Source organism: Bradyrhizobium sp. 191 (assembly GCF_023100985.1).
In the GTDB taxonomy this organism is placed as follows: domain Bacteria; phylum Pseudomonadota; class Alphaproteobacteria; order Rhizobiales; family Xanthobacteraceae; genus Bradyrhizobium; species Bradyrhizobium diversitatis.
Genome location: NZ_CP064692.1, coordinates 3,592,778 through 3,649,802, shown reverse-complemented (window position 1 = coordinate 3,649,802; position 57,025 = coordinate 3,592,778). Strand labels below are relative to the sequence as shown.

Below are 57,025 nucleotides of genomic sequence, written 5' to 3'. Positions count from 1 at the left end.
AGGCTCTCGCCGGAGCCGTCGAGGCCGAAGGCGCTCGCGATACCTTCGCGGCTGCGCAGCAGCGTGCTGCGCGGGCAGTGGCCGGCACCGCAGAGCGTCTTCTTCAGGGTTTCGCCCTGCGCCACGAGGCCGGAGGAATCGTCCACGGCCCAGGCCAGCACGATCGGCACATCGACATTGAGGATGCCTGGGAAGACCGATCGGCTGTCGTACTGGGTGGGGTCGGTGCCGAGATAGGCCTTCTCGCTGTCGCTCGCCTCCTTGCCAACGCGGTAGATCCCGGACACCAGCACAACGCCGGCGACGTCGGCGCCGTCGGTCTGCAACTCGGGATGGGCCAGCAGGGTGGCGACATGGAAGGCGCCCGCGCCGTAGCCGACTGCGACGATCTCGCGGCGATCGCCGTTGAAGAGGTCGATATTGCCGTGAACCCAGGATAGCGCCGCCGCCACATCGGACGCGCCGGCGGGCCAGGTCGCCGCGGGCGCCAGGCGATAGTTGACGCGGACCCCGATCATCTCGTTGCGCGCGGCAAAGCACATGGCCTGGTCCTGGATCTGGCGCGACAGCTCCGGCGCCGCGCGGTCGCCGGTAAAGGTGTCGCCCGCCACGAACAGCAGCACAGGCCGCGGCGTGTCCGCCTTGGTCGCGCTGGTCGCGACGTCGAGCACGTTGGCCTCGCTCTCGCCATAGCGCAGACCGCGCGAGAAGGTGACCTGCTCGCACAGCCGGGCGGTGCCGCCGGCGGTGGTGCCGCTGTCGGTGAGGCCCGCCTGGATGAGCCCGGTGGGCGGCGATAGCCGCGCCGGCAAAACTCCGTGTGCGGAGGCCGCGGTCATGGTCAAAAGCAGGAAAAATGCCAGGTAGTTCTTCATGGTGATGCCGGCCTCGCGGACCGATATTGGCTTGCCGATTGGGCCTGTCTTTTCAATTCGCCTCATTAGTTGGCTGATGTTGAGGCGAATTCACGGCACCTTCGCCCGGCAGGCGGCCGGCGTGGCGCGGGCCTCAGTCTGGCAAGCAGCCGCGGATTGGACCGCAAGTTCGCGGACCGCGCGACGATTGCGCGGCGCGGCCATTTTGTCCCGGTCCGTCAAGCTGTTACCCGGCGCCACCTGGGCCCGCAGCGGAAATGGCTTCCTACTGTGCATGGGGTTGTTTTCGCAGTTTTTGTTTTGGACCACCCGTCAGGCCCGCTTCATCGTCCGGAAGGTGATGGAGTAGCGGCGCGCCTCGACCGGCGGAATGCTGTGCTCCCATTGCGACCGCGCCTCGCCCTCCATCATGTAGAGCGAGCGCGGCAGGGCCTCGAGCGTGTGGCGTTCCCATCTGTCCCCGTTGCGGCGGCGGAAGCGGAATTTGCAGGGCGAGCCGAGCGACAGGCCCAGGACCTTGTCGAAGTGCGGCTTGTCGCGGTGCCAGCCGATGCCGACGCCAACCTCATATTCGGTGCACAGCACCTGCCGAACGCTGCCCTCCGCCAGCCGCGCCCATGCCTCGACCTGCCGCGCGACGGGCAGCAGCCAGTCCGGGATCGGCTCCGCCTCGGCCAGACGCTGCAGCGAATAGTCATAGCGATAGCCGAACGATGCCACGCGCCGGTTGCCCTCGAAGGCGCCGAACTGGAAGCGCTGGAGCGGCAATGCTGCGATGCGGTCGATCAAGTCCTGCTCGACCGCGGCATCGATGAAGTCGTCCGTATGGCGAAGCCCCGCAGGGCCCGCTTCCGGTTCGGCGAACAAACCAAGCTGCGTCATGCCTCGCATTTCCGTGATGGAACCTAATGGCGGCTGCTGCGACTTATCTATGACGCGGGAAGAAACGTGCGAGGCTGTCATGGCAGAGAAGCATACCGCCGATCCGGTCGAGATCATGCGGGCGACCGGTCATCCTGAGCTTGAATATGCCGCGGGCTGGACCATCGCAGGTCTCGTCACCATCGGCACCATCGTCGCCGCCTGGGTGTTCGCGATCTGAGGCATGATCCGGAAAAGTGTGAAGCGGTTTTCCGGATAGATCATGCCTCAACAAGAAAGCTGAGGGGCGATGCGCATTGCACCTCAGGCCACAGGGAATTGGAGCTCGAAGGCGACGCCGTCGCCGGTCGGCTTGAGCCTGATCGAGCCGCCATGGCTCGCCATCACCGCCCGCGCGATCGCCAGCCCCATTCCAGTACCGCCCTGGTCGCGGCGGGTGGTGAAGAACGCATCGAAAATCCGGTCGCGGTTGGGCGCCGAGATCAGCTCGCCGTCGTTGCTCACGGTCAGCCGCAGGGTGGTGCGCTCGTCGACCGCCTCCAGCCTGATCGTCCCGGCCTTGTGCCGCACCGCGTTGTCGGCGAGATGCGACAGCACGATCAGCGCCTTCTCGCCGGACATGCCGATCGCCCGGTCGAGGCTGCCGCTGGCTTCGATCGAGCTTGCCGGAAACCTGTTCCGGAGGTCGGCGATCACGGGCGCGAGCTCGGTGCGCTCGTTCTGCGGCAGGCTTTCGGCGCGGGCGAGCTCGCGCAGCCGCTGCGCCATCGCCTCCAGCCGCTGGGTGTCGGACAGGATGTTGGCGATGAATGTCGTCTGCTCGGCCGGCGTCAGGCCCTCGGCCTTGCCTTGAAGTGAATCCTGCAACAGCTCGGCCGCGCCCTTGATCGATGTCAGCGGCGATTTCAGTTCGTGGGTGAGGTGTGCCGAGAACGTCGCGATGTAGTCCGAACGCCGCGCCAGCTGCTCGGCCATGCCGAGGAAGCTGTGCGAGAGCTGGGCGAACTCCCGTGTGCCGTAGTGCCGGAGCGGCCGGAACGCCTCGCGGTCACCGCGGCCGATTCTGGCGGCGCGATCGATCAGCTCGCGCATCGGCAGCGTGATGGTGCGCGAGAACACGAGCCCGATCGCGATGGTGCCGAGGAGCACGGCCAGCCCCGCCAGCACGAACTTGGCCCGCTCCTGGTAAAGGTGGTCGAAGATGTTGCTCGGCGTCCGCGTGGCGTAGATCACCCCCGCGACGCGATTGTCGACAATGACCGGCATCGCCGAGAACACGTGCACGCCGAGGCCCCGGCTGAAGGAATAGATCGGCGGTGGCGGCTTGTCCGGCACGCGGTTGCGCAAGGTGGCGCGGTATTGCCCGTGCAGCGCGTCCGCGACCTCCTCGATGTGCGCAAGGGATTGCCCGACCTCCTGCCGGCCGGCGATCACCACGCCTTGCGGATCGAGGATGCGAAAGCCCGCCAGCGTCACCTTCTGCGTCTCGCGGATGATCGGCGTCAGTCTTGCGCCGATCTCGACATAGGCGGGCTGCGCCGGCCCGGGTGCAGCCTGGGCATCCGGCCGCCGCCGCAGCAGATCGTTCGCGGTGAGGTCGAGCCCGGGGCGGATCGGCGTGACCCGGTCACCGGGATCGGGCAGCACGCCCGGTGGCACCGCGGCGCCCAGCGTGAGGCCGCTATCGAGCCTTGCTGCAACCTCCTGCGCATAGATCGTCGCCAGCACGCGGCTCTGCGCGATCAGCTCGGCCTGGGTCTGTCGGATGAGCTGGTTGTCGTAGAGGCGAAAGAAGAACAGGCCGACCAGTGGCAGGATGGCGACGGTGGCCAGCACCGTGAAGATGACCAGCCCCAGCGACGGCCGCCATTTATCTGGCGCCGCGCTCATGCCTCTTTCTCGCAGCGGCCGAGCTTGAAGCCGACGCCGTGGATGGTCTCGATGATGTTGTCGCAAGCCAGCGCCGCGAGCTTGGCGCGGATATTGCGGATGTGGCTGTCGATGGTGCGGTCGGAGACCTGGATGTTGAGCTGATAGGCGGCCCGCATCAGCTGCTCGCGATTGAAAACCGATGTGGGGCGGGTCAGGAAGGCGCGCAGGATACCGAACTCGATCGCGGTCAGTTTCAGCGGTGTCCCTGCAAATGAAGCCACGTGCTGTTCGGGATCGATCAGGAGACTGCCTTGCGACAGCGCGGTGGGAACCGCCTTGGCCTCGCCATTGCGCGGGCTGAGGCGACGCAGGATGACGTTGACCCGCGCCACCAGCTCGCGCGGGCTGAACGGCTTGGTCACGTAGTCGTCGCCGCCGATCTCGAGGCCGAGGATGCGGTCGATCTCCTCGTCGCGGGCCGACAGGAACAGGATCGGCACGTCGGACGTCTTGCGGATCTCGCGGCAAACGTCGAGGCCGTCGAACTCGGGCATGCCGATGTCGAGCACGATGAGGTCGGGCCTGTCGGCGGCAAAGCGGAGAAGCGCCTCCTTGCCGTCGCGCGCCTCGATCACGTCCATGCCGGCCTTCTTCAGGGCGACGCGGATGACCTCGCGAATGTGGCCCTCGTCGTCGACGATGAGAATGCGATTCGCCAAGAAATTCTCCGCTGTCTCGTCAGCCCGCCAACCGGCTGCCGGACCTGGTTTCCGCCCTGGGCGTCCAGCCTGCGCTGGAGCCGCCAGCTTCGGAAGCTCCAACTCCGCCAGGCCAGGTCCTGGCGCTGCTGTTCTACAAGCCTGTCTCGCTGTGACACAAGGCAGCCCTCGCTGGCGCCGGGCCGCAGCGCGATCGCCCTGTCGATGGCGGGCAGCGCCTGCGGCCCGAGCGTCAGGAGATAGTCGATGTCGATCTGCACGCCGTTGCCCGATGCCTCCCGGCTGTGGGTGACATTGTAGTCGGCAATGAAGGCGTCGAAGTTCACCAGCGAGCAGCCGTACAGCACGATCGTCAACGCGATCAGGTTGGCGCCGATCAGCCATTGGTTGGACCGGTTGAGGGCGATGCGGGTCACGATCAGGACCAGTCCGAGCGCGACCAGCCCCATCCAGATGAAGGCCGCGATGCGCCAGTAAGTCAGCATGTAGATGTCGACATAGAGATCGAGGCGGAGGATGGAGGAGGCGACCAGAAGCACGTTCTGCCCGACCCAGAGATAGACCAGCGGCCGGATCACCTTCGATTTCTCGGCCGGTCCGCCCGGTCGCATCGCGACCAGGACGAAGGCGGCAGCGAGCAGCGCGGTCGCGATCAGCGGGTAGGCGCCGCGATGGGCGTAGGACGCATAGGTCAGGTTCTCGGGCAGCGCGACGTGGCCCCAGAGATAGATGGCGTCGAGAATCGACTGTGCCGCGAACAGCAGATTGAACAAGATCAGCGAGCGCAGGATGGTGGAGGGGCCCAGAAACTCCGGCGACACGAAGGGCGGCAGCGGCTCCGCGACGTCCGTTTCGGCGGCGGCAACCTTCTTGCGCCGCCAGCGCACATGGATGAACGGCCAGACCAGCGCCAGCATCAGGATCCAGAACAGCACGCGCCAGACGCTGACATATTCGAAGATGATCTTCGGATTGAGCAGCGACACCCATTGCTCGATCACCGGATTGGCGGCGGCGAACAGCGCCACGAACACGGTGCTCAGCACCACCGGCATCAACCAGAGCGCGATGCCGCGGGTGAACGCCGACATGTTGCAGACCTGAAGCGCGTCGGGGAAGAATCTGAAGGGACCGAACAGGACAAGGTTTCGCAGTGGGCGGGCGCGTTCCGCGAGGCCGGTCGTCTCCGGATTGGTTGCGAGCAGCAAGGCGATGGCCAGCGCTGCGACGAGGATCAGCAACGAGAGCGGAGTGAGCTCCTCCACGGCCGGCACGAGACCGAGTGCAACGATCGCGCCGCCGGTTACTGCGCGGCGAAAGTCCAGCGCCGCACGGTTGGCAAGCAGAGAGGCGCAGGCAATCGCGACCGCCAGGATCACCAGGGACATTCCGATCCGCCGGCCGTAGAGCAGAAAGTCGCCAAGTGCGGCGAGCAGCAGTGCCATTGCGAGCTTGGCCGACAGTGCCGAAGGCCTGATCGGTGGAATGTCCGTCGTCGATGTCGAAGCCAGGCTCGTCATGTCCAGAAGATTCTCCGTGATGGGGCATCACGAATTCTGGACGGCGCTCGTGCAGAAGTCGGGATCATCGCCTGCACGGTTTCAGGAGTCTTTTGCAGTTTTCGTGCAGACCCGAGTTTGTCTCTCGCGCAGCGTCAACCGCTTTGATAGGTGCGAAGCATTCGCTCCAATCGCGAGTGCTGCATCATGCAATTCCTCAATCGCCTCTGTCTCGTCCTGCTCTGGCTGGCCACGCCGCTCGCCGCATTCGCGGCAGCGAACAAGAATGACCCCTATTTGCTCGTGCTACGCGGCGCCGGAAACATCGCGCTTGTCGTCGCAAGCATCCTGGTCGTCATCGTCCTGCTGCGTCGCGGGCATTGGCGCAGCATTGCGGGCAAGCTGCTCGTCACGCTCTGGTGCCTGCCGCCGCTGCTGATGTCCGCCGCGCATGTCAGGTTCGAGCTGCGCAAGCACGCCGTTCTCAGCGTGAGCGCCGCCGAGGCTCGCCAGCTCGGACCACATTTCATGGTCGGGTATTCGTCCTTTCCGGAGGTTGCGCGTCTCGCCGAGCAGGGATTGATCGGCGGCGTCTACGTCACCCGGCACAACATCCGGGGACGGACGATCGAGGCGCTGCGGGCCGAGATCGCGGCGCTTCAGCACAAGCGGCGCGCCGCAGGCCTACCGCCGCTGGTCGTTGCGGCCGATCAGGAGGGCGGCATCGTCGGGCATCTCGCGCCGCCGCTGACCAAGGTGCCGGCACTGGCGACGCTCACCGGGCTCGCGCCCGGCGACCAGCAGGCCAGGGCAGAAGAGTTCGGCCGCATCCACGGCCGAGAGCTTGCAGATCTCGGCGTCAACCTCAATCTCGCGCCGGTGCTCGACCTGAAGCCGCCGGTTCGCCGCAATCGCCTCGATTTTCACACGCTGATCGGCCAGCGCGCGATCGCGGCCGATCCCGCGGTCGTCAGCACGATCGCGAGCGCCTATGTCCGGGGGCTGGAGGAGTCGGGCGTCGGTGCCACGCTCAAGCATTTCCCCGGCATTGGGCGCGTGCGCGATGACACGCATCATTTCAGCGCCAGTCTCGACACGCCGGTGAAGGAATTGGAGGCAACCGACTGGCTGCCGTTCCGCGAGGTGCTGTCGCACTCGCGGAGCGCTCTGATGGTCGGCCATGTCACGCTCACCGCTGTCGATCCCGACCGCGCCGCATCGCATTCGAAGCGTGTGGTCGAGGGAATCGTTCGTGGGAAATGGGGTTACCAGGGCGTGGTGATGACGGACGATCTCGTCATGGGCGCAATCTACCAGAACGACGTCTGCAGGGCCGTAGTGGAGGCGATCAACGCCGGCGTCGACATGCTGCTGGTCGCCTATGACGGCGCGCAATTCTATCGGGTCTTTTCCTGTGCCCTGGATGCATCGCGGCAGGGCAGGCTCGACGCGGCGATGCTGCGCGCGAGCGCGGCGCGGTTGGAACTGCGCTCGCCGGCCGCACAGGCCGCAGCGGTCTCACCCGTTGGAAGCACACTTGGGATGATGGGCATGCCTGCTGCCCCGCGCGCGATGGCGCGGGGCGGTTGAGCTCGGCGAGTCTGCGCGTCGCGACGGGCGCTGTCTATTCTGCCTGCTCCAGCGCCGCGGGCATCTTCGCCACGGACATCAGCGACCGCGCCACCTGATTGAGCAGGAGATCGGCGTTCTCCTCCTCCGCGAGCGACTTCGACAGCAGCGCGACGATGGCGCTGTGCCGGAGCTGCTGCGCAAGGTTGCGTGCGGTGGTGTAGCCGGACATCTCGTAATGTTCAACGCGTTGGGCCGCCGAGATCAGTGCAAGGTCGGCGGCTGCGTCCTCCTTCTCTTCGCCTTCCTTCATGACTTCCTGGCCTTCCTCGATCAGGCCCATCATACCCTTGCATGGCTTGGCTCGCGCATTCTCGCCGAGCAGCTCGAAGCATTCGTTGATGCGCTCGACCTGGTTCTCCGTCTCGGCCAGATGCTGCTCGAACAATTCACGCAGCTGGTCGAAGCGCGCGGCCTGGGCCATCTTGGGAAGCGCCTTGGTCAACTGCTTCTCGGCATGGAGGATGTCGCGCAGCTCGTGAAGCAGAAGGTCGGTGAGGCCCGCCTCGTCGACGGGCGACGAGCTCTCCGCGACGATCGACGGGGCCGCGCCGGGGTCCGAAGACTGGAGGGCAGGCGATTCTGTGAATACCCAGTCCTCGCCTTCGTTCCAGGGGCCGCGGGTGTCGATCTCGCCGTGATCACCGCTGCCGGTGGAATCGTTGAAATACTGGTTCACGAGGCCCGGCGTCGGCGCGATCCTGCCGATGCTGAAGGCCGGCTTCGACAGGCTTTCGAGTGCCCGTGCGAACGCCTTCATATGGGTAATCTCTCTCGTCATCAGGAACTGCAGCGCGTCCTTGCTGCCGGCGTCGTCGCAGAAATTGATCAGTCGTTCGTAGACGATCTTTGCCCGTGCTTCGGCGGCGATGTTGCTGCGGAGATCGACGTCGAGCTCGCCGGTGATCTTGAGATAGTCGGCAGTCCAGGGATTGCCTTGCGAATTGAACAGGTTGACGCCGCCGCCGCCGGCAATCGCAATCAGCGGATCGGCTTCGGCCGCCTGGCGATCGTTCTTCGAAGGCGCGAGGTGCATGCGGGCAAGGCAACCGACGACTTCGAGATGGCTGAGCTCTTCGGTGCCGATATCCATCAACAGGTCCTTGCGGTCGGGATCCTCGCAATTCAGCCCCTGAATCGAATATTGCATCGCCGCCGCAAGTTCCCCGTTGGCGCCGCCGAACTGCTCGAGGAGCATATTGCCGAAGCGCGGATCGGGTTCGTCGACGCGCACGGTGAACATCAGCTTCTTGACGTGGTGGTACATGGGACGGCTCGCGCTGTGAGGGAAACTACGGCGACAACGGGCCCTCAGAATGTTCGTTCCTAGTCATCTCAAAATTCGGATTTCGTTCCAGATTGGTCTGGCGGGGCGGCTTGAGCCCGTCCCGGCAATAGAGTAGCGACGGAGCAATGGGCCTCCGCCGCTCCCCCGCGCCTGTGGACCAGCTCGCATGCGGTCGAGGGGCCGGCGGTCTCATCACGCATTGTGCTTCGAATGCAGGTGCGTTATGGCTCTCGCGCTTTCCAGAGGCGGAGACGAGCTTTGTCGAAACAATCCCTGCGCGAGGAGGCCGAACGCCTGATCCGCGAATCGATGGAAAAGAAGACCATCGTCGTCAAGCAGGGCACGACCCGCATCGAGGCGGTCTGCGGCAAATGCGGCGCCCCGAACCGGGTCCAGGCGGAAAAGGGCCAGGCCCGCGTTAAGTTCGCCTGCAAGCAGTGTGGGCACAAGCAAGAGACGTTGTAGCCAGGCCCCCTGACCTCACCGTGCTGCGGCGCTCCAGCTCCTCGCCACAGTCAGCGTTCTTCCACGAACTTCTTGAACGCATCGGCATAGTCCGGGTGCCAGCGCGACAATGGCGGGCGGTTCTCGACGATGTCGCCCATAGCCCAGAGCATGCGTTTCTCGTCGAGGGCCCGGGGCACGTCGTTGTCCGGGCAGAGGATGTAGAAATCGCCGGCTTCCAGCCGTGCCAGCATGAAATCGACCGTCTCATCCGGTGTCCAGGCGCCGGCCGGCTTCTCGGTGCGTCCCTTCGCGGTCAGGCCGGTGAAGACGAAGCCCGGGATCAACAGATGCGCCGTGATGTGGCAGCCCTTCGTGTTGCGCAGCTCGTGTTGGAGCGCCTCGGTGAACGCCTTCACGCCGGCCTTCGAGACATTGTAGGCGGGGTCGCCCGGCGGCGTGGTGATGCCCTGCTTGGAACCGGTGTTGATGATCAGGCCCGGTTTGCCGCGCGCGATCATGTTCGGCGCGAAGATTCGCGAGCCGTTGATGATGCCCCACATGTTGGCGCCGATGATGCGTTGCCAATGGTCGGGCTCGCCGAACAGCGTGCTGCCCGGCTGGATGCCGGCATTGTTCATGAGGATGTCGGTGCCGCCAAACCGCTCGCGCACCGCGCGTTCCAGTTCCGTCACGCTCTCGACCTTGCTGACATCGACGGCGGATGTCATCACGTTTGCGGGTGCCGTGACGGATGACAGTTTTGTTGCAGTCTCCGCCAACCGTGCCTCGTCGACATCCGCGACACATACCTTCATCCCAGTGCGCGCGAAGGCGATGGCAGCGGCAAATCCGATGCCGGATGCGCCGCCCGTGATGACGGCAACATTGTCTTTGACGATGGCGGGATGTGGCATGGATCGTCTCCGTGGAGGGCCTCGGTCGAGCTATAACATGGCGGCAGTCCGACCCTGCACAAGTCGGCATGGGAGGTCTTCGTTCGGCGCTGCCTTTACGCCCAACCGGCCCGGCTGTATCCTCGATCGAACGATCCCGCCCAGATCGAACCAATCAATCACTTGACAGGGAGTGCAGCCATGGCTGTGTCGCAGGCTATTCCGATCACGCGCCATCCGTTTGCAAATGGATCTTACAAGCCGATGCTGATCGACGGGAAGTGGGTCGATGCAGCCTCGGGCAAGCGCTTCGAAACCCGCAATCCCGCCACCGGCGAGTTGCTCGCCACCGTCGCCGAAGGCGACAAGGAGGACATCGATCGTGCGGTTGCGGCCGCTCGCCGCGCCTTCGAAGGCCCCTGGAGCAAGGTCAAGCCGTTCGAGCGGCAAAACCTGCTCCTGAAGCTCGCCGACCTCGTCGAGAAGAATTTCGACGAATTGTCGCAGCTCGACACGCTCGACATGGGCGCGCCGCTCAGCCGCACCCGCGCCTATCGCCTGCGCGCCGTCGGCATGCTGCGCTATTATGCCGGCCAGACCACGGCGATCCACGGCGAGACCATCGAGAACTCGCTGCCCGGCGAGATCTTCTCCTACACGCTGAAGGAGCCGATCGGCGTCGTCGGCGCCATCATTCCCTGGAACGGCCCACTGACCGCGACGATCTGGAAGATCGGCCCCGCGATCGCGACCGGCTGCACCGTGGTGCTCAAGCCCGCCGAAGAAGCGCCTCTGACCTCGCTGCGCATCGCGGAACTCGCGATGGAGGCGGGCGTGCCGCCCGGGGTCATCAATGTCGTGCCCGGCTATGGCGAGACGGCGGGCGCCGCGCTCGCCTCGCACCATGACGTCGACAAGGTCGCCTTCACCGGCTCGCATGTCACGGGCCAGTCGATCATCCGTGCCTCCGCCGGCAACCTCAAGCGCGTCTCGCTCGAGCTCGGCGGCAAGTCTCCGGACATCGTGTTCGCGGATGCCGATCTCGACGCCGCCGTGCCGGGCGCGGCGATGGCGGTGTTCGCCAATTCGGGGCAGATCTGCAGCGCCGGTACGCGGCTCTTCGTCGAGCAGTCGATCTATGACGAATTCGTCGGCCGCGTCGCCGAGTTCGGCAAGAAGCTGCAGGTCGGCAACGGCCTCGATCCGAACGTGCAGATCGGACCGCTCGTCTCCGAGCAGCAGCTCGAGCGCGTCACCGGCTATCTCGATATCGGCCAGAAGGAAGGCGCCAAGGCGCTCGCCGGCGGCGGACGCGTCACCGAAGGGGCGCTGTCGAAGGGCTTCTTCGTCTCGCCGACGGTGTTCGCGGGCGTTGAGGACAACATGCGCATCGCGCAGGAGGAGATTTTTGGTCCCGTCATCTCCGCGATCGCGTTCAAGGACATGGACGAGCTGGTCAAGCGCGCCAACGCCACCACGTTCGGTCTTGGCTCCGGCCTGTGGACGCGCGATGTCAGCAAGGCCCATGCGGTGGCGAAGCGCTTGCGCGCCGGCTCGGTGTGGGTCAACTGCTACCAGGCGATGGACCCGGCTGTGCCGTTCGGCGGCTACAAGATGAGCGGCTACGGCCGCGAGTCCGGCAAGCAGCACGTCGAGGAATATCTCAACGTGAAGGCGGTCTGGATCAAGACGGCGTAAGGCCGGCTCTTCTTCGCCTCTCCCCGCTTGCGGGGAGAGGTCGGAATTCGCGCAACGCGCGGATTCCGGGTGAAGGGGACTCTCCGCGAGTCCAACTCTCACCGCGATTGCCGAGGCAGCCCCTCACCCCGTAAGAACGGGGAGAGGGAGAATAACCACCGCCTTCTCGGGCGGGCAGTCTCCCTCATATCATCCGTATTTCCTTCATTGACATCCGGGGACCACATGAAATTCGAAGCGTTGTTCAAGCCGTTGCAGGTCGGTCCGTACAAGCTCGCGCATCGCGTTGCGATGGCGCCGCTCACGCGCATGCGGGCCGAGCGCGAGAGTTTTGCGCCGCGGCCGCTCAATGCCGAATATTACGGCCAGCGTGCAACGCAAGGCGGCCTGATCGTCGCGGAGGCCTCGCCGGTGCTCTCGCACGGACGCGGCAATCCGGCAACGCCAGGCATCTATTCGGAGGCACAAGTCGCGGGCTGGCGCAACGTGACGGATGCCGTGCACGCCAAGGGCGGCATCATCTTCCTCCAGCTCTGGCATGTCGGCCGCGTCTCTCATTCCTCCTTCCACGGCGGCGAGCTGCCGGTTTCGGCCTCGGCGATTCCGATCAAGGCCGAGGGCATGAAGGCGATGACGGCCGACGGCAAGATTGCGGACTACGAGACGCCGCGCGCGCTGGAGACCGAGGAGGTCAAGGACATCGTCGAGGCGTTCCGGCAGGGTGCGAAAAACGCGCTCGCCGCGGGCTTCGACGGCGTCGAAATCCACGGTGCCAACGGTTATCTGCTCGAGCAGTTCCTGCAGTCGCGCAGCAACCAGCGCACCGATCAATATGGCGGCGGAATCGAGAACCGCGCGCGCCTTCTGCTCGAGGTCACGCAGGCCGCGATCGACGTCTGGGGGGCGAACCGCGTCGCCGTCCGGTTGTCGCCGCACGGCATCGCCAATGATTCCGGCGAGCCCGATCCGATGCCGCTCTACACCCATGTCGTGAAGGCGCTCGACAAGCTTGGCCTGGCGTACCTGCATTTCATCGAGCCGCGCTCCAGCGGCGCCGGCCGCGCCGACGTCCATTGGGACAATGTGCCCTCGGCAATGGTGTTGTTCCGCCCGCTCTACAGCGGCGTGCTGATGACCGCCGGCGGCTTCACCGGCGAGACCGCGAATGCGGCGATCGCCGACGGCCATGCGGATATCATCGCGTTCGGCCGCATCTTCATCTCCAATCCCGATCTGCCGCGCCGTCTCGAGCACGGCTACCCGATCACGCCGTACAACCGCGCGACGTTCTATAGTGGTGAGGAGAAGGGATATACGGACTATCCGGTGTATGACGAACTGACGCTGGCATAACTTGCTCCGTCATTCCGGGGCGCGACGAAGTCGCGAGCCCGGAATCCATCCGACCGCATACCCGGAGGTGAGATGGATTCCGGGCTCGATGCTTCGCATCGCCCCGGAATGACGAGTTAGGGTGTCGCGCCACCGTCAGCCGCAATGACGACGGGGAAACACAATGGCCAAAGCCGCCGCCGCAGGTATAGCCACCGGCCAGTGTCTCTGCGGCAAGATCGCCTTCGAGATCGACGTTCCCGCGCGCTGGGCCTGGCACGATCACTCCGCCGCCAGCCGCCGCGCCCATGGCGCGGCTTACGCAACCTATGTTGGAAGCTGGAAGAAGCGCTTCCGCATCACCTCCGGCAAGACCGCGCTGACCCGCTACGAGGACAAGGCGACGAAGACCGCGCGCAGCTTCTGCTCGCATTGCGGCACGCCGATCGCCTATGAGCGCCCGCGCGGGCCGCACATGGTCAACATCCCCCGTGCGCTGTTCACAGAGCGCACCGGCCGCCAGCCGCTCTATCACATCGCCATCGAGGAGCTGCAGGAATGGGCCTATACCGGCGAGCCGCTGGTGCCGCTGAAGGGGTTTCCGGGCGTGGTGTGGCAGCGCTCGAAAAAGAAGAAGCGGGCGAGAGGCGAGGATCCGTTCGAGCTCGGCCGGGAGGAGATGTAGCGCGGGCTGCGTACCGAGCTCTCGTGCTCCGGACGCTGCGCATCACCACTTCGGTGATGCGCTGCTGAGCCGGGGCCCATACGTCAGTGAGATTGGTGCCAGTTATGGGTCCCGGCTCTGCGCCGCACCGCTACGCGCTGCGTCGCGTCCGGGACACGAGACCGTCCCGCGCAAGGCAGCCATGACCACGCTTCCTTGCGTGCCTCCCAAGATCTCGGCCATCATGCCTTCAGTCCTTGCGGCAATGCCCGCTCCTGGAGGAAACATGAAGAACAAGATCACCGGCCGCTCCGCGTTTCTCGCGCTGCTCAAGGACGAAGGCATCACGCATCTGTTCGGCAATCCCGGCACCACCGAGCTGCCGATCATGCACGCGCTGAAGGATCATCCCGATCTCACCTATGTGATGGCGATGCAGGAAAGCCTCGTGGTCGCAATCGCCGACGGCTACAGCCGCGCCTCGGGCAAGCTCGTCGCCTGCAACGTGCACGTCGCGCCCGGCCTCGGCAACGCGATGGGCTCGCTCTACAACGCCCAGTTCACGGGCACGCCGATGATTTTGACCGCAGGCCAGCAGGAGCAGGGCCACGGCCTGATGGAGCCGGTGCTCTATGGTCCGCTGGTGCGGATGGCCGAGCCGCTGGTGAAATGGGCGGTCGAGGTGACGCGGCTGGAGGATCTGCCGCGCATCGTGCGCCGCGCCGCCAAGGTCGCGACCACGCCGCCGACCGGACCGGTGTTCATCTCGCTGCCCGGCGACATCCTCAACAGCGAGGCCGGAATCGATCTCGGCCGCTCCACCCGCATCGATGCCCGCACAAGGCCGTCGGACGAGGCGTTGAAGATCTTTGCCGCGCGGTTACTGAAGGCTGAGCGTCCCGTCATCGTCACCATGGACGAGGTGGTCAAGAGCGATGCTCTGAAGGAGGCGGCTGACTTGGCCGAGCTGCTCGGCGCGGCCGCCTACCAATCCTCGACGCCCTATGGCTCGCACTTCCTCTCGGAGAGCCCAAGCTTCATCGGCACGCTCGCGCGCGTGCAGAAGGCCGCGCGCGATACCCTCGCACCTTACGATCTCCTGATCGCGCTCGGCGGCGATCCCCTGCGCATGTCGGTCTACAGCGAGGTCGATGCGCTGCCGGACGGACTCGCCATCGTGCAGGTCGGCCTTGTCGACTGGGAGATCGCGAAGAATTACGGCGCCGAGATCGCGCTGAAGGCGGACTTGAAGGAGACGCTGCGCGCCTTGATCCCCGTCCTGAAGGAGATGGGTGGCGAGGAATTGGCGCAACGCGCCAAGCGGCGCCTTGCCGAGTTCGCGCCGAAGAACTGGACCGCGCGTCGCGCTGCTCTGGTCGAGCAGATCAGCAAGAGCGCGGGCCGTAGCCCCATCGATCCCGATTATCTGGTGCTGCAGATGGTCGAGGCGATGCCTGATAACGCCATCCTGGTCGATGAGGGCCTCACTTCCAGCCGCCAGGTCACGGCGCTGCGGCCGCACCGCGATCGCTATGGCTATCATGGCCTTGCCTCAGGGGGGATCGGCTGGGGACTGCCGGCCTCGGTCGGTGCCAGCATCGCCAATCCCGATCGTCCTGTGGTCTGCTTTTCGGGCGATGGCAGCGCGATGTATTCGATCCAGTCGCTGTGGACGGCGGCGCACCACAAGCTGCCGCTCAACGTCATCATCGTCAACAATGGCGGCTACCGCATCATCAAGCAGCGCCTGCTCGCCTTCCATGGCGACGACAACTACGTCGGCATGGACTTCGTCGATCCGCCCGTGGATTTCGCCGGCGTTGCGAAAGCGCTCGGTTGCGAGGCGATCAGGATCAGCGACCCCCGCGAGTTGAAGGCGACGCTGGCGTCGGCGTTTGGCAGGCCGGGCACGAAGCTGATCGAGGTGATGGTGGACGGGACGGTGTAGGGCAGGCTCTGTCCACCGTCATTGCGAGGAGCGCAGCGACGAAGCAATCCAGGCTGTATCCGCGGAGGGATTCTGGACTGCTTCGGCTCGCTCGCAATGACGAGGAGGAAGCAGCTACCCCTTCTTCCCCACCCGATACCCCGCAGCCGGATGCGGCGCATCTAACCGCGGCCGGCCGGCGCCGAACAGCTTCTCCCGCAGCGTGCCCTTGGCATACTCGCTCTTGTACCGCCCGCGCCGGGTCAGCTCCGGCACCAGCATGTCGGCGATGTCCTCGAAATCTCCGGGCGAGATCGCGAAGGCGACGTTGAGCCCGTCGACGTCGGTCTTTTCGAACCAGTCCTCGATCTTGTCGGCGACGCTTTCCGGCGTACCGACCACGACCGGGCCGGCGCCGCCGATGCCGACATGCTCGATGACGTCGCGCACGGTCCAGACGCGGTCGGGGTCGGCGCGGGTGACGTTGTCCATCGCGCTGCGGCCGGCATCGTTCTGGACGTGGCGGACCTGCTGGTCGAGGTCGTAGCCGGAGAAGTCAACGCCGGTCCAGCCGGACATCAGCGCCAGCGCGCCTTCGGGACTGATGTGGCGGCGGTAGTCGGCGTATTTCTCCTTCGCATCGGCCTCGGTCCGCCCGAGGATGATCGTCATCATCGAGAACATCAGGATTTCGGCCGGGTTGCGGCCGAGCGCGGCAGCCTCCTGCCGGATCGCGGACACGCGCGGCGCGATCACCTTGGCCGACGGACCCGACATGAACACGCATTCGGCATGCTTGGCCGCGAACTGCCGCCCGCGCGGCGAGGTGCCGGCCTGGTACAGCACGGGCGTGCGCTGCGGCGATGGCTCGCTGAGATGAATGGTGTTGTTGATGCGGTAGTTCGCGCCGTCATGATTGACGCGATGAACCTTTGCGGGATCGGTGAACAAGCCGCGCTTGCGGTCGCGCAGCACGGCGTCGTCCTCCCAGCTCCCTTCCCAGAGCTTGTAGACGACCTCCATATATTCGTCGGCGATGTCGTAGCGGTCGTCGTGCCCGGTCTGCCTGTCCTTGCCGGCACCGCGCGCGGCGCTGTCGAGATAGCCGGTGACGACGTTCCAGCCGATCCGCCCCTCGGTGAGGTGATCGAGCGTCGACATCCGCCGTGCGAACGGGTAGGGCGGCTCGAAGGACAGGTTGCTGGTGACGCCGAAGCCGAGATTCTGCGTCACCGCCGCCATCGCCGACAGCAGCAGCAGCGGCTCGTTCGACGGCGTCTGTGCTGCATTGCGCAAGGCTGCGTCAGGGCTGTTGCCATAGACGTCGTAGACCCCGAGCACGTCGGCCAGGAACAGCCCGTCGAAACGGCCGCGCTCTAGCGTCCTGGCGAGATCGATCCAATAGGGCAGGCGATTATAGTCGGCGGTGCGGTCGCGCGGATGGGTCCACAGGCCCGGTGACTGGTGTGCGACGCAATTCATCGCAAAGGCGTTGAGCCTGATCTGTTTGGCCATGCTGGTCCCCTCGGCGCCCTGTACTGAGCGCTCTTCGAATGATAGATGTGCGCCCCAACTTGGCGAAGTTCTTGCATATGTTTGGGGGTTGGCAAGGTCAAAATCAGCGGTGCCGCCACGCCTGGCAAGCCGATCTCAAGCGAGCAGGAACGAAATCCCAAGAAAATTACAAGCGAACTACAAGAGAAACTCCAAGAAACTCTCCAAGCCCCCTGCCACTTTCGATGGCCTACGTAGCCCGCTACGTTCGCCCGCCTCGACAACCTTGAAAACGTAAGCAATGACCAGAGCCGACGCCATCGCCCGCGCCCGGAACGACTTCAAATCCGGTGCGTTCCTCGCTGAACTCGACCGCCGCGTCGCGTATCGGACCGAGAGCCAGAATCCGTCGCGCGGCGCCGAGCTGCGCGCCTATCTGGAACGGGAGATGCAGCCGGCCTTCGCCGCGCTCGATTTTTCCAGCCGCATCGTCGAATCCCCAAGCGGCAAGGCGCCCTTCCTGTTGGCCGAACGTCACGAGAGCGCGTCGGCGCCGACCGTGCTGATCTACGGCCATGGCGACGTCGTCGACGGCATGGAGGGCGAGTGGCGCGATGGCCGCGATCCCTGGCGCACGACGGTTGCAGGTACGCGCCTTTATGGCCGCGGCACCGCCGACAACAAGGGCCAGCACAGCATCAATATGGCGGCGCTCCGCGCGGTGCGTGACGCTCGCGGCGGCAAGCTCGGCTTCAACGCGAAATTCATCGTCGAAATGGGCGAGGAGATCGGCTCGCCGGATCTCGGCAAGGTCTGCGATCTCAATCGGGACGCGCTCAAGGCCGACTTGTTCGTGGCCTCCGACGGGCCGCGCCTGTCCGCGGACCGGCCGACGCTCTTTCTCGGCTGCCGTGGCGGCATCCGCATTCATCTCGACGTGAATCTGCGCGACGGCGGCCACCATTCTGGCAATTGGGGCGGCGTGCTCGCCAATCCCGCGACCATCCTGGTCAATGCGATCTCGACCCTGGTCGACGGCCACGGCCGTCTCCTGCTCGATGCCTTGAAGCCGCCGCGGCTCACCAACCAGATCCGCAGCTACCTCGCCGACGTGCAGGTGGTGCCGACCGTCGACGAGCCGGCGCTCGCGGAGAACTGGGGCGAGGAGGGGCTGTCGGCGGCCGAGCGGCTCTATGCCTGGAACACGCTCGAAGTGCTGGCGATGTCGTCGGGCAATATCGAGAAGCCGGCGAACGCCATTCCCGGTCACGCCAATGCCGTGCTGCAACTGCGTTTCGTGGTCGGGACGAAAGTCGAGGGTCTGATCGAGGCAATCCGCGCGCATCTCGTTGCAAGGGGTTTTCCGATGGTCGAGGTGCGGGCGGCGCAGAGCTTTGCTGCATCGCGCACCGATTTCGACAGCCCCTGGATCAAATGGGCGGCGGATTCGGTCAGGGAGACCACGGGAAAGGCGCCGGCCGTGCTGCCGAATTTCGGCGGTTCGTTGCCGAACGACGTGTTTTCCGAGATCCTGGGCCTGCCGACGATCTGGGTGCCGCACTCCTATCCCGGCTGCTCCCAGCATGCGCCCAATGAGCACATCCTGCTGCCCTTGACCGAAGAGGCCTTGACGGTGATGGCCGGGCTGTTCTGGGATCTCGGGGAATTGCCAGGACCACTGACAGGCCCGTTAACCTGAGGCATCGGTCCAGCCGAAAGTCACATTCTAATCCGGCCCGATTTGTGCTTGCATCCGGCCGCATCATCCTGAAAGGGGAAGAAGAAAGTGAAACATTTCCGTAGCATCGGGCTCGCGCTCGCCGCGACCTTCGTCGTCAGCCAGGCCGGGGCCCAGGAGCTGACCGGCACGCTGAAGAACATCAAGGACACCGGCGCCATCACGCTCGGCTTCCGCGACTCCTCGATCCCATTCTCCTATCTCGACGACAACCAGAAGCCCGTCGGGTTCGCGATGGACATCTGCTACAAGATCGTCGACGCCGTGAAGAAGGAGCTCAAGCTCGACAAGCTCGAGGTCAAGCTCAACCCGGTGACGTCGGCGACGCGTATCCCGCTGATGGCCAACGGCACGATCGACCTCGAATGCGGCTCGACCACCAACAATGCCGAGCGCCAGAAGCAGGTCGCCTTCACCAACACCCACTACCTGACCGCCAGCCGCTACGTCTTCAAGAAGTCGAGCGGCCTGAAGTCGATCGACGATCTCAAGGGCAAGACCGTGGTCTCGACCGCCGGCACCACCAACATCAAGCAGCTCACTGAGGCCAACGTCGCGAAGGGCCTCGGCGCCAACATCATTCCGGCCAAGGACCACGCCGAAGCCTTCCTCATGGTCGAGACCGACCGCGCGGTCGCCTTCGTCATGGACGACATCCTGCTGGCGAGCCTCGTCGCCGGCTCGAAGAACCCCGACGACTACGTCATCTCCAAGGATGCGTTCTCCAAGCCCGAGCCCTACGGCATCATGCTGCGCAAGGACGACCCCGCCTTCAAGAAGGCGGTCGATGCGGCGACGGCGGCGCTCTATACGTCCGGCGAAGCCCAGAAGATCTACGACAAGTGGTTCACCCAGAAGATCCCGCCGAAGGGCCTGAACCTCAACACGCCGATCTCGGCCGAGCTGAAGAACGAGTTCGCCAAGCCGACGGATTCGCCGAACCCGGACGACTACAAGTAAGATAAAACCTCGATCTTTCGATCGGGATCATGTCCGGCCACTCTTGACACCAGGGTGGCCGGACATTTGCATAGGCGCTCAGGACATCCATGACTGGCGCGTTCGCGCGGGGGACACGTGAACTACAACTGGAACTGGGGAATCTTTTTCCAGCCGAACCCGATGGGGACCGGCACCTATCTCGACATGCTGCTGTCGGGCCTGGCGCTGACCCTCAAGACCGCGGCGCTGGCCTGGGTCATCGCGCTGATCACCGGCTCGATCGTCGGCGTGATGCGTACGCTGCCGTCGAAGGGGGCGAACTGGTTCGGCTTTGCCTATGTCGAATTCTTCCGCAACATGCCGCTGCTCGTGCAGCTCTTCCTGTGGTACTTCGTGCTGCCGGAGCTGCTGCCGAAAGCTGCCGGCACCTGGCTGAAGCAGCTCCCGAACGCGCCGTTCTGGACGGCCGCGATCGGCATCGGCTTCTTCATGTCGGCCCGCGTCGCCGTGCAATTGCAGGCCGGCATCGGTTCGCTGCCGCGCGGGCAGAAGATGGCCGCAACCGCGCTGGGCCTGACCACGGTACAGGCCTATCGCTACGTGCTGCTGCCGATGGCCTTCCGCATCATCTTGCCGCCGCTCACCTCTGAATTCCTCAACACCATCAAGAACACGGCGGTCGCAATCACCATCGGCCTGCTCGAGCTGACCGGACAGGCGCGCTCGATGCAGGAATTCTCGTTCCAGGTGTTCGAGGCCTTCACCGCCGCGACCATCCTCTACCTCCTCGTCAACGCCGTCGTCGTGACCGGAATGCGCTTTCTCGAGCGCTGGGTCGCGATCCCCGGCTACATCACGGGGAAATAAGCGATGTTCGGCAATCTCGATTTCGACGTCATCCGCCGCGCGCTGCCCTATCTGTTCTTGGAGGGCATGACCTTCACGCTGACGCTGACGGGGCTCGCGGCCCTTGGCGGCCTCGTCTTCGGCACGGCACTCGCGCTGATGCGGCTCTCCGGCTTCAAGATCCTCGGCCGCATCGCCGGAATCTATGTCGACTTCATGCGCTCGCTGCCGCTGGTGCTGGTCATCTTCTGGTTCTACTTCCTGGTGCCCTATATCGGGCAGTGGGTGACCGGCGCCTCGCGGCCGATCAGCGTCGGCGCCTTCGCCTCCTCGCTCATCACCTTCATCATGTTCGAGGCGGCCTATTTCTCCGAGATCATGCGCGCCGGCATCCAGTCGATCTCGCGCGGACAGCCGGCCGCGGCCAGCGCGCTGGGGCTGACCTATGCCCAGACCATGCGCTACGTCGTGCTGCCGCAGGCCTTCCGCAACATGCTGCCGGTTCTGATCACGCAGACCATCGTGCTGTTCCAGGACACCTCGCTGGTCTACGTTCTCTCGATCACGGACTTCCTGGGCGCGGCCAGCAAGGTGGCGCAGCGCGACGGGCGCCTGGTCGAAATGTACCTGTTCGCTGCGATCGTCTACTTCACCATTTCCTGTATCGCGTCCTACGGCGTCCGCCGCCTCCAGGCGCGCATCGCCATCATTCGCTAGGGCTAGAAGCTCATGATCGAAATCAGCCACGTCAACAAATGGTACAGCCCCAGCTTCCAGGTGCTGACCGACTGCACGACCAGCGTCACCAAGGGCGAGGTGGTCGTGGTCTGCGGCCCCTCGGGCTCGGGCAAGTCGACGCTGATCAAATGCGTCAATGCGCTGGAGCCGTTCCAGAGCGGCGATATCCTGGTCGACGGCATCAAGGTCAATGATCCCAAGACCAACCTCCCGAAGCTGCGTTCGCGGGTCGGCATGGTGTTCCAGCACTTCGAGCTGTTTCCTCACCTGAAGATCATCGACAATCTCTGCCTCGCGCAGGAGAAGGTGCTCGACCGGTCGCGCGACAAGGCGAAGGCGAAAGGCATGCAACTGCTGGAGCGCGTCGGCCTCAAGGAACAGGCGCAAAAGTATCCCGCGAACCTGTCCGGCGGCCAACAGCAGCGCGTTGCGATCGCCCGTGCGCTCGCCATGGATCCGATCGTCATGCTGTTCGACGAGCCGACTTCCGCGCTTGATCCGGAAATGGTCAGCGAGGTGCTCGACGTCATGGTGGATCTCGCTCATGAGGGCATGACCATGATGGTTGTCACCCATGAGATGGGTTTTGCCCGCAAGGTCGCCAACCGCGTCATCTTCATGGACCGCGGCGAGATCGTCGAGGACGCGGCGAAGGAAGACTTCTTCGGCAAGCCGCGCAGCGACCGGGCGCAGAAGTTCTTGTCGAAGATTCTCTCGCATTAATCACCGCCACCGTATTCCGGGGCGCGACGCAGTCGCGAGCCCGGAATCCATAACCACCACCGGGAGTATGGATCCCGGGCTCGCGCTACGCGCGCCCCGGGATGACGAAGAGAGTAGGGTTTATCGGGCCCCTCAAATCTCCTATACCGAGACGAAATTCCCCTTCCCTCCCCAGGAGACCTGCCTTGGACCCGATCGCCTATGTCAACGGCTCATTCGTCCCGCTTTCGGAAGCCAAGATCTCGGTGCTCGATCGCGGCTTCCTGTTCGCCGACGGCATTTATGAGGTCTCGGCCGTGCTGGATGGCAAGCTGGTTGACAATGCCTCGCATCTGGCCCGGCTGGAGCGGTCGGTCGGGGAGATCAAGCTGAAGCTGCCGGAGACGATCGAGCGCATCACCGAGCTCCAGAAGGAGCTGATCGCGCGCAACAAGCTCCAGAACGGGCTCGTCTACCTTCAGGTCACGCGCGGCGCCGACAAGGGGCGCGACTTCCCGTTCCCCAAGGAGGACGTCAAGTCAAGCCTGGTGATGTTCACGTCCGAGAAGGACATCATCAACGCCGCGGTGGCCAAGACCGGCATCAATGTCATCACGGTGCCCGACATCCGCTGGGAGCGCCGTGACATCAAGAGCGTGGCGCTGCTGGCGCAGGTGCTGGCGAAGCAGGCAGCGGCCGAAGCCGGCGCCGGCGAAGCCTGGATGCTGCAAGATGGCTACGTCACCGAGGGTGGCTCGTCGTCGGCGTTCATCCTGACCAGGGACGACGTCATCGTCACCCGCAAGAATTCCAACGCGATCCTGCCGGGCTGCACCCGCAAGGCCGTGATCGCGCTCGCCGAGGAGCGCCAGCTCCGCGTCGAGGAACGGTCCTTCACGGTCGCCGAGGCGCTCGCGGCGAAGGAGGCGTTCATCACCAGCGCATCCTCCTTCGTGCAGCCGGTGGTCGCCATCGACGGCAAGACTGTCGGCGACGGCAAGCCCGGCCCCGTGGCAATGCGCCTTCGCGAGATCTATGTGGAGTTCGCCAGGGCGACGGCGGTATAGCCCACGCTCTACGAAGAGCGAGGAGTGCGATACTGCAAAAGCGAACTCAGGTGTCATCGCCCGGCTTGACCGGGCGACCCAGCACGCCGGGGCATTCGTGGTTTCATTGACAGGCCGCGGCGTCCTGGATGCCCCGCTTTCGCGCGGCATGACAGCGGATCTGGTGAGCGAGCGCCGCCCTTACGCTACCGAAGCCTTCACTTTTACCGGATGCACCGCGCGGAACGCGATCGCAATCCTGTTCCAGGCATTGATGGCGCCGATCAGCATGGTCAGGTTCACCGTCTCCTCATCGGAGAACTGTGCGCGGACCTGCTCGTAAGTCTCGTCGGGCGCATGCGTCTGCGAGATCAGCGTCACCGATTCCGTCCACGCCAGCGCGGCACGCTCGCGCTCGGTATAGAGAGGGGATTCTCGCCACGCGTTTAGCAGGTAGATGCGCTGCTCGGTCTCGCCGCGCTTGCGCGCATCCTCGCTGTGCATGTTGATGCAGAAGGCGCAGCCGTTGATCTGCGACGCCCGGATCTTGACCAGCTCGATCAGCGATTTCTCGATGCCGGTCGACTGGATCTGCTCCTCCAGTGCCATCAGCGCCTTCATCGTCTCCGGCGCGGCCTGGAGGTAGTTCATGCGAGGCTTCATGATTGTCTCCTTGCTTCTTGGGTTGAGGTCAGTGGGCGCCACCGGCCGAGGTCTGGCCGGGCTTCTTCAGCAAGAGGACGGCGAGCAGCGCCACGATCAGCGCCATGCCGAGCAGATAGAAGGTGTCGCTGAAAGCCAGGATATAGGCCTGCTTCTGCACGATACGGCCGATCGCGACATAGGCGCGATGCGCGGCATCCGCATGGTCGAGGACGCCGTGATTGACGAAATACTGGGTGAGTTGCTCCAGTCGCGTGCGCGTCGCCTGCTCGAATATCGAGACCGACTGCATCAGCACGTTGGAATGATACTGCTCGCGCTTGGTCAGAACGGTCTGCAAGATCGCAATTCCGACCGCGCCGCCGAGGTTGCGCATCATGTTGAACAGGCCCGACGCCGAGCCTGCGTTCTCGGCTTCGATGCCGGCGGTTGCCACCGCCGACAGCGGCGCCATGACCAGTGCCTGCCCGATCGCGCGAACGATATTGGGCCACAGCAGCTGGTCGGCGGCGTAGTCGTTGGTCATGTAGATGTTCATGAAGTTGGACGCCGCAAACAGCACGAAGCCGATGCCGATGATGATCCGCGCGTCGAAGCGCTGCATCAGGCGCGGCACCAGCGGGATCAGCACCAGCTGCGGCAGTCCGGTCCAGGCGAGCACCATGCCGATCTGCTCGGCATTGTAGCCCTGGATGCGTGACAGATACTGCGGCAGGATGAATACCGAGCCGTAGAGTGCGATGCCGAGCAGGAAGTTCGCGAGCATGCCGAAGCCGAAATTGCGGCGTACCAGCAGGCGCAGGTTCAAGAGTGGCTTCGTCACCGTGAGCTCGATGATCAGGAAGGCGGTCAGCGCCACCGCCGCGATCACCGACAGCTTGACGATGAACGGTGAGCCGAACCAGTCGTCCTTGTTGCCCTCCTCGAGCACGGTCTGCAGCGCCGACAGGCCGATTGCCATGGTGACGATGCCGGCCCAGTCGCCCTCCGCTAGCTGCGACAGTTTCATCGGCTTGGCCTCGAGCGCGTACCAGAGCATGCCGACCATGATCGCGCCCGGGATGAGGTTGACGTAGAAGATGTACTGCCAGCCGAAATTCTCGGTCAGATAGCCGCCGATGGTCGGGCCGATCGCGGGCGCGAACGTCGCCGACAGCGCGAACAGCGCGAGGCCCACCGGCTGTTTGCCGCGCGGCAGCAGGGTGATGATCAACGTGAAGGCCAGCGGGATCAGCACGCCGCCGGTGAAACCCTGGATGGCGCGCAGCACGATCATCTGCGACAAATCCTGCGCCAGCGCGCAGGCCGCGGAGAGAGCCAGGAACAGAATCGCGTTGGTGAGCAGATAGATGCGGATCGAGAACACCTGCGCCAGCCAGCCGGACAGCGGGATCACCACGATCTCGGCGACGAGATAGGAGGTCGAGATCCAGCCGCCGTCGTCGATACCGGCGCCGATCGCGCCCTGGATGTCGGCGAGCGAGGCGTTGACGATCTGGATGTTCAGCACCGCCATGAAGGCGCCAAGCGTTGCGCCGATCACCGCGATCCAGGTTTTGGCCGGCACCGACGGAGCGGCGGGTGCGGGAATGCTGGGGGCGGATGTCGCGAGGGCGGGTTGAAGCGTGCTCATGGAAGCCTCGTCTCGGCTGCGGAGACAGGATGCGGATGATTTCGACAATCGAGGACGTTCTGGAACGATCTTCCGGCAGGGTTTGACAAACCTGCCGGGTCCGGGTCAGCCGCCGTGCGGCCTTAGCATGTTGTCGGCGAGACGCCTGGCCGTCTCGCGCTCGGCCAGCACGGTCGCCTTGGTGTCGATGGTCGGCACCGCGGACATGCCGGGGCGAAGCAGGCCGGTGAGGCTGTGGTCGTCGAGCACGATCTTCACCGGAACGCGCTGCACGATCTTGGTGAAGTTGCCCGTGGCGTTGTCGGGCGGCAGCAATGCGAATTCCAGCCCGCTCGCCGGCGAGAGGCTGTCGACATGGCCGTGCAGGACCCGATCGCGAAAACTGTCGACATACAGTTCGACCGGCTGGCCGGGCCGCACATGCGTGAGCTGGGTCTCCTTGAAGTTGGCAACGACATAGACCGCATCGAGCGGCACCACGGCCATCAATTGCGTGCCGGCCTGCACGTATTGGCCGACGCGCAAGCTGCGGGCGCCGACCGTGCCATCCACCGGCGCGGTGATCTCGGTATAGGACAGGTTCAGCGTTGCCTGCTGCGCGACCGCACGGGCACGTTCGAGCTGGGCTGCGGCCTGGGCACGCTGGCTGGTGAGCACGTCGATCTTGCGCTGCGCAGCCAGAAGGCCGAACTTCGCGTGCTGCAATTGCGCGCTGCTGGCGCGCAGCGCCGCGTCGGTCTGCTGCGCGCGCTGGATTGTGCCGGAGCCCGACTTCATGAGGTCGTCGTAGCGGGCGCGCTCCTCTTGTGCGAATTTCAGATTGGCGTCCGCAGCAGCGACGTCGGCCGTGCTTTGCTCGATGATCGGCTGCTGCAGCTCGAGCTGGGCATCGATGTTGCGCACCGAGGCTTCGGCAGCCGCGACGTCGGCGCGGGCCTGGTCGAGTGCTGCCTTGAAATCGCGGTCGTCGATCTTGGCCAGCAGCTGGCCTGCCTTGACCTTCTCGTTATCGCCGACCAGCACCTTGGCGATGTAGCCGGACACTTTCGGCGCGACGATCGTGGAATCCGCCTTCACATAGGCGTCGTCGGTGGATTCGAGGTACCGACCGGTCTTCAAATAGTCGTAGCCATAATCGCCGGCGACCGCGATGCCGAGGATCAGCGCCAGGCCGATGGCCGCCCGATTGATTGTCTGCCGAGACAGCCGCAGGCCGATTTTTGAAGTTGTTCCAGAGACATAAGAAGCATTCGACATGACATCCTCGAAATTCCCGGTCGCCCGTTCGAGGAGGGCGTCCGCATTGACGAGGGTAAGATGCGTTGTCCCGGCCTTTGTGATAATCCCGGAATTATTTGAAGCATTATCCAGTAGTAACGGATAATCGGAGCTTCTGAGCCATGGACCGCTTCACCAGCCTCACTGCCTTCGTCCACGTGGTCGAAAACGGTGGGTTTTCCGCCGCCGCCCGCCGCCTCAACATGTCGACGACCATGGTGAGCAACCACGTCCAGGCGCTGGAGGATCGGCTCGGCGTGCGGCTACTCAACCGCACCACGCGGAAGGTGAGCCTCACGGAAATCGGCAAGGCCTATTACGATCGCTCAACCCAGATTCTCGCAGATCTCGAACAGGCCGACGACATCGCCAGCGAATTGCAATCGGTGCCCCGCGGCACGCTGCGGATTCACGTCGCCACGCACATGGTGCCGCTTGTCGCGCCGATCGTGGCGAAGCTGCTGTCGACCTATCCGGAACTCAGGATCGATCTGCGCATGGGCGAGGCCGATGTCGATCTCATCGAGGAGGGCTACGACGTTGCCCTGCGCATGACGCCGCCGCCGGATTCGAGCCTGATCGTGCGGAGACTTGCCACCTGGCGTCACGTGCTGTGCTGTTCGCACGACTATATCGAGAAGCACGGCCGGGTGCAGAAGCTCGACGAGCTCACCGGGCACAATTGCGGCCGGCACTTGAACTATCCGTTTGGCGACGAATGGCGCTTCCTTGACCGCAAAGGCACTCCGGCCTCCGTTCGCATCTCGGGCAGCTTCGTCACCAACAGCGGGGAAGCGCTGCGGAAGGTCGCACTGGAGGGCGCCGCTGTCTGCCTGATGGCCGGGTTTCTCATTCAGGACGATCTCGATACCGGCCGCCTCGTGCGCCTCTTGCCGGAATACCGGACGGTCGAGCTGTCCATGAACGCGGTCTATCCGCATCGCCATCATCTGTCGGCGAAGGTCAGGACCTTCATCGACCTGCTCGCGCACCACAGCGCCGAGCAGCAGAAGCTGATCAATCCGTATTCATGACACCTTTCTCCGGCGGCGCCATGTCGCTCAGAAAGTAAGTTGACATCACCGAGTTATCTGGAACAATACAACCTAAGATATGAGTGTTCTATTTTGGACCGAAGTGGTTCGGCCCGATCCTGTTTTTTTCGATATGATGTTTCGTTCAAGCCGGCTTTCCGGCTTTTGCTTCTCAAGCCCTCACCTTTCCATGCTTGACGCATCGATTGGCGGCAAGCCGGTCAACGTTCGAGTGCATGAGAGCTTCGCAGGGGATTGGCGGCATCATATTGCGATGAAGCTGGACGGCCTGGCCATATCTGAACCGACAGCTGCTGAAGGGAGGCTTCGATGACCCTCGCCAGAACGGGATGGATTGCGGCTTTGCTGCTCGGCCTCATGGCGGCGGGCGGCGTGCAGCCTTCTCTTGCCGCGGCCGACGATGCATGGCCGGTCAAGAAAAGGCTGATCGGCGAGGATGGCGGCAAGTCCAAGGATGTCAGTGGCATCGCCTGCACGACCACAGATGGGTTTCCTCGGTCGTGCCTCGTCATTGACGACAATCTCCAGGATGTCCAATTCATCGAATTGACCGACGGCAAGCTTGTTGCCGGCAGCCCGGTCAAACTGATCGACAACATGTTCAAGGACAAAGCGCTGGAACTCGATGGCGAGGGCGTCGCGTTCTCCAAAGGGCACCATGGGTACTATTACGTCATCGGCTCGCACGGCCATCCCAGGGACAAGGACCACAAGCTCGATCCCAAGAAACATGCCGATAAGATTCGAGCGAAGATCGCCGCAAGCAGCCAGATCGTCCGGTTCCGTACGACGGGAGCAGATGGTAATGCGTCGGGGCTCGAGCGTACGGCGCAATTGCGAGAGGTCATCGCGCCGAACCTGCTCTTCGCGACTTCATGGATGTCCGGCTGGAGAAGAATGGCCTGACCATCGAGGGAGTGGCGATCAAGGATGATCGGACGCTGCTCGCAGGTTTCCGAGGCCCCGTGCTGAACGGCAAATGCGCCGTCGTTATGTCGGTGGAGATAGCTTCCCTGTTTGGCAATGGAAAGAGCTCGGACCACCGCCTGTACCGGCTGCCGCTCGGTGACGGTCGTGGCGTGCGCGATCTCGCATCCTTCGGGGATCGCATTCTCGTTCTGGCAGGTCCGGCAGCGGACGGACCGGGGTCCTACGCCGTTTACGCGTGGGACGGCGCATCAGAATCCGTCGAGCTGTTGAAGGACTTGCCGTTTGATCCGAAGCGCAAGCCGGAGGGGCTTCTGCCGCTGGACAAGACGTCAACCGGACTACGTGTCCTGATCTTGTTCGATGGCGACAAGGAGGGTGCGCCTACCCCGATCGAAATATCGGGATCGGGCCCGCGATCTTCATCCTGTCCCGCCGGCTAGGCGTTTGAAAGCCCGCGCGTCGCACTGTTCCTTTAGGAGGTCGGCGGCGGCAGCCGCTTGAACACACCGTCGAGCGCCATGCCGATCGCAAGCAGGCGGCGATCACTGCCGGCAGGGCCGTCGAGTTCAAGGCCGATCGGCAATCTGCTGCTGGCGCCGAGCGCGATCGGGATCTGGATTCCGGGAATACCGGCATTGCTGCCGGGATCGGTATTCTGGATGAAGAGTCCGAAGTTTTCGAGACTGCTGGAGTCGGGATTGGAGGCGATCGCGACGCGTGGCGTGGTCGGGAAAGCGATGGCGTCGAGCTTGTTGTTCGAAAATGTATCGCGGTAGAGCGCCTGAAGCGCGGGCCGCGCGGTCTTGATGGCGGCATCATAGACCGGCTTGGCATCGACCAGTGTGCCGTCGGGCCCTGGCAGCTTGCGCGGGATGACGAGGCCGTCATAGGTGCCCCTCACGTCGGGACTCGATATTTCGTTTGCCAGCGCTTCGATGGTGAGGCCCGTACTGGTGTGCTTCAGATATGAGACCATGTCGTCATAGGCTTCATACAGCGCGACGGGGAAGCCGACCTGGCCGTTGAGTGCAGCGAGCTGCGGCATCTCGACCTCGACGACCGTGACGCCGCGCGCCTTCATCTGCGCGATAGCGGCCTGGAAGGCAGCTTCGGTGTCGGGATCGAGATTGGCCAGCATCGCCTTGGCAATGCCGATGCGGACCGGCTTGAGATCCGCAGGCAGGATCGGATCGCCACCGGCGATCACGCGGTCGAGCAGCGCGACATCGGCCATGGTTGCGGCCATCGGACCCGCGGTATCGCGGGTGTGCGAGATCGGCGCGATGCCGTCTTGCGGATAGCGCCCGACCGTTGGCCGCAGCGAGGCGCACCCGTTCAGGGCGGCGGGCACGCGTACCGATCCGCCGGTGTCGGTGCCGAGCCCGCCCGCGACGATCCGTGCGCCGATCGCGGCGCCGGTCCCGGACGAGGAGCCGCCGGCGATCCGCGCGCGATCATAGGCATTGCGCACGCCGACCTCGGCGCCGGTCTTGAACGCCGTGTTGTAGCCGGAGATGCCGAAGGCCAGCTCATGCATGCTGGTCTTGCCGATGATGATCGCTCCCGCGGCGCGCAGCTTTGCCACAACGGGCGCATCGACCCCTGGAACGTAATCCTTCAGCGCTGGGGTGCCGGCGCTACAGGGCAGCCCGGCCACCTCGATATTGTCCTTGATCACCACGGGCACGCCGCCGAGCGGCTTGCTCCTGTCGCCCTTGGCGTCGAACGCCGCGGCCTCCAGGGCACCGGCCTCGTCCAGCGTGATGAAAGCGTTGAGATCGGCGTTGGCTTTGGCGCGGGCAAGAGCTTCCTGGGTGAGCGCGGTGCTCGTGACCTTTCCAGCGCTGAGGTTGTCCGCGGCCTCGGTCAGGGTCAGCTGGTCGAAATCCATGATGTGTCACCCGATCGCGGGAGCGCCATCAGGGCGTTCCCTCCAGGCTCAGAGGCTGAAGCTTCGCCGGCGCCGCGTCAACCGGTGGCGCGCATCTTCGCCGGCGATGGCATGTGGAGTTCAGCGAGCAGCCGCTCGACCTCGGTCCTCACCTTCGCGATCGCGGCGTCCTTGACCGGCCCATAACCGCGGATCTCCATTGGCGCCGTTGCGATCGCAACGAGATCCGGAAGGCGGGCCGTTTCGAGGTCGCCGAGCATCCGTTCGATCAAGCCCTCATACCAGGTGATCAGCTCGCGCTCGGCGTGGCGTTCCGCGGTGTAGCCGAAAGGATCGAAGGGCGTTCCGCGTAGCCCCTTCAAGCGCGCCAGCATGTTGAGAGGCATCTGGACCCACTGTCCGAAGGCCCGTTTGCGCGGACGTCCACGTGCGTCGCGCCGCGACGGCAGGAACGGCGGGGCGAGGTGATACTGGACGCTGAAGCCATCCTCGAATTCGCGCTTCAGCTCGTCGAGGAAGCCGCCCTGCATGTGCAGCCGCGCCACCTCGTACTCGTCCTTGTAGGCCATCAGCTTGAACAGGCTGCGCGCGACGGCCTCGGTCAGCACTTCGCTGTTCAGGCCCGCTTCGGCGCTGCGGACTCTTGTGACGATCGCCCGGTATCGCGCGGCATAGGCCGCGTTCTGATAGGCCGTGAGGAAATCGAAGCGCCGGGCGATGAGCTGGTCGAGGGTCTCGGCCTTGGGCGCATCGTCCGCGCTCGGCAGAAAATCCGGATCGGCCGCGGCGATCCGGCCCCAAGCAAAGGCCTGCTTGTTGCGTTCAACGGCGACGCCGTTGAGCTCGATCGCGCGCAATAGCGCTTGCAGCGAGACCGGCACCAGTCCGCGTTGCCAGGCAAAGCCGAGCATGATGATGTTGGCATAGACGGCATCGCCGAGCAGGCGCTCGGCCAGAGCATTGGCATCGATCGCGCCGAGATCGCTCTCGCCGATCACGTGGCCGATCGCGCGCAGGCGGGCTGGCGAGGCGAGATCGGCGTCGCGGAAGCGGACGACGTCGCCGGTCGGCATCTCCGCGGTGTTGAGCGCAGCGCGCGTGCCTTTCCGGTAGGTTCCGGACGCCTTTGGCGATGAGCTGACGACGAGATCGCATCCGATCAGCGCGTCGGCCGCGCCCTGGTCGATGCGGACCTGATGCAACGCATCCGGGTTGGCGGCGAGGCGGATGTAGCTCAGCACGGGACCGAATTTCTGCGCGAAGCCGGTGAAGTCCAGGACCGAGACGCCGCGGCGTTCGAGATGCGCAGCCATGCCGATCAGCGCGCCAACCGTGATCACGCCGGTGCCGCCGACGCCGGTCACCAGCAGATCGTAGGGTCGCTCGAGCGTTGCGGGCGTGGGCAGGGGTAGCGTGGCCGCGCGGCCGACCGCGTCGATCTGGCTCGCGCTTTTCTTCCGGCGCGTCGCGCCTTCGACGGTCACGAAACTCGGGCAGAAGCCGTTGAGGCAGGAGAAATCCTTGTTGCAGGCCGACAGGTTGATCTGCCGCTTGCGGCCGAGCGGCGTCTCCTTCGGCTCGACGCTGAGACAGTTGGATTCGACCGAGCAGTCGCCGCAGCCTTCGCAGACGAGGTCGTTGATGTAGGCGAAGCGTTTGGGATCGGCCATCTGCCCGCGCTTGCGGCGGCGTCGCTTCTCGGTGGCGCAGGTCTGCTGATAGATCAGGACCGACACGCCGGAGACGTCGCGCAGCTCGCGCTGCACGGCATCCATCTCCTCGCGGGGGTGGATGGTGACGCCGGTCGGCAGGTCGCCAGGCGAGAACTGTGCGGGATCATCCGACACCAACGCGATACGCGCCACGCCCTCGGCGCGGACGCTGTGGGCGATGGCATGCACGCTGACCGGGCCGTCGACCGGCTGGCCGCCAGTCATCGCCACGGCATCGTTGAACAGGATCTTGTAGGTGATGTTGGCCCTGGCTGCGATCGCCTGCCGGATCGCCATCGAGCCGGAGTGATAGTAGGTGCCTTCACCGAGATTCTGGAACACGTGCTTGTTGCCGGTAAATCTTGACGATGCCGCCCAGTTCACGCCCTCGCCGCCCATCTGGATCAGCGAGGAGGTCTCGCGGTCCATCCAGCTCGCCATGAAATGGCAGCCGATACCGGCGAGGGCCTTGGATCCCTCCGGCACTTTCGTCGAGGTGTTGTGCGGGCATCCCGAGCAGAAATACGGCGTTCGCGTTGCTCCGCTGACGTTGATGGTGCGCGCCGCTTCCGGCATCAAGGCGGCTGCACGCGCGGCGAGATTGAGGCCCGGAAACATCGGGTCGAGCCGGCGCGCGAGCACAGAAGCGAGCGCCCGCGGCGACAATTCGCCGATCCAGGAGATCAGCCTTGTCCCTCGCTCGTCGTGCTTGCCGACCATGCGCTCGGGCTTGTCGCCGGGATAGTCGTAAAAATACTCCTTGAACTGGCTCTCGATGATGCCGCGCTTCTCCTCGACCACGAGGATCTCGCGCTTGCCCTTCACGAAGTCCATCGCATCATGCAGCGCCAGCGGCCAGACCATGCCGACCTTGTAGACGTCGATGCCGATGCTGCGGCAGGCCGCTTCGTCGAGGCCCATCAGCCGCAGTGCTTCCATCAGATCGAGATGTGCCTTGCCAGTGGTGACGATGCCGTAGGTGGCGTTCGGAATGTCGTAGATGTGCCTGTCGATCGGGTTGGCCTTGGCGAAGGCGTAGACCGCGTGCTTCTTCGCTTCCAGCCGTTCTTCGATCTGCGGGCCCGGCAGGTCGGGCCAACGATAGTGCAGGCCGCCGGGCGGCGGCGTGAAGTCGGGCGTGCGGAAGTCGCGGGGCGGGCGCAGCGCGACGGAGGCGCCTGATTCCACGATCTCCGAAATCGCCTTGAAGCCGACCCACATGCCGGAGAAGCGGCTCAGCGCGTAGCCATATTCGCCGAACGCGAGATATTCGCCGACATCGGCCGGATGCAGCGTCGGCATGAACCAGCTCATGAAGGCGACGTCCGACTGGTGCGGCATCGAGGATGACACGCAGCCATGGTCGTCGCCGGCGACCACCAGAACGCCGCCATGCGGCGAGGAGCCATAGGCGTTGCCGTGCTTGAGCGCATCGCCGGATCGATCGACGCCGGGGCCCTTGCCGTACCAGAGGCCGAACACGCCATCGACTTCGCGGTCGGCTTGCGTTTCGACCTGCTGCGAGCCCAGCACCGCCGTCGCCGCGAGGTCTTCGTTGACGGCCGGAAGAAATTCGATGCGGTCCCGTTTGAGCCGTTCCTGGATGCGCCACAGTTCGAGGTCAACGCCGCCGAGCGGAGAGCCGCGATAGCCGGAGATGAAGCCGGCGGTATTGAGCCCGGCCGTGCGGTCCCGACGCGCCTGATCGAGTGCGATGCGGACGATCGCCTGCGTGCCTGTGAGGAAGACGCGGCCCTCCCGGCGCTCGTAGCGGTCGGAGAGCTCGTAACTGTCGAGTGACGGAATGGCGTCCATGCGGACCTCGTGCGGCATCCTGCCGGATGGTGGAAGGTTATGCCCGGGTCGCTGGTAGGTCTTACCTATTTATCCTGCATAGACCGACAATCCGGTAGAATTTTGCATCAGGTGCCCGCTTCTGGTAGAAACTGTCGTTTTGAGGGTCTGCATGATCGAAGAGCAGGACATCAGGATTCTCGCCCATCTCCAGAGGGATGGCCGTGCCACCAACCAGCAGCTGGCCGATGAGGTCGGCATGTCCACTTCGGCCTGCTGGCGCCGGGTCCGGGCCCTGGAGGACAGCGGCGTCATTCGCGGCTATGCGGCCTTGGTCGCGCGAGAGCAGGCGGGCTTTGCGATGTCGGCCATCCTCCACGTCTCGCTGGAGCGGCATGACGCGAAGTTCGTCGACGAGTTCGTGGCCAGGGTCACGACGCGCCGCGAGGTGCTGGAGTGCTTTGCGACCACGGGCGACGCCGACTATCATCTGCGCGTCGTCGTGCAGGACATGGCCGCCTACAACCGCTTCCTCGACGAGTTCATGTTCCGCATCCCCGGCATCCGCTACGTCCGCAGCAATGTCGTGCTGAAGGAGATCAAGACGGGTGTGGCGTTGCCGTTTTGAGTTGCGGGCAGTGCCGCGGTTAGCTTACCGCTCCTCCCGCACAAACCTGTTGCGCAACGTCCCGACGCCGGTGATCTCGACCTCCACGACGTCGCCGTGCTTGAGATCCGGCGAGGCGCCGTCGGTGCCCATCCAGATCACGTCGCCGGGCCATAGCGTGAAATACCTGGTCAGCTCGACCAGGAAGGGCACCACGCCGAAGATCATGTCGGCGGTCGCGAAGCGGTTGGTCTCCTTGCCGTTGACGCGGACGATCGTTTCCATCTTTTCGAGATCGGCTTCGGTCTCGATCCACGGCCCCATCGGCTTGAACGTGTCGGCGTTCTTGGAGCGCCACAGGCTGCGGTCCTCCTTCTGCCAGCTGCGCTCGCTCACGTCGTTGCCGATGGTGTAGCCGAACACGCAATCCATCGCGTTCTGCTCGGTGAGATGCTTCACCTTCCTGCCGATGACGACGACGAGTTCGCCCTCGTAGTGGATCTTGTCCGTCGCGAAGGAGGGGATCACGACCTCCTCGTCGTGGGCGATCAGTGCATTCTGCGCGCGATAGCCGATCTCGGGCCTGTCGGGGACGGCCGGCACTTCGCCGCGCTTGTCGGCGGCTTCCTTGAGGTGCTTCAGATAGTTCAAGCCGACGCAATAAAAGGTGCGCGGGATCAGCGGCAGTTCGATCTTGACCTCGGATAACGGCAGCATCCGCGAGGTGCGCTGCCATCCGGCGAAGGGATCGCCATCGACCGCGATCACCCGGTCGCCTTCAACGATCCCCCAGGACGTCTTGCCCGAGGCGGTGAATTTCAGCCAGCGCATGTCTTCTCCTCGTTATTCCGCAGCCTCGCGCGGCTGCACTTTCCAGGCGCCGGCAGCCGGCCGCTCGAGCCCGAGATTTTCCCGTAGCGTCCTGCCGCGATAGTCCGTCTGGAACAGGCCGCGACGCTGCAACTCTGGTACGATATGCTTGACGAAATCGGCGTAGGAGCCGGGCACGTAGGTTGCGGCGATGACGAAGCCATCGCAGCCGCGCTCGACGAACATCTCCTCCAGCTTGTCCGCGATCTCCTTGGGACCGCCGACCATCGCGTCCTGCACTTGCCCGCGGCCGGAGAAGGTGACGAAGTCGCGCGCGCTCGGGTTGCTCTTGCCTGACGCCTTCAGCACGCCGTCGCGGATGCCCAGGATGCCTTGCATGCTCTTCAGTTCCTCCGTCGTCAGCGGCTCGTCGAGATCCTTGGAGGCCAAATCGTAGTTGAGTGCTTCGGCGAGCAGCGACAGCGCGTCGATCTGGAGCGGCAGCTTGTCGATCAGCGCCATCTTGTCTTCGGCCTCAGCCTTGGTTGCGGCGCAGACCGGCGTGGTCAGATTGCACAGGAACATCTGGTCAGGGTCGCGGCCGGCCGTCGCCGCTTCGTTGCGCACGGCGGCGTAGCCGTCCTTGGCGGCGGCGAGATTGCGCGCGGCGGTGAAGATCACCTCGCCCCAGCGCCCAGCGAAGCGCTGGCCGCGGCCTGAAGCGCCGGCCTGGATGATCACGGGATGGCCTTGTTGCGAACGCGGAACGGTGAACGGCCCGCGCGACCTGAAGGCCGGTCCCTTGTGGTCGAGCCGCTTCACCCTGGTCGGATCGGCGAAGCGACCGCTTCGCTTGTCCATGATCAGCGCGCCGTCTTCCCAGGTGTCCCAATGGCCGAGCACGACCTCCATGAACTCGTCGGCACGGTCGTAACGGGAATCATGCTCAGGATGGGAGTCGCGGCCCATGTTGAGCGCCTCGCCGTCATTGAGCGAGGTGACGACGTTCCAGCCGGCGCGCCCGCCCGACATCAGGTCGAGCGTTGCGAAGCGGCGCGCGACGTCGAAGGGCTCATAGTAGGTGGTCGAGCAGGTCGCGCCAAGGCCGAGCTTCTCGGTGACCATGCCCATCGTGGTCAGCACGATCAGCGGATCCATCTTCACGCAGCGGATGCCGTATTCGACGGTGTGGGCGTGATCGTTGCCGTAGCGGTCCGGCATCGCCAGGCGGTCGTCGAAGAAGGCCATGTGGAACTTGCCGGCTTCCAGTATCCTGGCGATCTCCTGATAATAGTCCGCCGACATCGAATCGTTGCGCGAGTCAGGATGCCGCCAGGAACTCGGCAGGTTCGTGCAGTTCTGCGCCTGGAGGAAGCCGACCAATACCATCTGCCGATTCATGCTGCTGTTCTCCTGATGCCGTCAGGCCAGATCGAGCACGGTGTCGAGCCTGTACTCACGCGGGGCGGCGCTGATGCGCGTGAGGCGATCGGCCCTGACGATCGGCATGGCGTTCCCCTCGGCTTTGTGCCCGTGACAGGCTGCTTGTTGGGTGTCATCGTCTCAAAGCGCAGGAGCGATATCAATCTCCCGTAAACCATCGCAGGGCTGCAAATTCGTAGAGAGAACGCGCCTTTGACCGATGATTCGTCCCACGCGGCGGTGTTTCGCGCAGTTTTGCGTTGCTCGTTCGCTGCTCGTTCACTCTGATCGATGGTTTGCAGTGCGCAATAACGACCACTTAGGCGATCGCCGCTGATAAAGTCACCGGGAGAATAGGCAGAAATGCCCGGGAGCTGAGATCGTGCCGACGACACTCGCGCGCACCTTTGCGGCGTTGAGCGCCATCAATGAAGCGATCCTTTACGCGAGATCGCCGGACGAGCTGTACCAGAAGGTCTGCGACGCCGGATTTTCGAGCGGGGATTTTCTGGCCGTTGCCGTGTTCCTGGTGGAGTCGGACGGCCGGCGGCTGCGCTATGCGGCCGGCTGTGGCGATGACATTCCGCGGCTCCGTTCGATTGTGATCACGACGGAAGCCGGCACGCCTGAAGGATCCGGCGTCGGCGGCGAGGCGTTTCGCGATCAGAAACTGTGCATCAGCAACGACTATCTGAACGATCCGCGCTCGTTGGCGTGGCGCGAGGGCGCCGCCAAGGCTCGCATCGGTGCGGCCGCGGCGCTGCCGCTGCTCTGCAACGGTAAAAGCGTCGGCGTATTGTACGTGACGCGCAGCGAAGCCAATTCGCTGAGCGAGCAGATGGTGTCGCTGTTCGAGCGCATGTCGGCGAACATTTCCTATGCGTTGGACAATTTCGCGCGCGAGACCGCGCGGCAGGCAAGTGAGCGGGCGACACGGCGGCTCAACCGCATGTTCGGTGCCATCAGCGCCACCAACGAAGCCATCCTGCGCGCCAAGTCCGAGCAGGAGCTGTACCAGCTCGTGTGCGATGCCTCGGTCCACAGCGGCAAGTCGCTGGCGACCATCGTCCTGCTTCGCGAACCGGATTCGCACTGGATGAAGCCTGTCGCCGCTACCGGGCAGAACCTCGAATTGGTCACCCAGGCGCGCTATTCGATCGATCCGGAGAATCCCTATGGCAAGGGCATCTCCGGCGAGGTGTTCCGGACGCAGAAAGCCATCGTCGAGGACGATCTCGCGAGCCGCACCAGGGGCTCGCCGTGGGAGCAGGCCAACGTCAACACCGGTGTTGCCGCCTGCGTCGTCGCGCCGCTGATCAGATACGGCGAGAGCGTCGGCGTGCTGCTGTTCTTCATCAGCCGCTCCTGGGCCAAGGACGAGGAGATCGTCGCGCTGCTGCTGCGCATGGCGGAGAACGTCTCGTTTGCAATCGAGAATTTCGGCCGCGAGGCCGAAAAAGCCAGGATCGCCGTGGAAGAAGAGTGCCTGGCGCGAATGTATGCGGCGCTCAGCGCCACCAACGAGGCAATCCTGCGTGCGCGGTCGCGGTCCGAGCTGTTCGACCTCGTTTGCGAGGCGACCGCGAAGGGAGCCAAGTTCACCTCGGCCACCATCGCGCTGGTCGATCGTCGGGCGGAGCTGCTCCGCGTCGTCGCCTGCTACGGACCGAATGCGGATCAGGTTCGCAACTTCACGTTCTCCACCTCCGTCCGGGTGCCCGAGGGGCGCGGGCTGACGGGCACGGCGTTCCGCACCTGCCAGCCCGCTGTCAGCAACGACGTGCTCGCTGATGATCGCATCGCGCCTTGGCAGGCCAGCGCCCGCCGCAACGGCATCGCATCCTCCGCGGCGTTGCCGCTGCTCAACGGCGACCGGGTGGAGGGCGTCTTTCTGTTCAACTCTCCGGAGCGTGGCACCTTCACGCCGGAGCTCGTCGAGCTGCTGCGCAGGCTTCAGGCCAATGTCGCCTTCGCCCTCGAAAGTTTCGACCGCGCCGACGAGAAGGCGCGAGCGGACAAGCAGCGCAATCGTCTGAGCGGCATGTTCGAGGCGCTGAGCGCAACCAACGAAGCCATCATGCGCGCCAAGACGCGCGAGGAGCTGTTCGAGGCGGCCTGCCAGGCGGCTGTGCTCGGCGATCTCTTTGCCTCGGCGACGATCGGCATCATCGATGAGGAGCGCGAGCTCGTTCAAGTCGTTGCGGTCAAGGGGCGCCTGAAGGAGCGCATGGCCGGACGGACCTGTAACATTTCCACCGGCCATCCCGAGGCTCAGGGCATCATCGGCACCTCACTCCGAACCCGCCGGCCCAGTGTCATGAACGACTATCTGAACGAGCCGCGGTCGGCATACTGGCGCACAAAGGCCATCGAGGATGGAACGCGTGCTGCGGCGAGCTTCCCGCTTCTGAGGGCGGGCGACAAGGCAGTCGGCATTTTGCTCTTCCTCGCCCTGGAAGAGGATACGTTCACCCCCGATCTGGTCGAGCTGCTCGAGCGCCTGGCGGAGAACGTCTCCTTTGCACTCGACAATTTCGATCGCGCCGAGGAGAAGGTCCGCACCGAAGCGCAGAAAGAGCGTCTGACGCGCATGTTCGCGGCCCTGAGTGCGACCAACGAGGCGATCATGCGCGCGAAGTCGCGCGCCGAGCTGTTCGACCTCGTCTGCCTTGCGGCATCGAACGGCGCCAAGTTCACCTCGACCACGATTGCGCTGGCCAGGGCCGGCACAGACCAGCTCGAGATCGTCGCCACCGCCGGTCCGTCCGCCGACACCACGCGCAACGTCCGTCTCTCCATCGATCCCGAGCGGCCGGAAGGGCGCGGGATGAGCGGCACGGCGTTCCGGACGCGCCAGCCCTGCATCAGCAACGACTATCTCAACGACGACCGGGTCCGTGTCTTCCATGCCATCGTCCGTGGGGACGGAGCGCGATCGGGCGCCGCGTTTCCGCTCATCGCGCACGACCAGGCCGTCGGCGTCATGATCTACATGTCGACCGAACCGGCCACCTTCACGCCCGAATTCGTCGAGCTGTTGCAGCGCCTCGCCGACAACGTCTCCTTCGCGATGGAGAATTTCGATCGCGCCGACGAGAAGAAGCGGGCAGACGAGCGGATCGAGTATCTGGCCTCGCATGACAGCCTGACAGACCTGCCGAACCGCGAGACATTCAACGAACTGCTGCACGCGGCGATCGACGCCGCGCAGCGTCGCGATCACCGTTTTGCGGTGCTGTTCATCGATCTCGACCGCTTCAAGGTCATCAACGATTCGCTGGGTCACGAGGCCGGCGACCTGCTCCTGCTCGAAGTCGCGAACCGGTTGCGCGGCGCGCTGCGGGCCAGCGACGTGGTGGCGCGGCTCGGCGGCGACGAGTTCGTGGTGATCCTCGATCGGTGCGGCGAGATCGACGACGTCCAGCGCATTGCGACGGGGTTGCTCGCGGCCCTCGCCGAGCCGATGGAGGTAGCCGGCCACGAGTGCCACACGACGGCCTCCATCGGCATCGCGATGTATCCGGCCAACGGCTCCGACGCGCAGACGCTGACCAAGAACGCCGACATGGCGATGTACCTCGCCAAGGAAGACGGCAAGAACGGCTATCGCTTCTTCTCCAACGAAGTGAAGACGCAGTCGATCGAACGGCTGTCGCTCGAGAGCGCACTACGCCGCGCGCTGGAGCGCGAGCAGTTCTCGCTGAACTACCAGCCCAAGGTGGACATGGGGACCGGCCAGATCACGGGGGTCGAAGCGCTGCTGCGCTGGGCTCATCCCGATCTCGGCAATGTCTCGCCGGCGCAATTCATTCCGCTTGCGGAGGAAACCGGGCTGATCGTGCCGATCGGCCGCTGGGTGCTGAATGAGGCCTGCGCGCAAGCCATGGCCTGGCAACGACGCGGCCTGTTGCCGCTGTCGATGGCGGTCAACCTGTCGCCACGCCAGTTTGTCGACGAGCATCTGTTGCAGGACGTCGACGAAGCGCTGGCCGCCAGCGGCATGTCGCCTGTGCTGCTCCAGCTGGAGGTCACCGAGAGCATGATGATGCACAATGTCGGTCGTGCGCTCAAAGTCCTCGACTCCATCCAGAGCCGCGGTATCCGCCTCGCCATCGACGATTTCGGCACCGGCTATTCGTCGATGTCGCTGATGAAGCACTTCCCGATCGACACCATCAAGATCGACCGCTCCTTCGTGCGCGACCTGCCGCAGGATTCGGAGGACCAGGCGATCGCACAGGCGATCATCAGCATGGGCAAGGCACTCGGCATGACCGTCGTCGCCGAAGGCGTCGAGAATGCCGAGCAGGAGGCGTTCCTGCGGACCCATGGCTGCGACGAGATGCAGGGCTTCCTCATCTCCAAGCCGCTGCCGGCGCGGCAGATCGCGGAGTTGCTGCGGCCGATGGTGCTGCCCGTCGCGCCGCCGCTCCAGCCGGAGCGGGATCCGGTCGCCGAGGAGGCCGCGGCGTTACGGTTGAAAGGCGCTGTCGTCTGACGGCAGCGGGTGCAGCTCACGGGACTCGTCGGCCTCGCGTTCCGCCTTGCGCGGAAAATCGTCCGGCCATGGCAGTGAGGTCTGATCCTCGAACAGGGCGAGAAGCAGGCACGCTCCGTCGGCAAAGGTCGATCCGTCGCCGAGGCCGAGCGTGCGCGACCACGCACCCGGCATCGGCTGGTGCGCGTCGCGCACCGCGATCGCGGGTCCCCACCACCAGGCCGGCGCCGGCGACCGTTCGTCCTCGGGCACGGCGAGCCAGCGGGCGAATTCGTTCACCACGCGCTCGAATTGCAGGCTTGCGGCCTGATGCATTCGCTCCGTGCTCCTTGTCGCGCCTGAAAGCAGGCCGATGCGCGCACGCGGTCGTGGTCTTGAAGCTTTGAAGAACGGCGCGTCGCGCAGCCACGTATGCCGCTCCATCGGCGGCCATACCACGAGCGCCCGGCGGCCGGAAAAGCGGCCGGTGCGGGCTTTCATAGTCTCTTCATTCCCTTTAGCGGCTTAAGGTGCCCGCCGGCAAGCTGCAATACGGTCGCCTAGCGCGATCTGAACGGATGCGCCTTCTGGTGCCAGGCCCAGGCCGTGCGGATCACCGTAGGCAGATCGGAGTGGCGCGGCACGAAGTTCAGCACGTTTCTCGCGGCAGAAGGATCCGCGACGAGATAAGTGGGATCGCCGGCCCGGCGCGGCTTGACGCTGTGTGGCACCTCGCGCCCGGCCTCCTGCCTGATCGCGTCGAGGATCTCGCGTACGGAGAAGCCGGAACCGGTGCCGAGGTTGAAGCTGCCGCCGGCATGTCCTTGATCCAGAAGCTTCAGTGCCGCGACGTGCGCGGCCGCAAGGTCCGTGACGTGGATGTAGTCGCGGATCGCGGTGCCGTCGGGTGTGTCGTAGTCGTCGCCGAACACCGCGAAGTCGACATGTCCCTGAAGCGCCATCATGGCGCGTGGAATGAGATGGGTTTCGTTGTCGCGCAGCTCGCCGATCCCGCCGGCCGGATCGGCGCCGCTGGCATTGAAATAGCGCAGGCAGAAGGCACCAAAGCCGTAGGCGGTGCGGTAGTCGGCGAGCATGCGCTCGATCATCAGCTTCGATGCGCCGTATGGATTGATCGGCGCGCAGGGGAAGTCTTCCGGGAGCGCCTTGGAATCGGCGTTGCCGTAGACGGCGCCGGTCGAGGAGAACACGATGCGATGGCAGCCCGCGTTGCGCATGGCCTGCAACAGCGACAACGTGCCCTGGACGTTGTTGATGTAGTATTTCTGCGGGTCGGTCATGGACTCCCCGACGAGGCTCGCCGCCGCAAAATGCATCACCGCCGTGACCTTGTGGTCGGCGAAAGCGCGCGCCAGCAACGCGCCATCGAGCAGATCGCCCGTCACCAGCGGGCCGGAGACGAAGCTGCGATGACCTGTCGAGAGATTGTCATAAACGACGGGCTGATAGCCGGCGGCGGTCAATGCGCGGCACGCATGCGAGCCAATATAGCCCGCACCCCCGGTGACGAGGACGGTCGGTCGGTCGGTCATGTCGTCTTCTGCTCTTCTTCTAGCGGATGGGGCGGTTGCGGCTGAGGAGAAGATAGAGCGCGCGGGGGTTGGTGGTCAAATAGCGCCACAGCAGACGGCGTGGCTCGAGCAAGGTGCGCCAGGCCCATTCGAGCCCGATCTTCTGCATCCATTGCGGCGCGCGGGAACGGCTCCCGGACAAGAAGTTGAACAGGCCCCCGGATGTCTTGATGACGCCAACATTGGTCAGATGCGCTGAAAACTCCTTCACGAATGCCTGCTCGTTGGGCACGCCGAGCGCGACCCACAGATAGTCCGGCGCCAGGGCGTTGATCTCCTCGACCTTGGCACGCAGCGCCTCGCCGCGCAGATAGCCGTGGCTGCGTCCGACGATTTTGAGCCTGGGATACATCTTCTGGACGTTCTCGACCGCGGCGGCGTTCTCGGCCTCGCTTGCGCCGAACATGTAGAACGTGCGGCCGACCGCTTCAGCCTTGCGCGCGACGATATGGAAGAGGTCCGTGGTCGCAACGCGCTCCGGCAGCGGGAACCAGGATTGCAGTTTCGAGGCCGCGACCAGAGGCTGGCCGTCGGCATTGATCAGGTCGGCGGCGCGGAACAGGCGCTCGGTCTGCGGCTCGGTCGAGCAGCGCGCCAGCACCTCGCCATTGGCCGAGGTCAGGAACAGCGGACGGCCGATGCGACTGTCAGGATCGGTCGCCTCGATCATGAAATCGGCGGTGGCTTCCAGGTCGAGCGCGGCCATACGAAGCCCGCCCACGGTGATTCTCGGCACCTCGGCAGTCGCTGCCCGTCCGTCGAGGTTGACGCGGCGCTCAAGCATATTGTCTGCCTCGATGGCGCGTTTGGATTGCAGGGGTGAGTTCGTCGAGCACGACGCCGACGAGCTTGCGCTCGGCGGGGCCGAGCGCGGCCAGGATCTCTTCCAGGCTGTCGTTGACGTCGAGGCTGGTCGGCAGCACGGCCACCAGCGAGTCGGTGTCGTCGAGCAGCTTGCGGCCGCCGGCCGAGAGCGGCATCGCCGGGCCGTCGAGGATCACGAGATCATAGCCGCCGGCGGAACGGGCCTGCGCAATCGCCTTGCGGATCGCGGCGGCAGCCTTGTCGGCATCGCCCTCCGCGGCGGGCAGCACCGAGATGCCGTTGACCGTCTTGATCTCGCGTGCGTCCTTGCTGCCGATCGAGAGCCATCCGAGCCTGCTCGGTTCGCTCCTGCTGGGACGGCTGACCTTATTCGAAAGCGAGCGTGCCTGATGGTCGGCATCGATCATCAGCACGCGGGCGCCGTCGCGGGCGGCGGCCAGCGCGAAATTCAGCGTGGTCACGCTACGTCCGGTGGTCTCGCCGGCACCGACGAGCGCGATGACCGGCATCGCCTTGCCGCCGGCGCGCCGGACGACCGCCGCGCGCATGTCACGCCAGGCGTTGAGCAGTGTCGTCAGGGGAAAGCCGGGGCGGAGCGTTGGCCAGCCCAGCCGCGTGAGGTCGACGCCGCCGCCCGTAGCGAGGATGGCGCCGAGCGTGTGGATGACGTCGGCTTCCTGGAAGCGTGCGATCAGCGGCTTGTCGATCACGGGCTTTTCGACCATCGAAGGCTGGAGCGGGGGCGCGGCAAGTTCCCGCGGGATCTCTTCAACTTCCGGAGCTCGCGAGGCCGGCGGAGGCGGCGACGCCTCCGGCGGGGGCGCGCGCTGCGGAGCTCTCATTGCATCTGCATCCGGCGCCGGCGTGCGCTGCGGACGGGCAGGCGCCGGCGCTGGTGCGATCGCTCCGGTGAATAGCAACTCGACCGCGACGAACCAGCTCGAGGCCGCGATCGCGCCGAAGATGAAGCCGATCATGGCGAACAAGCTCATCGCGGGCGGGAACGAGCGCCGCTGTGGCACCGTCGCCTCGCCGATGACGCGGGCTGCCGACGTGTTCAGGCTCTCCTGCTCCTCGGTCTCGCGGGAGCGCTTGAGAAAGGACTGATAGACGTCGCGGCTGGCATCGGCTTCGCGCTCAAGCTCGCGCAGGCGCACGGCGGCCTGGCTGAGCTGGACACTCTGCCGCTTCTGCGCTTCCAGCGCCCGGTTGAGCGAGGCTTCGAAATCGCGGGCGCGCGTCAAATCGTTCTTGGCGGATTGGGCGAAGCGGTCGATCTCTTCGTTGATGGTACGCTTGAGGTCCTCGACCTGCTTCTCGGTCTGGCGCAGCGCCGGATGGCGCGGCCCGAGCTCGCCGGCCTGCTCCGCATATTTCTTGCGGGCGTCGGCATATTGCGCGCGCAGATTGGCGATCGTCGGCGACTGCAGCGCCTCGGGGATCGCACCTGCATCCGTGGCCGTGCGCCGGCTCGCCTCGATCTGGTCGAGCCGTGCCTGCGCATCCATCGTCGCAGCACGGGCCGCGGAGAGCCGCTGGTTGCTGGCGGAGAGTTGCTGGTCGCTGATCAGCGCATCCTGGGTGCCGACGAAATTGTTCTGGGCCTTGTAGGTGGCAAGCGCAGTCTCGGCGTTGCGCAGCCGGTCGCGCAGCTCCTTCAGGCGGCTGGAGAGATCGTTGGTAGCGCGCCGTGCGGCCGACGCCTGCGAGCTGCGGGATTCGGCGAGGTAGGCATTGGTCAGCGTGTTGGCCAGCATCGCCGCTTTCGCGGGATCCGTCGACCAGACCTCGATGTCGACGATGAAGCTCTTCTCGGTCTTGCGGACGGTGATGTGCTTGTTCAATGCGTCGAGCGCAGCAAGCTGCACTTCATTCTTCTCCGCGGCGGATGGCGCGCGGGGGTGCAGGCCGATCAGGCCGAGCAGCGACGACATCAGGCTCCTGCCGTCGCCGCCTCCGAATTCCGGATCCTTGTCGAGACCCGCCTGCTGAATCACCTGGAGCAGTACGCTGTTCGAGGTGATCAGGCGCGCCTGGCTCTCCACCACCATGGACATGCCGGAGATGTCCTGGGCGCGGGGCGTGAGCTCGCGATCGACGAGTTGGAGCTCGCGCGGGTCGACATAGAGCTGAGCGGTGGCGGTGTAGCGGGGCGTCACGCTCTTTCCGGCGACGACCGCGAGCGTCGCGCCGAGCAGGGCGGCCGCCGCGATCGCGACCTTTCGCCGCCAGAGCAAATTGACGAGCTCGAGCACGTTGAAGCCGGCCTGAGGCTTCCGTTGCGGGGCCGCCGGTCCGGTCCGATCGATCGGCTGGTTATAGTCAAGCATGATCCCCAGCTTTCATTCCAACTGCCGCGGGCTGAGGGGTTACTCTTCGCTTTACGCCACGCACCCGGCATATGGGTGCCCAATCAACGCAACAGGGAAAATTAACCATACTCGCTGAAGGACTATTCACGGAAATGGCAAACAAAGCGTTTAAGCGCATGCCACCCCTACGCGCGTCCTCGTGACGCTCGCGATACCGGGATCGTCCAGGGATTAACGATTCGTTACCGCGCGCAACGTGGCCGCGCGCTGCCGCTCGTCCAGCGATGGGCCGGGCACGGGTCATGGCCGTCAGCGCTTCCGCAGGATGACATGATAGTCGCCGCGACGGACGTCGGTGCCGCGGGGCAGCACGGCGTTCAGCATCGCGGCGCCGGCGTCGACCAGGGCCGCAAACAACGGTTTGCGCCGGCGCATCTCGGGGTAGCGCGGGCTCTCCACCTCGCGACGATAGATCATCTCGAGGCCGTTGGCGGTCGCGAAAGCCTCGAGCCGGGGTAGCGTCACCAGCGGATGGAAGAACGTCGGGAACGGCGGCTCGCCGGGCAGACCGGCGTCCTTGATGCCGCGGATGTGCCGGTAGAACCAGACGTGAAACCAGTGCGGCGAATATTTGGTGACGACTCCGGAGAGCGAGCGCGGATTGGGCGCGCCGATCAGGATCATCCCGCCGCGCTTGAGCGCGTCACGGAAATTCAGGAGCGCGGCGTCGACGTTCGGCAGGTGCTCGATGACGTTGTAGCAGATCACGAGATCGAAGGTCTCGCGCCCGAAGCGGTAGGTCTGGACATCGCCGAGGATCGCCTCGTCGGCGTAGGTGTTGTTGCGGACCTGGTCCTCGTCGATGTCGACGACCGTGACCTTGCTGCGGCTCAGCAATTCCGGTGGCAGGACGCTGCACGAGCCGCCGCCGGCCTCATAGATGGCGAGCCGGTCCTGCGGCAGGTCGCGGCACAGCACGTCGTGGACGGCGAGCAGGCTGTCGCGGGCCTCGCCGGGAACGAGATCATGGAGCGCCTGGGTGGGTGTTATGGCCGCGGAGACATTGATTGCCGTGGCTGTCGCGAAGTCGATCGTGGCTGGCTTGTTCATGATTTTCTGGCCGCGCTTGTTCTATTCAAATTTACAGGAAAAGACTCGCTCGCCCGAAGAGCAAATCCGATGCCGCGCCGTCTCACCGATCGCGGTGCTTACGGTCGGGTTAATGCGTATAGGCGTTAACTACGGCATTGTTCATGTCGAGACGTCGACGGCGCACTGGACCGCGAATTGCACTAGCACGCGTGCGAGGTTTTGCGGCAGAAACACGCGAAGGCGGTTAAGTGCATGGTGTCGTGCCAGGATGACTGGAGATCACCGGGATGGCGTGGCGGATGTGCCGCGCGCCGATCGGTCATTTTGGCACGCATCTGTCCCGCAGCGACGTGCCATCGCGGCACGAGGCCGATCCGCGCGATCGAAGCAGGGCTTTCTCAACATATCTCGGCCATCTAGGACGTCATGACATTGATCCCGACAGACCTGTCCGCCACGCGCATCTCGGACGTCGTGTGCGATCCCAACCGGGAGATCGTGGCGAGCTCCCGCGTCATCGATCTGTCGGTAGGAATTGTCGTCTGCATTCCCTGTTTCCGGCGCCCGCAGCATCTGCGGCTGACCCTGGACTCGCTGGCGAGCCAGCGTACACCCCGCTCCTTTGCCGTCGTTATGGTCGAGAACGACGCTGCGCGGCGCGAAAGCGCGCCGGTCGCCGCTGAATATCTCGCCGATGGCCGGCTCCAGGGCGTCTGCCTCGTCGAGAAGCGGCAGGGGAACTGCCAGGCGATCAACGCCGCATTCGAGACTGCGCAGGGGCTGTTTCCCGCCGCGACGCGTTTCCTGATGATCGACGACGACGAGATCGCTTCGCCCGACTGGCTCGAATTGATGGTCCGCACTGCGGAGGCGACCGGTGCCGACGTGGTCGGCGGGCCGGTGCTGCCGGTCTTCGACGACGACAGCAAGCCCTGGCTTTCGCGTCATCCCGCCTTCTGTCCCGCCTACGACTATAGCGGTGCGGTGCCGCTGATCTATGGGTGCGGCAATTGTCTGATCACGCGTGCCGCCTTCGAACGGTTCGATCGTCCCGCGTTCGACCTGCGCTTCAATTTTCTCGGCGGCGGCGATTGTGATTTCTTCGTGCGGTGCCGCGATGCCGGCATGCTGTTCCACTGGACGGCGGAGGCCGTCATCACCGAGACCGTGCCGCACAACCGCACCAGCCTCGGCTGGATCGCAAAGCGCGGCCTGCGCATCGGTGCGATCAACTATCGCGTACAGTACAAGGCCGCGCAGACCACGGCGGCGCGTGCGCGAGTCTTCGCGCAGATGCTTGGGCGGGTGCCGCTGTCGCTGGTCCGCGCCGCAGCCTTGCTGAGCTCGTCGAAGGCAGTCGTCGCGATGCATCCCGTGATGGTTGCGCTTGGCGCCGCCCTGGCGGCCTTCGGGCTCGAGCCGAGGCCCTATGAGGCCTCGAAGATCGTGTCCTGATGCCGCGCGGCGGACTAGATGCCGAAGCGGGCGAGCGCGACCCTGATCGCGGCGCGTGGCAGCGATCCGAGCGATAGCCGGCCGATCATCGCGAGATAGGCGAAGGCTTCGCGATATCTGCCGAAGCGAACCGCTTGCATCGCCGAATAGGTGACGAGATGAATCTCGGCGGCCTGGCGCAATCCGCTCGCCGCGCCCTCGGGGAGTCGCGCCAGGATCAGCCCGTCGTCGAAGACCCGCGCGACCGCAGGCAGGAAATCCTGCGGGGTTCGCACCGCCGCGTTCATCGTGTTGGACGTATGCAGGCGATAGTCGAGCAGAAGCTTCGGCGCGAATGCGAACTCGCCGATCGCTGCAAGGCGGCACCAGCAATGCCAGTCCTCGCAATATCTGAGCGAGACGTCGAAGCCGCCGACGGCGCGGAAAGCGTCCGCACGTGTCAGCACAATGCCGCCGTTGACGATGAAGTTCCCGGCCGTGAGCTGCACCAGCACGTCGCCGGACGGCTTGCGGCGTCCCCTCAACAGGTCGCGCCGGCCGATCTGCCGTCCTTCGCCATCGATCGTATTGTAGTCGCCGTAGACGAGAATCGCGCGCGGAGCGCCGCGCGCCGCCGACAGCAGCGCCGCGACCGCACCGGGCCGCAGGCGGTCGTCGGCATCCAGGAAGAGAAGCCACTCGCCGTTCGCATGCCGGGCGCCGAGATTGCGTGCCGCCGACACGCCGGCAGCGTCGTTGTGCAACAGGCGCAGCCGCGGATCGCGCACGGCGCGGACGATTGCCACGGTATCGTCGGTCGAGCCGTCGTCCACGACGATCACCTCGCCGACATCGCCTTGCGTCAGCGCGCTCGCGAGGGTTTCGGCGAGATAGGCTGCTGCGTTCTTGGCGGGAATGACGATGGACACCGCGACCGAATTCGCCGGCAGCAGGCTGCGCAGGCCCGCCGGCGCGCGCGGCGCAACCGGAAGTTCGAGAAGGTCGTCGGCGGTGATCAAGCGGCGGCTCGTCTTTTAATGGACTATTAACCAGGGCGCATCTGCCGCGCTGCCAACGCCAGCGAAGGCAATCTCGGCCGTTGCGGATGATATCCTCATTACGGTCGCAGCGTCGCCGCGAAGGTCTGCGCGGCGCCGGTTTCGTGTATTAGCGTTAAGCCGGTGCCATCGCGCCGGTACCAAATCTGGAAGAGTGCGGCTGCAGCCCGGCTGCACCAGTGTCCGCCATCGTCGCGATGCTGGTTGACGGAAGGTTAACGGGGATGAGCTAGAACCTGGAGCTTCCCCGGCTCCATCACCTGCCCATGGATTGCAGCTTGGATCGCAGCGCCGCTGACATCACCGACGTCGAGACCCGGTCGTTCGGCCACGTCCTGCGCGATAGGCTCGCGAGGCTGAATGCCGCGCACGCGGCGCGCTGCCTCGTCGCCGTCGCGGCGCTGCTGCTGGTGCTGGTCACGCTCGATCCGTTCCCGGACCTGCGCAATCCCGACCTCGTCGCCGTCGTCGGCGGACGCATGGCACTGACCTACATCTCCTTCGGCCTCCTGGCTGTGGTCGCGGTTCTGCTCGCCGCCGCCACCGATGCTCCGTCGCTGAGGACCCTGGTGACGCCGCTGCACCTCTGCCTCGTCGGCTGGCTGCTGATCAACATCGCCTTCTCCGAGAACCGCGGCGTTTCGCTCCAGCGGTTCGTGCTCGCGGCCAGCGTGACCTCGCTCGCCGTCTTGCTGCCATTGCTGCCGCCGACGCAGCGCAGCTTCAACCTTTGCCTGGGCATCGCCGCGCTCATGCTGCTCGCGCTCTGCTATCTCGGCGTCTTCCTCGCGCCGCAATACGCGATCCACACGGCCCTCGACATCACCGAGCCGCAACTTGCCGGCGACTGGCGCGGCAGCTTTGCCCACAAGAACATCGCTTCGCCGGTGATGACGATCCTGGTCTATGTCGGCATCTACCTGTGCGCCGTGGGCTCGTTCGTGATGGGGCCGGCGGTCGCAGCGCTGGCCGGCATCTTCCTGATCTTCACCGGCGGCAAGACGTCATCGGTGCTTTGCCTTGCGATCTACGCTCTCGCCTCGCTGGTCTATGTCACGCCGGGCCTGTGGCTGAAGCGGATCATCTGCTTCGTGCCGCTGATCCTGATGAACCTTTTGACGGTCGGCAGCGTCATGAGCCCGGCGCTCGGGGCGATGACCCGGCTGCTTCCGCTCGATCCCACCTTCACCGGCCGTTCCGCGATCTGGGAGTTTGCGCTCGCGGCCGTCGCGGAGAAGCCGATCATCGGTCACGGCTATGCGGCGTTCTGGGACGACGTGACCGCGCGGCAGACCGCCCAGGGCGCCGAATGGGCGACAACCGCGGCGCACAGCCACAACAGCTATCTCGACCTCGCGGTCACCATCGGTCTGCCGGGGCTGATGCTCGTGATCCTCGCCTTCGTGGTCGCTCCGCTCGGCAACTTCCAGACGGCCCAGGCCCACAGCCGCAGCGGCGCACTGGCCAAGCTGTTCCTGACCGTGTGGTTGTTCGGCCTGTACTACGGAGCCACCGAGACCTTCCTGCTCGAACGGCAGAATCCGATCTGGTTCATGTTCGCTCTTGCCGTGGCCGGCCTGCACTTTCTGGCAAGGTTCCAATGCGTCGAGCAAATAGAGTCGAAACGCTGACAGCTTGTCGCAGCCAAGCCGCCGGTGACACCGGCTTAACGATAAGCGGCGAGGTTGCTTGTGGTCTGCAGCAAAACATAATCTATCGGGAAACATTCAGTAATCGTATGTCCAGCGGAATGACGTTTCTCAGCGTCGAGCAACTAGACGGCCAGGTGTCCAGCACGTCGGGAATCGCAATCGATTTCGCGCGTGACTGGCGGCACGTGGCCTCGCGCCTGAGCACCGGGCACCGCACCGCGTTCCAGCATGTTGACTGGCTCGACGCCTGGTACGGGGCGTTTCACGACGTCTCCCCGCTGATCGCCGTGATCTTCGATGCCGCCACTGGCAAGGACATCGCGATCGTGCCGATGATCGGCCATGTCAGGCGTGGCATCCGCATCGTCGAGTTCGCAGACCTCGGGGTCTCCGACAACAATGCGCCGATCCTGGCGCTCGATGCTACGTTGGATGCGGAGGCGACGGATGCGATCAACAAGGCGCTGATCGACGCTTTGCGCGCGTTGCCCGATCGTTTCGATCTGCTCCGCCTGAGGAAGATGCCGGCGCAGGTCGGAGGCAAGCCCAATCCGCTGGTGTCGCTCGGGCGGATCGGATCCTCCTCGCTCAACGGCAATCTCGTGCTGATGGGCGATGACTATCGCGACTACCAGGCCTCGATCAAGCGCCTGCAGATGCCGCGCTGCTGGCGAGTTTTCAGCCGCCATGCCGGCGCGCGCTTCGAGATCGCCACCAACGTCGGGCGCGCGCATGAACTGCTGGACGTGATGGATATGCAGCAGCAGGCGCGCATGCAAAAACTCGGCTCGCCGTTCGTCCTCAACGACGAGACCCATGCGCGGTTCTATCGCGAGGTCGTCCGCCATGGCGTCGCGGAAGGTTATGCCATTGCCTCGGCGCTGGTGTGCGACGAGGGCGTCGTCGCCACCGCGCTCGGCGTCAAGCATGGCGCGACCTATCTCCTGCTGCGCATCAGTCACGCCAGCGATGCATGGTCGAGCTGTTCGCCGGGTCTGCTCGTCACCGAGCGCACCATGGCCGCGCTGCATGCGCAAGGCATCCGCCGCTTCGATCTCAGCATCGGCAACCAGGACTACAAGCGGCGCTTCGGCGCCGAGAGGGTGCCGCTGACCGATGTCAGCGTGGCGCTGTCCTGGCGCGGGTTGCCCTACGCCTGGCGCGACCACGCCGCGCAGAGCCTGCGCCGCTATCCGAAACTCGCCTCCCTCGCGGCGCGGGCGATGGGCAAGGGAATCCGATAATAAAGTGCTGCAGGGTGCAGCGTTCGCGCCGGCCGAGCAGGCTCTACGATCCCGTGCAACTGGCGCAGCGAAGCCGGCCGCGCGAGGCGCGGAATAGGCTGCGACAATACCAGCGACGCGCGAGCGCCTGCGCGGGCTTGCGGATCATCTGCGCGATCAACAAGAGTTCGAAGGCCATTCGTATCGTTCTTCGTCGAATATCCTGGAGCATGATCCCGGAAGGCTGAGCAGCAGCGTTCCGAACGGATCATGCTCCAATAATAGAGCCAAGGCGCAATGACGATTCGTCCTGATCTCATTGCGCTCGAGCTGCAGATGGGGCGGCATTCCCGCATGAGAACGCCGCCCAGGTCGCATCAGCCATGCAAAGCCGAACCGTGCAGCTCAGTCGTGCAGCTCAGCCGTGCAGCTTCTTGGCGGTCTCCGCGATCTGGCGGCCCTGATAGCGTGCGCCGGCGAGCTCGTTGGCGCTGGGCTGGCGGCTGCCGTCGCCGCCGGTGATGGTGGTGGCGCCGTAGGGCGCCCCGCCGGTGACCTCGTCGAGCTTCATCTGGCCGGCGAAGCCGTAGTTCATGCCGACCACCACCATGCCGAAATGCAAGAGGTTGGTGATGATCGAGAATAGCGTGGTCTCCTGGCCACCGTGCTGGGTCGCGGTGGAGGTGAAGGCGCCGCCGACCTTGCCGTGCAGCGCGCCCTTGGCCCACAGCCCGCCGGCCTGGTCGAGGAAGTTCGCCATCTGCGAGGCCATCCGGCCGAAGCGGGTGCCGGTGCCGACGATGATCGCGTCGTAGTTGGCGAGATCCTCGATCTTAGCGACCGGCGCGGCCTGGTCGAGCTTGTAGTGCGAGGCCTTCGCGACCTCGGTCGGCACCAGCTCCGGCACGCGCTTGATGTCGACGGTGGCGCCGGCTTCGCGCGCGCCCTCGGCGACGGCATTGGCCATGGCTTCGATATGGCCATAGGCGGAGTAATAGAGGACGAGAACTTTGGTCATGGTGGTCTCCGTTGGATTCGGGTTTGATGGATGATTGTTCGGGTCGCCGTGCCCGGGCTTGTCCCGGGCATCCACGTTCTTGTTTGCTCGTGGAAAGCCGTGGATGGCCGGGACAGGCACGGCCATGACGGAGAGAGGACAGCTAGGCCGCGTCGACGAGCACGAGCTCTGAGTCTTCGAGCGCCGTGATCTTCAGCTTGGCCTCGTCGCGGATCGCGGCGCCGTCGCGGGCATTGACGCGGACGCCGTTGATCTCGACGGAGCCCGCCGCGGGCACGAGGTAGAGATGCCGCGACTGCTGCGGCTCGTACTCGGCGCTCTCGCCGGCCTTCAGCGTGGTGGCGAGCACCCGCGCGTCGGCGCGGATCGGCAGTGCGTCCGCATCGTCCCCGAAGCCGCTCGCAATGGTGACGAGCTTGCCGGAGCGGTCCGCCCTCGGGAACGGTTTCGAGCCCCAGGTCGGCTGGCCGCCTCGTGCGGTCGGCTCGATCCAGATTTGGAAGATCCGCGTCCTGGTCGGCTCGAGATTGTATTCGGAGTGGCGGATGCCGCTGCCGGCGCTCATCACCTGCACGTCGCCCGCTTCAGTCCGACCCTCGTTGCCGAGGCTGTCCTGATGGGTGATTGCGCCCTCGCGCACATAGGTGATGATTTCCATGTTGGCGTGGGGATGGGCGGGAAAGCCGGTGTTCGGTGCGATCTCGTCGTCGTTCCACACCCGCAAGGCGCCGTGGCCCATGTTGTTCGGGTCATAGTGGCTGGCGAAGGAGAAATGATGCTTGGCCTTGAGCCAGCCGTGGTCGGCACCGCCGAGCTTTGCGAAAGGTCTGAGTTCGATCATCTGCATAATTCCCTTTACTTGAACAGGTTGCGCCTTGATCAGGCGCCGAACCCGCCGTCGACATTGAGCACCGTGCCGGTGACGAAGGAGGCCTCCGGGCTTGCGAGGAAGAGGATTCCGGCCGCGACCTCCTCGGGACGGCCGAAGCGCTGGAGCGCGTGCTGCTTGCGCTGGGTCTCGGCGAACTCGCCGCCGTCCTTCGGATTCATATCGGTGTCGATCGAGCCGGGCTGCACCACGTTGACGGTGATGCCGCGCGGTCCGAGGTCGCGCGCCGCGCCCTTGGTGTAACCGACCACGGCCGCCTTGGTCGCGACGTAGTCGGCAAGGCCCGGGAACGAGGCGCGGTCGGCGAGCATCGAGCCGACGGTGACGATGCGTCCGCCTTCACCCATCAATTGCGAGGCGGCGCGGATCGCCGCGATCACGCCGTGCACGTTGATGGCATCCTGGCGAGCCAGCGCTTCCGAATCGGCATTGGCATCGTCGACGGCGCCGCCCGCGGCGACACCGGCATTGTTGACGAGGATGTCGAGATGACCGAATTCCCTGGCGACGTCGTTGACGAGCTGCGTCACATCCTTCGCGGAGGCCTGGTCGGCCTTGAAGGCGCGGGCCTTGACGCCACGGGCCGTCAGCTCATTGACCACCACTTCCGCCTTTTCGGGCGAGGCGACATAACTGATCGCGACGTCGGCACCTTCATCGGCGAGAGCGCGGGCGGAGGCCGCGCCGATGCCGCGCGAGCCGCCGGTGACGAGGGCAACCTTGCCTGAGAGCTTCTTGGTCATTGGATTTCTCCATTTCCTGAATTTCTGATGACCCCTTGGATAAGCTTCCGCCTGTGGTATAGAAATAGAAACTGTCGAAACACATTGTTTCTATAAATATCCCAATTGGATCAGCCCCATGGCAAAACTCCCCGATTTCGAAGCGCTCGCGATTTTCGCAAAAGTCGTGGAATTACGATCGTTTGCGGGGGCTGCGAGCGAGCTGGCGATGTCCAAGGCGACGGTGTCCAAGGCAGTGACCCGGCTGGAGGAGCGGCTCGGCGCGCGGCTTTTCAACCGCACCTCGCGCCGGCTCGCGCTGACCGACGCCGGGCACAAGCTGGCGGAGCGCGCGACGCGCCTGCTCGTCGATGGCGAGGCGGCGGAGAACGAGGCGCTGGCGCAATCGGTCGCGCCGCGCGGGCTGGTCCGGCTCGCCGTCCCCATGACGTTCGGCATCAAGGCCGTGGCGCCGCTGCTGCCGGAGTTCTTCGAAGCCTATCCGGAAGTCTCGGTCGATCTGCACTTGAGCGATGCGACCATCGATCTGATCGGCGAGGGCTTCGACATGGCGGTGCGGATCGCGCGGCTGCCGGACTCTTCGCTGATCGCGCGGCGGCTCTTCACCATGCCGCGCTACACGGTCGCCGCCCCGTCATATCTGAAACGCCACGGACGGCCGACGCATCCGATGCATCTCGCCCAGCACAAGTGCTTCAGCTACGCCTATCTGTCGACGCCGAACGTCTGGCACTACACCAATTCGGCCGGCGAGCAGGCCAGCGTGCGCCCGGGAGGACAGCTTCGCGTCAACAACGGCGAAGCCGTGATGCCGGCACTGATCGCCGGCCTCGGCATCGCGGAGCTGCCCGAGTTCATCGTCGGCGAAGCCATTTCCTCCGGCGAGGTCGAAGTCATCCTGAAGGACTGGACGCAGTCCGAAGGTGCCGTGCACCTGGTGACGCCGCCCGGCGGCCCGCGTCCCGCGCGCGTCGAGGCGCTCGGCGATTTCCTGGCGGCCAAGCTGCCGGGCACCTGCAAGCGGCGGACGCGCGGAAAGGCGAAGGCGTCGTAGAACGAGCACCTTCAACGACCTCGGCAATGACGGTGCTGAACTACGATATCTCCACGCCGTCGATCGCGACGATGCGCAAGCTCGGCTTCAGCGTTTCTTCCAGCTGCGACTTCAATTCGTGAACGCGAGGGTCGTTCGAACGCTTTGCGCACACCGCATATTGATGGACGGATTGCGCCAGCGCCCGCCGCGCTTCCGGTGTTCGCGTCAGCTCGGGCTTCGAAAGCCGCAAGACGATCGCGGCGAGATTCACCAGCATCTCGTCCAATGCGAGGTCGATGGTTCCAACATTTCGCATCGCTCACTCCCTCGGGAGGGGCAACAGCCGGTCCCCGGGAGGCGTTCCCGGCTCCCCCGGATATGGTTAGCGCTTCGTAAACATCTCGCTTCTTGCCCATCGCCGCGCCAGGCTGGAGCGAAACGAATCCTCATGAGAAGACTGGCATGGTGGAGCAGTCCTAGAACCCGGTGCGCAGCATGCCTCGCACCGTGTGCCGGTCATATCCCGGCGCAAACGCGCCCTCGTAGGACGCCTTGAACGAGGTCGCAGTCGTGAGATCCCACCGGATCTCCGCGCCAGTGAGCGCGACCGTGCGCGCGCGTTCGACGCTGGTGATCGCGAAGGGAATG

General features: G+C 64.9%; 50 protein-coding genes (2 of these 50 cut by a window edge). 24 read left to right on the top strand and 26 right to left on the bottom strand.

All coding sequences use genetic code 11. From position 1 onward, the window contains the following. On the bottom strand, positions 1-875 hold the 5' portion of the coding sequence (locus IVB23_RS16895) for a carboxylesterase family protein (RefSeq protein ID WP_247804380.1). The gene continues 55 nt to the left of window position 1, outside the view; 875 of the gene's 930 nt are visible here — the first part of the coding sequence; the start codon lies at positions 873-875; the stop codon falls past the left edge of the window. Between IVB23_RS16895 and IVB23_RS16890 the strand changes: the two genes are divergently transcribed. Further along, positions 874-1,224: a hypothetical protein gene (locus tag IVB23_RS16890; protein WP_247804378.1), complete on the top strand. Its 351-nt coding sequence runs from the start codon at positions 874-876 to the stop codon at positions 1,222-1,224. The two genes, IVB23_RS16895 and IVB23_RS16890, sit on opposite strands and share 2 nt — an antisense overlap. Here the strand turns inward: IVB23_RS16890 and IVB23_RS16885 are convergent. Beyond that, positions 1,188-1,757: an alpha-ketoglutarate-dependent dioxygenase AlkB gene (locus IVB23_RS16885; RefSeq protein ID WP_247804377.1), complete on the bottom strand. Its 570-nt coding sequence runs from the start codon at positions 1,755-1,757 to the stop codon at positions 1,188-1,190. The two genes, IVB23_RS16890 and IVB23_RS16885, sit on opposite strands and share 37 nt — an antisense overlap. 79 nt (positions 1,758-1,836) lie before the next feature. On the opposite strand from IVB23_RS16885, the gene IVB23_RS16880 reads away from it, so the two are divergent. After that, positions 1,837-1,977 carry a hypothetical protein gene (locus IVB23_RS16880; protein WP_165935896.1) on the top strand — a complete coding sequence of 47 codons (141 nt, stop codon included), beginning with the start codon at positions 1,837-1,839 and terminating at the stop codon, positions 1,975-1,977. Between the two features lie 83 nt (positions 1,978-2,060). Here IVB23_RS16880 and IVB23_RS16875 read toward each other — a convergent pair whose 3' ends face one another. From IVB23_RS16875 to IVB23_RS16865, 3 genes are read right to left on the bottom strand one after another with little or no spacing between them, the layout of a single operon-like run. Continuing rightward, the gene (locus IVB23_RS16875; protein ID WP_247804376.1) at positions 2,061-3,647 is read right to left on the bottom strand and encodes an ATP-binding protein; all 1,587 of its coding nucleotides are present in this window, start codon (positions 3,645-3,647) and stop codon (positions 2,061-2,063) included. After that, entirely contained in the window at positions 3,644-4,348 is a 705-nt protein-coding gene (locus IVB23_RS16870; RefSeq protein WP_247804375.1) for a response regulator transcription factor, read from the bottom strand. Before IVB23_RS16870 ends, IVB23_RS16875 begins: the two co-directional genes overlap by 4 nt. Further along, positions 4,282-5,868, bottom strand: a complete 1,587-nt coding sequence (locus IVB23_RS16865; RefSeq protein WP_247804374.1) for a DUF4173 domain-containing protein — start codon at positions 5,866-5,868, stop codon at positions 4,282-4,284. Before IVB23_RS16865 ends, IVB23_RS16870 begins: the two co-directional genes overlap by 67 nt. Positions 5,869-6,054: 186 nt before the next feature. On the opposite strand from IVB23_RS16865, the gene IVB23_RS16860 reads away from it, so the two are divergent. Next, complete coding sequence (locus tag IVB23_RS16860; protein ID WP_247804373.1) at positions 6,055-7,437, top strand: glycoside hydrolase family 3 N-terminal domain-containing protein; 1,383 nt, start codon at positions 6,055-6,057, stop codon at positions 7,435-7,437. Positions 7,438-7,471: 34 nt separating this feature from the next. Here the strand turns inward: IVB23_RS16860 and IVB23_RS16855 are convergent, their stop codons facing one another. Then, positions 7,472-8,743: a DUF892 family protein gene (locus tag IVB23_RS16855; RefSeq protein ID WP_061879057.1), complete on the bottom strand. Its 1,272-nt coding sequence runs from the start codon at positions 8,741-8,743 to the stop codon at positions 7,472-7,474. Positions 8,744-9,022: 279 nt separating this feature from the next. On the opposite strand from IVB23_RS16855, the gene IVB23_RS16850 reads away from it, so the two are divergent. Further along, positions 9,023-9,229: a hypothetical protein gene (locus IVB23_RS16850; RefSeq protein WP_061879056.1), complete on the top strand. Its 207-nt coding sequence runs from the start codon at positions 9,023-9,025 to the stop codon at positions 9,227-9,229. A 50-nt stretch (positions 9,230-9,279) separates the two neighbouring features. On the opposite strand, the gene IVB23_RS16845 is transcribed toward IVB23_RS16850, so the two are convergent. Continuing rightward, complete coding sequence (locus IVB23_RS16845; protein ID WP_061879055.1) at positions 9,280-10,125, bottom strand: SDR family NAD(P)-dependent oxidoreductase; 846 nt, start codon at positions 10,123-10,125, stop codon at positions 9,280-9,282. A 180-nt stretch (positions 10,126-10,305) separates the two neighbouring features. Between IVB23_RS16845 and IVB23_RS16840 the strand changes: the two genes are divergently transcribed. The 4 genes from IVB23_RS16840 (at position 10,306) to IVB23_RS16825 (ending at position 15,746) form a co-directional block, all read left to right on the top strand. After that, positions 10,306-11,802 (top strand): aldehyde dehydrogenase family protein, encoded by a 1,497-nt coding sequence (locus tag IVB23_RS16840; protein ID WP_194391413.1) that lies wholly within the window; start codon positions 10,306-10,308, stop codon positions 11,800-11,802. A gap of 225 nt (positions 11,803-12,027) precedes the next feature. Beyond that, positions 12,028-13,155, top strand: coding sequence for an alkene reductase (locus IVB23_RS16835; protein ID WP_247804372.1), 1,128 nt, complete (start codon positions 12,028-12,030; stop codon positions 13,153-13,155). 163 nt (positions 13,156-13,318) lie between these two features. Next, complete coding sequence (locus IVB23_RS16830) at positions 13,319-13,819, top strand: GFA family protein (protein ID WP_061879052.1); 501 nt, start codon at positions 13,319-13,321, stop codon at positions 13,817-13,819. A 265-nt stretch (positions 13,820-14,084) separates the two neighbouring features. Further along, positions 14,085-15,746, top strand: a complete 1,662-nt coding sequence (locus tag IVB23_RS16825; RefSeq protein ID WP_247804371.1) for a thiamine pyrophosphate-binding protein — start codon at positions 14,085-14,087, stop codon at positions 15,744-15,746. Positions 15,747-15,860: 114 nt separating this feature from the next. Here IVB23_RS16825 and IVB23_RS16820 read toward each other — a convergent pair whose 3' ends face one another. Next, a complete protein-coding gene (locus IVB23_RS16820) occupies positions 15,861-17,240 on the bottom strand; it encodes an LLM class flavin-dependent oxidoreductase (RefSeq protein ID WP_247804370.1) in 1,380 nt (459 codons plus the stop codon). Between the two features lie 280 nt (positions 17,241-17,520). Here IVB23_RS16820 and IVB23_RS16815 point away from each other — a divergent pair, with 280 nt between their 5' ends. The 6 genes from IVB23_RS16815 (at position 17,521) to IVB23_RS16790 (ending at position 23,252) form a co-directional block, all read left to right on the top strand. Beyond that, entirely contained in the window at positions 17,521-18,918 is a 1,398-nt protein-coding gene (locus IVB23_RS16815; RefSeq protein WP_247804368.1) for a M20 family metallopeptidase, read from the top strand. Between the two features lie 87 nt (positions 18,919-19,005). Continuing rightward, positions 19,006-19,917, top strand: a complete 912-nt coding sequence (locus tag IVB23_RS16810; RefSeq protein WP_061879048.1) for an amino acid ABC transporter substrate-binding protein — start codon at positions 19,006-19,008, stop codon at positions 19,915-19,917. 117 nt (positions 19,918-20,034) lie between these two features. Beyond that, complete coding sequence (locus IVB23_RS16805) at positions 20,035-20,766, top strand: amino acid ABC transporter permease (RefSeq protein WP_197966077.1); 732 nt, start codon at positions 20,035-20,037, stop codon at positions 20,764-20,766. A 3-nt stretch (positions 20,767-20,769) separates the two neighbouring features. Beyond that, the gene (locus IVB23_RS16800) at positions 20,770-21,462 is read left to right on the top strand and encodes an ABC transporter permease subunit (protein WP_197966078.1); all 693 of its coding nucleotides are present in this window, start codon (positions 20,770-20,772) and stop codon (positions 21,460-21,462) included. A 12-nt stretch (positions 21,463-21,474) separates the two neighbouring features. Then, a complete protein-coding gene (locus IVB23_RS16795; protein WP_061879045.1) occupies positions 21,475-22,206 on the top strand; it encodes an amino acid ABC transporter ATP-binding protein in 732 nt (243 codons plus the stop codon). A 185-nt stretch (positions 22,207-22,391) separates the two neighbouring features. Then, complete coding sequence (locus tag IVB23_RS16790; RefSeq protein WP_247804366.1) at positions 22,392-23,252, top strand: D-amino-acid transaminase; 861 nt, start codon at positions 22,392-22,394, stop codon at positions 23,250-23,252. A 180-nt stretch (positions 23,253-23,432) separates the two neighbouring features. Here IVB23_RS16790 and IVB23_RS16785 read toward each other — a convergent pair whose 3' ends face one another. From IVB23_RS16785 to IVB23_RS16775, 3 genes are all read right to left on the bottom strand, one after another. Beyond that, positions 23,433-23,894, bottom strand: coding sequence for a carboxymuconolactone decarboxylase family protein (locus IVB23_RS16785; protein ID WP_247804364.1), 462 nt, complete (start codon positions 23,892-23,894; stop codon positions 23,433-23,435). Between the two features lie 28 nt (positions 23,895-23,922). Next, positions 23,923-25,527 carry a DHA2 family efflux MFS transporter permease subunit gene (locus IVB23_RS16780; RefSeq protein WP_247804362.1) on the bottom strand — a complete coding sequence of 535 codons (1,605 nt, stop codon included), beginning with the start codon at positions 25,525-25,527 and terminating at the stop codon, positions 23,923-23,925. Positions 25,528-25,632: 105 nt separating this feature from the next. Beyond that, on the bottom strand, positions 25,633-26,784 hold the full coding sequence (locus IVB23_RS16775) for an HlyD family secretion protein (protein WP_247804352.1): 1,152 nt from the start codon (positions 26,782-26,784) through the stop codon (positions 25,633-25,635). A gap of 143 nt (positions 26,785-26,927) precedes the next feature. Here IVB23_RS16775 and IVB23_RS16770 point away from each other — a divergent pair, with 143 nt between their 5' ends. From IVB23_RS16770 to IVB23_RS16755, 4 genes are all read left to right on the top strand, one after another. Further along, on the top strand, positions 26,928-27,839 hold the full coding sequence (locus tag IVB23_RS16770) for a LysR family transcriptional regulator (protein ID WP_061879040.1): 912 nt from the start codon (positions 26,928-26,930) through the stop codon (positions 27,837-27,839). 79 nt (positions 27,840-27,918) lie between these two features. Continuing rightward, the gene (locus IVB23_RS16765; RefSeq protein ID WP_247804350.1) at positions 27,919-28,173 is read left to right on the top strand and encodes a hypothetical protein; all 255 of its coding nucleotides are present in this window, start codon (positions 27,919-27,921) and stop codon (positions 28,171-28,173) included. Positions 28,174-28,202: 29 nt separating this feature from the next. Further along, positions 28,203-28,766: a hypothetical protein gene (locus tag IVB23_RS16760; RefSeq protein WP_247804348.1), complete on the top strand. Its 564-nt coding sequence runs from the start codon at positions 28,203-28,205 to the stop codon at positions 28,764-28,766. Continuing rightward, positions 28,736-29,230 (top strand): DUF3616 domain-containing protein, encoded by a 495-nt coding sequence (locus IVB23_RS16755; RefSeq protein WP_247804346.1) that lies wholly within the window; start codon positions 28,736-28,738, stop codon positions 29,228-29,230. The genes IVB23_RS16760 and IVB23_RS16755 overlap by 31 nt, the downstream gene beginning before the upstream one ends. A gap of 32 nt (positions 29,231-29,262) precedes the next feature. On the opposite strand, the gene iaaH is transcribed toward IVB23_RS16755, so the two are convergent. Both iaaH and IVB23_RS16745 read right to left on the bottom strand, forming a co-directional pair. Beyond that, complete coding sequence (iaaH, locus tag IVB23_RS16750; protein ID WP_247804345.1) at positions 29,263-30,681, bottom strand: indoleacetamide hydrolase; 1,419 nt, start codon at positions 30,679-30,681, stop codon at positions 29,263-29,265. A gap of 77 nt (positions 30,682-30,758) precedes the next feature. Beyond that, the gene (locus tag IVB23_RS16745) at positions 30,759-34,208 is read right to left on the bottom strand and encodes an indolepyruvate ferredoxin oxidoreductase family protein (RefSeq protein ID WP_247804343.1); all 3,450 of its coding nucleotides are present in this window, start codon (positions 34,206-34,208) and stop codon (positions 30,759-30,761) included. Between the two features lie 151 nt (positions 34,209-34,359). On the opposite strand from IVB23_RS16745, the gene IVB23_RS16740 reads away from it, so the two are divergent. Then, positions 34,360-34,815: an Lrp/AsnC family transcriptional regulator gene (locus tag IVB23_RS16740; protein ID WP_247804341.1), complete on the top strand. Its 456-nt coding sequence runs from the start codon at positions 34,360-34,362 to the stop codon at positions 34,813-34,815. A 24-nt stretch (positions 34,816-34,839) separates the two neighbouring features. Here IVB23_RS16740 and IVB23_RS16735 read toward each other — a convergent pair whose 3' ends face one another. After that, the gene (locus IVB23_RS16735; RefSeq protein ID WP_247804339.1) at positions 34,840-35,625 is read right to left on the bottom strand and encodes a fumarylacetoacetate hydrolase family protein; all 786 of its coding nucleotides are present in this window, start codon (positions 35,623-35,625) and stop codon (positions 34,840-34,842) included. A gap of 12 nt (positions 35,626-35,637) precedes the next feature. Next, the gene (locus tag IVB23_RS16730) at positions 35,638-37,005 is read right to left on the bottom strand and encodes an LLM class flavin-dependent oxidoreductase (RefSeq protein WP_247804332.1); all 1,368 of its coding nucleotides are present in this window, start codon (positions 37,003-37,005) and stop codon (positions 35,638-35,640) included. Positions 37,006-37,408: 403 nt separating this feature from the next. Between IVB23_RS16730 and IVB23_RS16725 the strand changes: the two genes are divergently transcribed. Further along, positions 37,409-41,524: a GAF domain-containing protein gene (locus tag IVB23_RS16725; protein WP_247804324.1), complete on the top strand. Its 4,116-nt coding sequence runs from the start codon at positions 37,409-37,411 to the stop codon at positions 41,522-41,524. On the opposite strand, the gene IVB23_RS16720 is transcribed toward IVB23_RS16725, so the two are convergent. From IVB23_RS16720 to IVB23_RS16700, 5 genes are all read right to left on the bottom strand, one after another. Further along, positions 41,498-41,839 (bottom strand): hypothetical protein, encoded by a 342-nt coding sequence (locus tag IVB23_RS16720; RefSeq protein ID WP_061879080.1) that lies wholly within the window; start codon positions 41,837-41,839, stop codon positions 41,498-41,500. The two genes, IVB23_RS16725 and IVB23_RS16720, sit on opposite strands and share 27 nt — an antisense overlap. A 224-nt stretch (positions 41,840-42,063) precedes the next feature. Then, positions 42,064-43,056: a UDP-glucose 4-epimerase GalE gene (gene galE / locus IVB23_RS16715; RefSeq protein WP_247804322.1), complete on the bottom strand. Its 993-nt coding sequence runs from the start codon at positions 43,054-43,056 to the stop codon at positions 42,064-42,066. 19 nt (positions 43,057-43,075) lie between these two features. Further along, the gene (locus tag IVB23_RS16710; RefSeq protein WP_247804320.1) at positions 43,076-43,879 is read right to left on the bottom strand and encodes a WecB/TagA/CpsF family glycosyltransferase; all 804 of its coding nucleotides are present in this window, start codon (positions 43,877-43,879) and stop codon (positions 43,076-43,078) included. After that, the gene (locus IVB23_RS16705) at positions 43,872-46,250 is read right to left on the bottom strand and encodes a Wzz/FepE/Etk N-terminal domain-containing protein (RefSeq protein WP_247804319.1); all 2,379 of its coding nucleotides are present in this window, start codon (positions 46,248-46,250) and stop codon (positions 43,872-43,874) included. The genes IVB23_RS16710 and IVB23_RS16705 overlap by 8 nt, the downstream gene beginning before the upstream one ends. Positions 46,251-46,541: 291 nt before the next feature. Next, positions 46,542-47,342 (bottom strand): methyltransferase, encoded by an 801-nt coding sequence (locus tag IVB23_RS16700; protein WP_247804312.1) that lies wholly within the window; start codon positions 47,340-47,342, stop codon positions 46,542-46,544. 408 nt (positions 47,343-47,750) lie between these two features. Between IVB23_RS16700 and IVB23_RS16695 the strand changes: the two genes are divergently transcribed. Then, entirely contained in the window at positions 47,751-48,779 is a 1,029-nt protein-coding gene (locus IVB23_RS16695; protein WP_247804310.1) for a glycosyltransferase family 2 protein, read from the top strand. Positions 48,780-48,793: 14 nt separating this feature from the next. Here IVB23_RS16695 and IVB23_RS16690 read toward each other — a convergent pair whose 3' ends face one another. Next, positions 48,794-49,777 (bottom strand): glycosyltransferase, encoded by a 984-nt coding sequence (locus IVB23_RS16690; protein WP_247804308.1) that lies wholly within the window; start codon positions 49,775-49,777, stop codon positions 48,794-48,796. A 317-nt stretch (positions 49,778-50,094) separates the two neighbouring features. Between IVB23_RS16690 and IVB23_RS16685 the strand changes: the two genes are divergently transcribed. Next, entirely contained in the window at positions 50,095-51,447 is a 1,353-nt protein-coding gene (locus tag IVB23_RS16685; RefSeq protein ID WP_247804306.1) for an O-antigen ligase, read from the top strand. Between the two features lie 119 nt (positions 51,448-51,566). After that, a complete protein-coding gene (locus IVB23_RS16680) occupies positions 51,567-52,712 on the top strand; it encodes a GNAT family N-acetyltransferase (protein WP_247804304.1) in 1,146 nt (381 codons plus the stop codon). 397 nt (positions 52,713-53,109) lie between these two features. Here IVB23_RS16680 and wrbA read toward each other — a convergent pair whose 3' ends face one another. The 3 genes from wrbA to IVB23_RS16665 form a co-directional block, all read right to left on the bottom strand. Further along, on the bottom strand, positions 53,110-53,709 hold the full coding sequence (gene wrbA, locus IVB23_RS16675; RefSeq protein WP_247804302.1) for an NAD(P)H:quinone oxidoreductase: 600 nt from the start codon (positions 53,707-53,709) through the stop codon (positions 53,110-53,112). 142 nt (positions 53,710-53,851) lie between these two features. After that, positions 53,852-54,550 carry a pirin family protein gene (locus IVB23_RS16670; protein ID WP_197968958.1) on the bottom strand — a complete coding sequence of 233 codons (699 nt, stop codon included), beginning with the start codon at positions 54,548-54,550 and terminating at the stop codon, positions 53,852-53,854. A gap of 38 nt (positions 54,551-54,588) precedes the next feature. After that, the gene (locus IVB23_RS16665; RefSeq protein WP_247804300.1) at positions 54,589-55,341 is read right to left on the bottom strand and encodes an SDR family oxidoreductase; all 753 of its coding nucleotides are present in this window, start codon (positions 55,339-55,341) and stop codon (positions 54,589-54,591) included. A gap of 118 nt (positions 55,342-55,459) precedes the next feature. Here IVB23_RS16665 and IVB23_RS16660 point away from each other — a divergent pair, with 118 nt between their 5' ends. Then, positions 55,460-56,395: a LysR family transcriptional regulator gene (locus IVB23_RS16660; protein ID WP_247804299.1), complete on the top strand. Its 936-nt coding sequence runs from the start codon at positions 55,460-55,462 to the stop codon at positions 56,393-56,395. Positions 56,396-56,435: 40 nt separating this feature from the next. Here IVB23_RS16660 and IVB23_RS16655 read toward each other — a convergent pair whose 3' ends face one another. Together IVB23_RS16655 and IVB23_RS16650 are read right to left on the bottom strand one after the other, a co-directional pair. Then, positions 56,436-56,693 (bottom strand): hypothetical protein, encoded by a 258-nt coding sequence (locus tag IVB23_RS16655; RefSeq protein WP_197968955.1) that lies wholly within the window; start codon positions 56,691-56,693, stop codon positions 56,436-56,438. Positions 56,694-56,853: 160 nt separating this feature from the next. After that, positions 56,854-57,025: the 3' end of an autotransporter outer membrane beta-barrel domain-containing protein gene (locus IVB23_RS16650; protein WP_247804298.1), read on the bottom strand. It continues 2,402 nt past the right edge of the window; 172 of the gene's 2,574 nt are visible here — the last part of the coding sequence; the start codon falls outside the window, past its right edge; it ends in the stop codon at positions 56,854-56,856.

Bases quoted from the DNA above. Each gene is read 5' to 3' on its own strand.
- IVB23_RS16890 (WP_247804378.1), top strand. From the start codon at position 874: ATGGTGATGCCGGCCTCGCGGACCGATATTGGCTTGCCGATTGGGCCT.
- IVB23_RS16885 (WP_247804377.1), bottom strand. From the start codon at position 1,757: ATGACGCAGCTTGGTTTGTTCGCCGAACCGGAAGCGGGCCCTGCGGGG.
- IVB23_RS16880 (WP_165935896.1), top strand. From the start codon at position 1,837: ATGGCAGAGAAGCATACCGCCGATCCGGTCGAGATCATGCGGGCGACC.
- IVB23_RS16875 (WP_247804376.1), bottom strand. From the start codon at position 3,647: ATGAGCGCGGCGCCAGATAAATGGCGGCCGTCGCTGGGGCTGGTCATC.
- IVB23_RS16865 (WP_247804374.1), bottom strand. From the start codon at position 5,868: ATGACGAGCCTGGCTTCGACATCGACGACGGACATTCCACCGATCAGG.
- IVB23_RS16860 (WP_247804373.1), top strand. From the start codon at position 6,055: ATGCAATTCCTCAATCGCCTCTGTCTCGTCCTGCTCTGGCTGGCCACG.
- IVB23_RS16855 (WP_061879057.1), bottom strand. From the start codon at position 8,743: ATGTACCACCACGTCAAGAAGCTGATGTTCACCGTGCGCGTCGACGAA.
- IVB23_RS16845 (WP_061879055.1), bottom strand. From the start codon at position 10,125: ATGCCACATCCCGCCATCGTCAAAGACAATGTTGCCGTCATCACGGGC.
- IVB23_RS16840 (WP_194391413.1), top strand. From the start codon at position 10,306: ATGGCTGTGTCGCAGGCTATTCCGATCACGCGCCATCCGTTTGCAAAT.
- IVB23_RS16835 (WP_247804372.1), top strand. From the start codon at position 12,028: ATGAAATTCGAAGCGTTGTTCAAGCCGTTGCAGGTCGGTCCGTACAAG.
- IVB23_RS16830 (WP_061879052.1), top strand. From the start codon at position 13,319: ATGGCCAAAGCCGCCGCCGCAGGTATAGCCACCGGCCAGTGTCTCTGC.
- IVB23_RS16825 (WP_247804371.1), top strand. From the start codon at position 14,085: ATGAAGAACAAGATCACCGGCCGCTCCGCGTTTCTCGCGCTGCTCAAG.
- IVB23_RS16820 (WP_247804370.1), bottom strand. From the start codon at position 17,240: ATGGCCAAACAGATCAGGCTCAACGCCTTTGCGATGAATTGCGTCGCA.
- IVB23_RS16815 (WP_247804368.1), top strand. From the start codon at position 17,521: ATGACCAGAGCCGACGCCATCGCCCGCGCCCGGAACGACTTCAAATCC.
- IVB23_RS16800 (WP_197966078.1), top strand. From the start codon at position 20,770: ATGTTCGGCAATCTCGATTTCGACGTCATCCGCCGCGCGCTGCCCTAT.
- IVB23_RS16795 (WP_061879045.1), top strand. From the start codon at position 21,475: ATGATCGAAATCAGCCACGTCAACAAATGGTACAGCCCCAGCTTCCAG.
- IVB23_RS16785 (WP_247804364.1), bottom strand. From the start codon at position 23,894: ATGAAGCCTCGCATGAACTACCTCCAGGCCGCGCCGGAGACGATGAAG.
- IVB23_RS16780 (WP_247804362.1), bottom strand. From the start codon at position 25,527: ATGAGCACGCTTCAACCCGCCCTCGCGACATCCGCCCCCAGCATTCCC.
- IVB23_RS16775 (WP_247804352.1), bottom strand. From the start codon at position 26,784: ATGTCGAATGCTTCTTATGTCTCTGGAACAACTTCAAAAATCGGCCTG.
- IVB23_RS16770 (WP_061879040.1), top strand. From the start codon at position 26,928: ATGGACCGCTTCACCAGCCTCACTGCCTTCGTCCACGTGGTCGAAAAC.
- IVB23_RS16765 (WP_247804350.1), top strand. From the start codon at position 27,919: ATGAGTGTTCTATTTTGGACCGAAGTGGTTCGGCCCGATCCTGTTTTT.
- IVB23_RS16755 (WP_247804346.1), top strand. From the start codon at position 28,736: ATGGATGTCCGGCTGGAGAAGAATGGCCTGACCATCGAGGGAGTGGCG.
- iaaH (WP_247804345.1), bottom strand. From the start codon at position 30,681: ATGGATTTCGACCAGCTGACCCTGACCGAGGCCGCGGACAACCTCAGC.
- IVB23_RS16745 (WP_247804343.1), bottom strand. From the start codon at position 34,208: ATGGACGCCATTCCGTCACTCGACAGTTACGAGCTCTCCGACCGCTAC.
- IVB23_RS16740 (WP_247804341.1), top strand. From the start codon at position 34,360: ATGATCGAAGAGCAGGACATCAGGATTCTCGCCCATCTCCAGAGGGAT.
- IVB23_RS16735 (WP_247804339.1), bottom strand. From the start codon at position 35,625: ATGCGCTGGCTGAAATTCACCGCCTCGGGCAAGACGTCCTGGGGGATC.
- IVB23_RS16730 (WP_247804332.1), bottom strand. From the start codon at position 37,005: ATGAATCGGCAGATGGTATTGGTCGGCTTCCTCCAGGCGCAGAACTGC.
- IVB23_RS16720 (WP_061879080.1), bottom strand. From the start codon at position 41,839: ATGCATCAGGCCGCAAGCCTGCAATTCGAGCGCGTGGTGAACGAATTC.
- galE (WP_247804322.1), bottom strand. From the start codon at position 43,056: ATGACCGACCGACCGACCGTCCTCGTCACCGGGGGTGCGGGCTATATT.
- IVB23_RS16710 (WP_247804320.1), bottom strand. From the start codon at position 43,879: ATGCTTGAGCGCCGCGTCAACCTCGACGGACGGGCAGCGACTGCCGAG.
- IVB23_RS16705 (WP_247804319.1), bottom strand. From the start codon at position 46,250: ATGCTTGACTATAACCAGCCGATCGATCGGACCGGACCGGCGGCCCCG.
- IVB23_RS16700 (WP_247804312.1), bottom strand. From the start codon at position 47,342: ATGAACAAGCCAGCCACGATCGACTTCGCGACAGCCACGGCAATCAAT.
- IVB23_RS16695 (WP_247804310.1), top strand. From the start codon at position 47,751: ATGACATTGATCCCGACAGACCTGTCCGCCACGCGCATCTCGGACGTC.
- IVB23_RS16680 (WP_247804304.1), top strand. From the start codon at position 51,567: ATGACGTTTCTCAGCGTCGAGCAACTAGACGGCCAGGTGTCCAGCACG.
- wrbA (WP_247804302.1), bottom strand. From the start codon at position 53,709: ATGACCAAAGTTCTCGTCCTCTATTACTCCGCCTATGGCCATATCGAA.
- IVB23_RS16670 (WP_197968958.1), bottom strand. From the start codon at position 54,550: ATGATCGAACTCAGACCTTTCGCAAAGCTCGGCGGTGCCGACCACGGC.
- IVB23_RS16665 (WP_247804300.1), bottom strand. From the start codon at position 55,341: ATGACCAAGAAGCTCTCAGGCAAGGTTGCCCTCGTCACCGGCGGCTCG.
- IVB23_RS16660 (WP_247804299.1), top strand. From the start codon at position 55,460: ATGGCAAAACTCCCCGATTTCGAAGCGCTCGCGATTTTCGCAAAAGTC.
- IVB23_RS16655 (WP_197968955.1), bottom strand. From the start codon at position 56,693: ATGCGAAATGTTGGAACCATCGACCTCGCATTGGACGAGATGCTGGTG.